The organism is Ruegeria haliotis, assembly GCF_013377785.1.
In the GTDB taxonomy this organism is placed as follows: domain Bacteria; phylum Pseudomonadota; class Alphaproteobacteria; order Rhodobacterales; family Rhodobacteraceae; genus Ruegeria; species Ruegeria haliotis.
Map to the genome: position 1 here is coordinate 1 of NZ_JABXWT010000013.1, position 56,800 is coordinate 56,800.

58 protein-coding genes (1 of these 58 cut by a window edge) are annotated in these 56,800 nt (G+C 57.7%); 24 read left to right on the top strand and 34 right to left on the bottom strand.

Going from position 1 to position 56,800, the window contains the following annotated elements:
* From HW561_RS17435 to HW561_RS17455, 5 genes are all read left to right on the top strand, one after another.
* The coding region (locus tag HW561_RS17435; RefSeq protein WP_235962966.1) for a thiamine pyrophosphate-dependent enzyme at positions 1-381 on the top strand (381 nt) is incomplete at its 5' end.
* A 4-nt stretch (positions 382-385) separates the two neighbouring features.
* Positions 386-1,408, top strand: a complete 1,023-nt coding sequence (gene pta, locus HW561_RS17440; protein ID WP_176866650.1) for a phosphate acetyltransferase — start codon at positions 386-388, stop codon at positions 1,406-1,408.
* A 73-nt stretch (positions 1,409-1,481) separates the two neighbouring features.
* On the top strand, positions 1,482-4,295 hold the full coding sequence (locus HW561_RS17445) for a molybdopterin oxidoreductase family protein (RefSeq protein WP_176866651.1): 2,814 nt from the start codon (positions 1,482-1,484) through the stop codon (positions 4,293-4,295).
* A complete protein-coding gene (locus HW561_RS17450) occupies positions 4,292-5,056 on the top strand; it encodes a 4Fe-4S dicluster domain-containing protein (protein ID WP_176866652.1) in 765 nt (254 codons plus the stop codon). The genes HW561_RS17445 and HW561_RS17450 overlap by 4 nt, the downstream gene beginning before the upstream one ends.
* Positions 5,056-5,928, top strand: coding sequence for a dimethyl sulfoxide reductase anchor subunit family protein (locus HW561_RS17455; protein WP_176866653.1), 873 nt, complete (start codon positions 5,056-5,058; stop codon positions 5,926-5,928). Before HW561_RS17450 ends, HW561_RS17455 begins: the two co-directional genes overlap by 1 nt.
* 85 nt (positions 5,929-6,013) lie before the next feature.
* Here the strand turns inward: HW561_RS17455 and dapA are convergent, their stop codons facing one another.
* Positions 6,014-6,886 (bottom strand): 4-hydroxy-tetrahydrodipicolinate synthase, encoded by an 873-nt coding sequence (gene dapA / locus HW561_RS17460; RefSeq protein ID WP_176866654.1) that lies wholly within the window; start codon positions 6,884-6,886, stop codon positions 6,014-6,016.
* Between the two features lie 133 nt (positions 6,887-7,019).
* On the opposite strand from dapA, the gene HW561_RS17465 reads away from it, so the two are divergent.
* Positions 7,020-8,993, top strand: a complete 1,974-nt coding sequence (locus HW561_RS17465) for a lytic transglycosylase domain-containing protein (protein WP_176866655.1) — start codon at positions 7,020-7,022, stop codon at positions 8,991-8,993.
* Here the strand turns inward: HW561_RS17465 and HW561_RS17470 are convergent.
* Positions 8,967-9,836 (bottom strand): DMT family transporter, encoded by an 870-nt coding sequence (locus tag HW561_RS17470; protein WP_176866656.1) that lies wholly within the window; start codon positions 9,834-9,836, stop codon positions 8,967-8,969. The genes HW561_RS17465 and HW561_RS17470 overlap by 27 nt on opposite strands.
* Complete coding sequence (mnmD, locus tag HW561_RS17475; RefSeq protein WP_176866657.1) at positions 9,833-10,498, bottom strand: tRNA (5-methylaminomethyl-2-thiouridine)(34)-methyltransferase MnmD; 666 nt, start codon at positions 10,496-10,498, stop codon at positions 9,833-9,835. Before mnmD ends, HW561_RS17470 begins: the two co-directional genes overlap by 4 nt.
* Before the next feature lie 55 nt (positions 10,499-10,553).
* Between mnmD and HW561_RS17480 the strand changes: the two genes are divergently transcribed.
* Positions 10,554-11,588, top strand: a complete 1,035-nt coding sequence (locus HW561_RS17480) for an NAD(P)/FAD-dependent oxidoreductase (protein WP_176866658.1) — start codon at positions 10,554-10,556, stop codon at positions 11,586-11,588.
* Here the strand turns inward: HW561_RS17480 and HW561_RS17485 are convergent.
* The 5 genes from HW561_RS17485 to HW561_RS17505 form a co-directional block, all read right to left on the bottom strand.
* Entirely contained in the window at positions 11,580-12,380 is an 801-nt protein-coding gene (locus tag HW561_RS17485) for an acyl dehydratase (RefSeq protein ID WP_176866659.1), read from the bottom strand. The two genes, HW561_RS17480 and HW561_RS17485, sit on opposite strands and share 9 nt — an antisense overlap.
* A 14-nt stretch (positions 12,381-12,394) precedes the next feature.
* Positions 12,395-12,937 carry an NADPH-dependent FMN reductase gene (locus HW561_RS17490; protein ID WP_176866660.1) on the bottom strand — a complete coding sequence of 181 codons (543 nt, stop codon included), beginning with the start codon at positions 12,935-12,937 and terminating at the stop codon, positions 12,395-12,397.
* Positions 12,938-13,072: 135 nt separating this feature from the next.
* Entirely contained in the window at positions 13,073-13,744 is a 672-nt protein-coding gene (locus tag HW561_RS17495) for an OmpA family protein (protein WP_176866661.1), read from the bottom strand.
* A 127-nt stretch (positions 13,745-13,871) separates the two neighbouring features.
* On the bottom strand, positions 13,872-14,564 hold the full coding sequence (locus HW561_RS17500) for a helix-turn-helix transcriptional regulator (protein ID WP_176866662.1): 693 nt from the start codon (positions 14,562-14,564) through the stop codon (positions 13,872-13,874).
* Between the two features lie 299 nt (positions 14,565-14,863).
* Positions 14,864-15,511 (bottom strand): RluA family pseudouridine synthase, encoded by a 648-nt coding sequence (locus tag HW561_RS17505; protein WP_176866663.1) that lies wholly within the window; start codon positions 15,509-15,511, stop codon positions 14,864-14,866.
* A gap of 97 nt (positions 15,512-15,608) precedes the next feature.
* Here HW561_RS17505 and HW561_RS17510 point away from each other — a divergent pair, with 97 nt between their 5' ends.
* Positions 15,609-16,019, top strand: coding sequence for a nuclear transport factor 2 family protein (locus tag HW561_RS17510; protein WP_176866664.1), 411 nt, complete (start codon positions 15,609-15,611; stop codon positions 16,017-16,019).
* A gap of 2 nt (positions 16,020-16,021) precedes the next feature.
* Positions 16,022-16,732, top strand: coding sequence for an SGNH/GDSL hydrolase family protein (locus tag HW561_RS17515; RefSeq protein ID WP_176866665.1), 711 nt, complete (start codon positions 16,022-16,024; stop codon positions 16,730-16,732).
* Here HW561_RS17515 and rarD read toward each other — a convergent pair.
* From rarD to HW561_RS17565, 10 genes are all read right to left on the bottom strand, one after another.
* Complete coding sequence (gene rarD / locus HW561_RS17520) at positions 16,723-17,628, bottom strand: EamA family transporter RarD (protein ID WP_176866666.1); 906 nt, start codon at positions 17,626-17,628, stop codon at positions 16,723-16,725. The two genes, HW561_RS17515 and rarD, sit on opposite strands and share 10 nt — an antisense overlap.
* Before the next feature lie 171 nt (positions 17,629-17,799).
* Positions 17,800-20,253 carry a GcvT family protein gene (locus HW561_RS17525; RefSeq protein ID WP_176866667.1) on the bottom strand — a complete coding sequence of 818 codons (2,454 nt, stop codon included), beginning with the start codon at positions 20,251-20,253 and terminating at the stop codon, positions 17,800-17,802.
* 89 nt (positions 20,254-20,342) lie between these two features.
* Entirely contained in the window at positions 20,343-21,326 is a 984-nt protein-coding gene (locus tag HW561_RS17530; RefSeq protein WP_176866668.1) for a GlxA family transcriptional regulator, read from the bottom strand.
* A gap of 9 nt (positions 21,327-21,335) precedes the next feature.
* Positions 21,336-22,229, bottom strand: coding sequence for a homocysteine S-methyltransferase family protein (locus tag HW561_RS17535; RefSeq protein ID WP_176866669.1), 894 nt, complete (start codon positions 22,227-22,229; stop codon positions 21,336-21,338).
* Positions 22,226-23,293: a zinc-binding dehydrogenase gene (locus tag HW561_RS17540; protein ID WP_176866670.1), complete on the bottom strand. Its 1,068-nt coding sequence runs from the start codon at positions 23,291-23,293 to the stop codon at positions 22,226-22,228. The genes HW561_RS17535 and HW561_RS17540 overlap by 4 nt, the downstream gene beginning before the upstream one ends.
* Entirely contained in the window at positions 23,293-23,553 is a 261-nt protein-coding gene (locus HW561_RS17545; RefSeq protein WP_176866671.1) for a cupin domain-containing protein, read from the bottom strand. Before HW561_RS17545 ends, HW561_RS17540 begins: the two co-directional genes overlap by 1 nt.
* Before the next feature lie 18 nt (positions 23,554-23,571).
* Positions 23,572-26,022 (bottom strand): GcvT family protein, encoded by a 2,451-nt coding sequence (locus HW561_RS17550; protein WP_176866672.1) that lies wholly within the window; start codon positions 26,020-26,022, stop codon positions 23,572-23,574.
* A 15-nt stretch (positions 26,023-26,037) separates the two neighbouring features.
* Positions 26,038-26,418: a GFA family protein gene (locus HW561_RS17555; protein WP_176866673.1), complete on the bottom strand. Its 381-nt coding sequence runs from the start codon at positions 26,416-26,418 to the stop codon at positions 26,038-26,040.
* A 4-nt stretch (positions 26,419-26,422) separates the two neighbouring features.
* Complete coding sequence (locus HW561_RS17560; RefSeq protein ID WP_176866769.1) at positions 26,423-27,046, bottom strand: LysE family translocator; 624 nt, start codon at positions 27,044-27,046, stop codon at positions 26,423-26,425.
* Positions 27,046-27,615: a helix-turn-helix domain-containing protein gene (locus HW561_RS17565; protein ID WP_176866674.1), complete on the bottom strand. Its 570-nt coding sequence runs from the start codon at positions 27,613-27,615 to the stop codon at positions 27,046-27,048. The genes HW561_RS17560 and HW561_RS17565 overlap by 1 nt, the downstream gene beginning before the upstream one ends.
* Positions 27,616-27,743: 128 nt before the next feature.
* On the opposite strand from HW561_RS17565, the gene HW561_RS17570 reads away from it, so the two are divergent.
* Together HW561_RS17570 and HW561_RS17575 are read left to right on the top strand one after the other, a co-directional pair.
* Entirely contained in the window at positions 27,744-27,998 is a 255-nt protein-coding gene (locus HW561_RS17570; RefSeq protein ID WP_328803302.1) for a DUF1294 domain-containing protein, read from the top strand.
* A gap of 78 nt (positions 27,999-28,076) precedes the next feature.
* Complete coding sequence (locus HW561_RS17575) at positions 28,077-28,439, top strand: hypothetical protein (RefSeq protein WP_176866676.1); 363 nt, start codon at positions 28,077-28,079, stop codon at positions 28,437-28,439.
* Positions 28,440-28,501: 62 nt separating this feature from the next.
* Here HW561_RS17575 and HW561_RS17580 read toward each other — a convergent pair whose 3' ends face one another.
* Together HW561_RS17580 and HW561_RS17585 are read right to left on the bottom strand one after the other, a co-directional pair.
* Entirely contained in the window at positions 28,502-28,957 is a 456-nt protein-coding gene (locus tag HW561_RS17580; RefSeq protein ID WP_176866677.1) for a GAF domain-containing protein, read from the bottom strand.
* A gap of 96 nt (positions 28,958-29,053) precedes the next feature.
* The gene (locus HW561_RS17585) at positions 29,054-30,226 is read right to left on the bottom strand and encodes a thiolase family protein (RefSeq protein WP_176866678.1); all 1,173 of its coding nucleotides are present in this window, start codon (positions 30,224-30,226) and stop codon (positions 29,054-29,056) included.
* Positions 30,227-30,327: 101 nt separating this feature from the next.
* Between HW561_RS17585 and HW561_RS17590 the strand changes: the two genes are divergently transcribed.
* The 3 genes from HW561_RS17590 to ggt all read left to right on the top strand — a co-directional run bounded on the left by HW561_RS17590 (position 30,328) and on the right by ggt (position 32,928).
* Positions 30,328-30,666 (top strand): STAS domain-containing protein, encoded by a 339-nt coding sequence (locus HW561_RS17590; protein ID WP_176866679.1) that lies wholly within the window; start codon positions 30,328-30,330, stop codon positions 30,664-30,666.
* A gap of 21 nt (positions 30,667-30,687) precedes the next feature.
* Positions 30,688-31,137: an ATP-binding protein gene (locus HW561_RS17595; protein WP_176866680.1), complete on the top strand. Its 450-nt coding sequence runs from the start codon at positions 30,688-30,690 to the stop codon at positions 31,135-31,137.
* 213 nt (positions 31,138-31,350) lie between these two features.
* Positions 31,351-32,928, top strand: a complete 1,578-nt coding sequence (gene ggt / locus HW561_RS17600; protein ID WP_176866681.1) for a gamma-glutamyltransferase — start codon at positions 31,351-31,353, stop codon at positions 32,926-32,928.
* Positions 32,929-32,962: 34 nt separating this feature from the next.
* On the opposite strand, the gene hspQ is transcribed toward ggt, so the two are convergent.
* Positions 32,963-33,289 (bottom strand): heat shock protein HspQ, encoded by a 327-nt coding sequence (gene hspQ / locus HW561_RS17605; protein ID WP_176866682.1) that lies wholly within the window; start codon positions 33,287-33,289, stop codon positions 32,963-32,965.
* A gap of 80 nt (positions 33,290-33,369) precedes the next feature.
* Between hspQ and HW561_RS17610 the strand changes: the two genes are divergently transcribed.
* Positions 33,370-34,251, top strand: coding sequence for an AEC family transporter (locus HW561_RS17610; RefSeq protein WP_176866683.1), 882 nt, complete (start codon positions 33,370-33,372; stop codon positions 34,249-34,251).
* 60 nt (positions 34,252-34,311) lie between these two features.
* Positions 34,312-34,893, top strand: coding sequence for a transglycosylase SLT domain-containing protein (locus HW561_RS17615; RefSeq protein ID WP_176866684.1), 582 nt, complete (start codon positions 34,312-34,314; stop codon positions 34,891-34,893).
* 18 nt (positions 34,894-34,911) lie between these two features.
* Here HW561_RS17615 and HW561_RS17620 read toward each other — a convergent pair whose 3' ends face one another.
* The 4 genes from HW561_RS17620 to HW561_RS17635 all read right to left on the bottom strand — a co-directional run bounded on the left by HW561_RS17620 (position 34,912) and on the right by HW561_RS17635 (position 41,121).
* Complete coding sequence (locus HW561_RS17620; RefSeq protein WP_176866685.1) at positions 34,912-35,508, bottom strand: LolA family protein; 597 nt, start codon at positions 35,506-35,508, stop codon at positions 34,912-34,914.
* 40 nt (positions 35,509-35,548) lie between these two features.
* Positions 35,549-38,488, bottom strand: coding sequence for a DNA translocase FtsK (locus HW561_RS17625; RefSeq protein ID WP_176866686.1), 2,940 nt, complete (start codon positions 38,486-38,488; stop codon positions 35,549-35,551).
* Positions 38,489-38,502: 14 nt separating this feature from the next.
* Complete coding sequence (locus HW561_RS17630) at positions 38,503-39,684, bottom strand: aminotransferase class I/II-fold pyridoxal phosphate-dependent enzyme (RefSeq protein ID WP_176866687.1); 1,182 nt, start codon at positions 39,682-39,684, stop codon at positions 38,503-38,505.
* Positions 39,685-39,792: 108 nt separating this feature from the next.
* Positions 39,793-41,121 carry an amidase gene (locus tag HW561_RS17635; protein WP_176866688.1) on the bottom strand — a complete coding sequence of 443 codons (1,329 nt, stop codon included), beginning with the start codon at positions 41,119-41,121 and terminating at the stop codon, positions 39,793-39,795.
* Positions 41,122-41,171: 50 nt separating this feature from the next.
* Here HW561_RS17635 and HW561_RS17640 point away from each other — a divergent pair, with 50 nt between their 5' ends.
* Positions 41,172-42,434, top strand: a complete 1,263-nt coding sequence (locus tag HW561_RS17640; protein WP_235962967.1) for an FAD-dependent monooxygenase — start codon at positions 41,172-41,174, stop codon at positions 42,432-42,434.
* On the opposite strand, the gene HW561_RS17645 is transcribed toward HW561_RS17640, so the two are convergent.
* The 6 genes from HW561_RS17645 to HW561_RS17670 all read right to left on the bottom strand — a co-directional run bounded on the left by HW561_RS17645 (position 42,431) and on the right by HW561_RS17670 (position 46,885).
* On the bottom strand, positions 42,431-42,616 hold the full coding sequence (locus HW561_RS17645) for a Trm112 family protein (RefSeq protein WP_176866689.1): 186 nt from the start codon (positions 42,614-42,616) through the stop codon (positions 42,431-42,433). The genes HW561_RS17640 and HW561_RS17645 overlap by 4 nt on opposite strands.
* A complete protein-coding gene (locus HW561_RS17650) occupies positions 42,613-43,254 on the bottom strand; it encodes an LON peptidase substrate-binding domain-containing protein (RefSeq protein WP_176866690.1) in 642 nt (213 codons plus the stop codon). The genes HW561_RS17645 and HW561_RS17650 overlap by 4 nt, the downstream gene beginning before the upstream one ends.
* Positions 43,255-43,281: 27 nt before the next feature.
* The gene (locus HW561_RS17655) at positions 43,282-44,199 is read right to left on the bottom strand and encodes a thioredoxin family protein (protein WP_176866691.1); all 918 of its coding nucleotides are present in this window, start codon (positions 44,197-44,199) and stop codon (positions 43,282-43,284) included.
* An 86-nt stretch (positions 44,200-44,285) separates the two neighbouring features.
* On the bottom strand, positions 44,286-45,074 hold the full coding sequence (locus HW561_RS17660) for an exodeoxyribonuclease III (protein ID WP_176866692.1): 789 nt from the start codon (positions 45,072-45,074) through the stop codon (positions 44,286-44,288).
* Positions 45,075-45,282: 208 nt separating this feature from the next.
* Positions 45,283-46,008, bottom strand: a complete 726-nt coding sequence (locus tag HW561_RS17665; RefSeq protein WP_235962968.1) for a leucine-rich repeat domain-containing protein — start codon at positions 46,006-46,008, stop codon at positions 45,283-45,285.
* Between the two features lie 190 nt (positions 46,009-46,198).
* Positions 46,199-46,885 (bottom strand): response regulator transcription factor, encoded by a 687-nt coding sequence (locus HW561_RS17670; protein WP_058283107.1) that lies wholly within the window; start codon positions 46,883-46,885, stop codon positions 46,199-46,201.
* Between the two features lie 162 nt (positions 46,886-47,047).
* Between HW561_RS17670 and ribA the strand changes: the two genes are divergently transcribed.
* Positions 47,048-48,142 carry a GTP cyclohydrolase II gene (gene ribA, locus HW561_RS17675; RefSeq protein ID WP_176866693.1) on the top strand — a complete coding sequence of 365 codons (1,095 nt, stop codon included), beginning with the start codon at positions 47,048-47,050 and terminating at the stop codon, positions 48,140-48,142.
* On the top strand, positions 48,139-48,639 hold the full coding sequence (locus HW561_RS17680; protein ID WP_176866694.1) for a L,D-transpeptidase family protein: 501 nt from the start codon (positions 48,139-48,141) through the stop codon (positions 48,637-48,639). The genes ribA and HW561_RS17680 overlap by 4 nt, the downstream gene beginning before the upstream one ends.
* On the opposite strand, the gene HW561_RS17685 is transcribed toward HW561_RS17680, so the two are convergent.
* Complete coding sequence (locus tag HW561_RS17685) at positions 48,623-49,282, bottom strand: YggS family pyridoxal phosphate-dependent enzyme (RefSeq protein WP_176866695.1); 660 nt, start codon at positions 49,280-49,282, stop codon at positions 48,623-48,625. The genes HW561_RS17680 and HW561_RS17685 overlap by 17 nt on opposite strands.
* A gap of 102 nt (positions 49,283-49,384) precedes the next feature.
* The gene (locus HW561_RS17690) at positions 49,385-50,431 is read right to left on the bottom strand and encodes a porin (protein WP_176866696.1); all 1,047 of its coding nucleotides are present in this window, start codon (positions 50,429-50,431) and stop codon (positions 49,385-49,387) included.
* Positions 50,432-50,704: 273 nt separating this feature from the next.
* On the opposite strand from HW561_RS17690, the gene HW561_RS17695 reads away from it, so the two are divergent.
* The 5 genes from HW561_RS17695 (at position 50,705) to HW561_RS17715 (ending at position 55,968) form a co-directional block, all read left to right on the top strand.
* Positions 50,705-51,187, top strand: coding sequence for a DUF3576 domain-containing protein (locus HW561_RS17695; protein ID WP_176866697.1), 483 nt, complete (start codon positions 50,705-50,707; stop codon positions 51,185-51,187).
* Between the two features lie 72 nt (positions 51,188-51,259).
* Entirely contained in the window at positions 51,260-53,797 is a 2,538-nt protein-coding gene (gene leuS / locus HW561_RS17700; RefSeq protein WP_176866698.1) for a leucine--tRNA ligase, read from the top strand.
* On the top strand, positions 53,784-54,275 hold the full coding sequence (gene lptE, locus HW561_RS17705; RefSeq protein WP_176866699.1) for an LPS assembly lipoprotein LptE: 492 nt from the start codon (positions 53,784-53,786) through the stop codon (positions 54,273-54,275). The genes leuS and lptE overlap by 14 nt, the downstream gene beginning before the upstream one ends.
* Positions 54,272-55,300, top strand: a complete 1,029-nt coding sequence (holA, locus tag HW561_RS17710; protein WP_176866700.1) for a DNA polymerase III subunit delta — start codon at positions 54,272-54,274, stop codon at positions 55,298-55,300. The genes lptE and holA overlap by 4 nt, the downstream gene beginning before the upstream one ends.
* A gap of 71 nt (positions 55,301-55,371) precedes the next feature.
* Positions 55,372-55,968, top strand: coding sequence for a glutathione S-transferase family protein (locus tag HW561_RS17715; protein ID WP_176866701.1), 597 nt, complete (start codon positions 55,372-55,374; stop codon positions 55,966-55,968).
* Here the strand turns inward: HW561_RS17715 and HW561_RS17720 are convergent.
* Positions 55,965-56,800 carry the 3' portion of a TIGR03862 family flavoprotein gene (locus HW561_RS17720; RefSeq protein WP_235962969.1) on the bottom strand. Its footprint extends 313 nt past the window's final position, so only the last 836 of its 1,149 coding nucleotides appear in the window; its start codon lies off the right edge, out of view — the gene reads right to left on this strand; the stop codon is at positions 55,965-55,967. The genes HW561_RS17715 and HW561_RS17720 overlap by 4 nt on opposite strands.

Consider the following 56,800-nt stretch of genomic DNA (forward strand, 5'->3'; position numbering starts at 1 on the left):
AACGAACTGACTGCGATTGGCCGCGAAGAATGGCCCGCCGTGACCCAGATCGTGTTCCGCAACTACCAGTGGGGCGCGGAAAAGCGCAACTCGACCCTGTGGTATGACGACAACTTCGTGGGCACCGAGCTGGACACCAAGGTCTCGTATGCCGGCATCGCGACGGCGTGTGGTCTGAAGGGCGTGGTTGCCCGCACCCAGGACGAGCTGACGGCGGCGCTGAACCAGGCGATCGTGGACCAGAAGAACGGCATCACCACGCTGATCGAGGCGCTGATCAACCAGGAACTCGGCGAGCCGTTCCGCCGCGACGCCATGAAAAAACCCGTCGCTGTCGCAGGCGTCTCAGCCAACGACATGGCGCACATGAAACAGGCGTAAGGGCTTGAAGCCTCTTCGCACAATTCTCGGGGCTGCAACCAGCTCCGACAAGATCATCGCCCTCGCCGAGGGCGATGATCCTCGTGTAGTCGAAGGTGCGCTCAAAGCGCGCGCCGAAGGCGTGGCCCGGATTATCCTTGTCGGAAACCGGGACAAGGTCATCACACTGCTCGCCGAGCAGGGCAGATCGGATGTCGATGGGATCGACATTCACGACCCAAACGATTCCCCCCACACCGAAGCTTTTGCCGCGTCGCTGTATGAACTGCGCAAACACAAGGGCATGACCCCTGAACAGGCGCAGCAACAGATCCGCAAACGACTGAACTATGCTGCCATGCTGGTGCATGAGGGCTTTGCGGATGGCACCGTTGGAGGGGCAGTCGAAACCACCTCGGATACAGTACGGGCCGCGTTGCAGATCATCGGCAAGGCACCGGGTGCCGCGATGGTGTCCAGCTTCTTCCTGATGCTCTATTGCCGCGATCATCATACAGTCCGGGGCGCACATATCTTTGCCGATTGCGGTCTTGTCGTGGACCCCAACGAAAACGAACTGGCGGAAATTGCACGCGCATCGGCCCACTCCTACAAAGCACTGACGCATGAAACACCACGCGTAGCGATGCTGTCTTTTTCGACCAGCGGCAGCGCAAGTCACCCCAAGGCGTCAAAAGTCGTCGAGGCGACTCAGATTGCAAAATCACTCGACCCCGATCTGCTGATCGATGGCGAGCTGCAATTCGATGCAGCCTTCGTTCCGGAAGTGGCGGCCAAGAAAGCCAAGGATTCGCCATTGCAGGGCGAAGCCAATGTTTTTGTCTTTCCGAATCTCGACGCAGGTAATCTTGGTTACAAGATCGCCCAGCGTATTGGAGGTGCCGAAGCCATCGGGCCGGTCCTGCAAGGTTTGGCAAAACCGGCTAACGATCTGTCTCGCGGGTGTTCATCCGAAGATGTTCTGCACATGATCGCAGTAACTGCAGTGCAGGCGCAGCACACAGAAATGCAAGAAAAGGCCGTTTGAAGCCAAGTAGCAAAAAAGGTTCCGATCTGACTGAAATACTGGAAGGATCGGGCCAGCAGCCAAAGGGACGTACATGAATCAGCCAGTTATCGACACATCGCCTAAGGTTTCGGACGAGATCCGAAAGACCACCTGTTACATGTGCGCCTGTCGATGCGGCATCAATGTACACATGAAAGACGGCAAGGTTGCTTATATCGAAGGCAACCGCGATCACCCCGTGAACAAAGGCGTTCTGTGCGCCAAGGGCTCGGCCGGAATCATGCAGGTCAATGCACCGTCGCGCCTGCGGGCGCCGCTAAAGCGCGTTGGGCCGCGTGGTTCGGGTGAGTTCGAAGAGATCAGCTGGGGCGAAGCGTTGGACATGGCGGTTGGTTGGCTGAACCCGATCCGCGAAGACAATCCCGAGAAACTGGCCTTCTTTACCGGACGCGACCAAAGTCAGAGCTTCACCAGCTTCTGGGCTCAGAACTTTGGCACCTGCAACTACGCGGCTCATGGCGGCTTCTGCTCCGTCAATATGGCCGCAGGCGGCATCTATACCATGGGCGGCGCGTTCTGGGAGTTTGGACAGCCGGATTGGGATCACACCAAACTATTCATGCTGTTCGGCGTTGCCGAAGATCACGACAGCAACCCGATCAAAATGGGCCTCGGCAAGATCAAGGCGCGTGGTGCGCGCGTGATCGGCGTCAACCCGATCCGTTCGGGTTACAATGCTATTGCCGATGACTGGGTTGGTATTACGCCGGGCACCGACGGTCTGTTTATCATGGCGATGATCCATGTCCTGATGAAAGCGGGCAAGATCGATCTGGATTATCTCAGCCGTTATACCAACGCGCCTGTGTTGATTAACGCGACCGAAGGTCCCGAAAAGGGTCTGTTCCTGAAGGATGAGGATGGCAAACCGCTTGTCATCGACCGGGCCACTGGCGAACTGACTGCCTTTGACGAACCGGGCGTGCGCCCTGATCTGTCGGCGACCTATGAGAAAGACGGCGTCACCCATCGTCCGGTCTTCCATCAAATGGCCGAACGCTATCTGAGTGATGAATACGCGCCCGAAGCTGTGGCCGAAGCCTGCGGTGTCCCCGCCACTAAAATCCGCGCTATTGCCGGTGAATTGGCCCGCGTTGCCTTTGATGAGGCATTTGAACTGGATCACGAGTGGACCGATTTCCGTGGCGAAAAACATGCCAAAATGATCGGTCGCCCGGTTGCGATGCATTCCATGCGAGGGGTATCCGCCCACGCCAACGGGTTCCAGACCTGCCGTGCCTTGCATGTATTGCAAATCATTCTGGGTACGGTCGAAGTTCCTGGTGGCTTTCGCTTCAAACCACCTTATCCAAAACCGGTTGAGGCGCACCCGACGCCGCATTGCAAGGTGACGCCAAACTCACCTCTGGACGGCCCCCATTTGGGGTTCGTTCGTGGGCCAGAACACCTTGCATTGAAGGAAGACGGCAGTCCGGCACGCATCGACAAGGCCTTCACATGGGAAAACCCGATGTCCAGCCACGGGCTGATGCATATGGTGATCTCGAATGCGCATGCGGGCGATCCCTATAAGATCGACACGCTGTTCATGTACATGGCGAACATGTCCTGGAACTCATCCATGAACACCAAGGGTGTCATGGAGATGCTGACAGACAAGGACGAAAACGGCGACTATGTGATCCCGCACATCATCTATTCCGACGCCTATTCGTCCGAGATGGTAGCCTATGCCGATCTGATCTTGCCTGACACGACTTATCTGGAGCGGCACGACTGTATCTCGCTTCTGGATCGCCCGATTTGCGAGGCAGGAGCCGCGGCAGATGCCATTCGCTGGCCGGTGGTTGAACCCGACCGCGATGTGCGCGGGTTCCAATCGGTGCTGATCGATTTGGCCAACCGTATGGGCCTGCCCGGCTTTACCAAGGAAGACGGCAGCGCCAAATGGACGGATTATGCGGATTACATCGTAAATCACGAGCGCAAACCGGGCATCGGCCCGCTGGCTGGCTTTCGTGGCGAGGATGGCGACAAGGAAGGTCGCGGCGAGGTCAACCCGGATCAGCTGAACCGCTATATCGAAAACGGCGGGTTCTATGTGGCCCATATCCCCGAAGGCGCCGACTACTACAAACCCTGGAACAATGCCTATCAGGACTGGGCCGTTGGCATGGGTATCTATGACAGCCCGCAACCGTATCTGTTCCAGCTCTATTCCGAGCCGATGCGCAAATTCCAACTGGCTGCCGAAGGGCACGGAGACCGACAACCACCCGATCATCTGCGCCAACAGATCAAGGATACGATGGACCCGCTGCCAATCTGGTACGAGACTGACCAAACCGGCAACGAAGGCTTCACCGTCAACGCCCTGACCCAACGCCCTATGGCAATGTATCACAGCTGGGGCACGCAGAATGCGTGGTTGCGTCAGCTACATGGCCGCAACCCGCTATATGTGCCGACCAAGTTGATGCGCGAGCATGGGTTGCAGGACGGTGACTGGGCCAAAGTCAGCTCACCACATGGACAGATCACGGTGCCGGTCATGGAAATGGCCGCGCTGAACGACAACACAGTCTGGACCTGGAACGCGATCGGCAAGCGCAAAGGTGCGTGGGCATTGCAAGAGGACGCACCAGAGGCGACCGAAGGGTTCCTCCTGAACCACTTGATTCACGAGCTGTTACCGCCCAAAGGGGACGGTCTGCGGTGGGCCAACTCAGACCCTATAACGGGTCAGGCTGCTTGGTTTGATCTGAAAGTCAGGATCGAAAAAGCCGAGGCCCCGCAAGACGCCGAAAGCCAACCAGAGTTTGATCCGATCAAGTCACCGGTGGGAACCGGCCCCAAAGATCTGGCGTGGAAGGTAGGCAAATGACCCAACTCCCTCAATCCACCGACCGCAAAATGGGTCTGGTTATCGACCTCGACACATGCGTGGGCTGCCATGCCTGTGTGATCTCGTGCAAAGGTTGGAACACTGAAAACTACGGCGCGCCCCTGTCCGATCAGGACGCCTATGGCGCTGACCCTTCAGGGACATTCCTGAACCGGGTGCATTCGTACGAGGTGCAACCCGCCGAAAGCCACGCCCAATTGATCCACTTCCCCAAATCCTGCCTGCATTGCGAAGACGCACCTTGCGTCACTGTCTGCCCGACCGGCGCCAGTTATAAACGGGTCGAAGACGGCATTGTATTGGTCAACGAAAGTGACTGCATCGGCTGTGGCCTGTGCGCGTGGTCCTGCCCCTATGGCGCGCGCGAGTTGGATCAGGCCGAAGGTGTAATGAAGAAATGCACCCTCTGCGTCGATAGGATTTACAACGAAAACCTACCCGAGGTAGATCGCGTGCCGTCTTGCGTGCGCACCTGTCCTGCCGGGGCACGGCATTTTGGGGACCTTGGCGATCCCAACAGCGACGTCAGCAAGCTGGTGGCGGAACGTGACGGTATGGACCTGATGCCCGAGATGGGCACCAAACCCGTCAATAAATACCTGCCGCCACGGCCCAAAGATACGGTTGAAGACCAGATCGACATTCTGGCTCCGCTGCTGGCCCCTGTGGCCGAAGAGCCCAAAGGCTTCATAAGCTGGCTCGACAAAGCCCTCGACAAACTGCCCGGAGGGAGTGCCTGATGCATCCAGCGCCTTCAGTTATCGTCTTCACCACCTTGTCCGGACTTGGCTTTGGTTTGCTGTTCTTCCTTGGCCTCGGGGTGCCCGACGTCTCGGGTTGGGTCGCTTTCACTTTCTTTGCGATCGCCTATGCGCTGGCCGTTGGCGGATTGCTGGCGTCAACCTTTCACCTGGGCCACCCCGAGCGTGCGTTGAAAGCCTTCAGTCAGTGGAAATCCAGTTGGCTTAGCCGCGAAGGCTGGTGCGCGGTCATCGCTCTGAGCGTCATGGGTCTTTATGCGATTGGCGTGATCTTCCTGGGCCAAAGCTCGGGCGCACTGGGCCTGATCGGGGCGCTGTTTTCGCTGGCGACCGTGTTTACCACGTCAATGATTTACACACAGCTCAAGACTATTCCACGCTGGAATATGAAACTGACCCCGGTCATGTTTCTCAGCATGAGTCTGGCCGGTGGGGCCTTGCTGGCCGGACAAACGCCGATCGCGCTGCCTTTGTTGGTGATCGCGGCGTTTGTGCAGATGCTGTATTGGCGGTTCGGAGACAAAGCCTTTGCTGCATCTGGAACCAATATGGGCACTGCCACCGGCTTGGGTGATCGTGGAACGGTCCGTGCGTTCGAACCACCCCATACCGGGACGAACTACCTGCTGCGGGAATTCGTGCATGTGGTGGGTCGCAAACATGCCGAAAGGCTGCGGGTGATTTCGTTCATACTCGCTTTCTTTCTGCCATTCCTGTTGCTGCTGGTACCGTTCAGCCACCTGTTCGCACTATTGGCCGTGCTGTCACACTTGGTCGGGGTCGCACTGTCGCGCTGGCTATTCTTTGCACAGGCCGAACATGTTGTCGGGCTGTACTACGGCAAGCGCTGAAGCTGCCAGACGGGTTTTAGACCATCAAATAAAAAAGGGCGGTGCTCGAGATTCGAGGCCGCCCTTTTCTTGATTTGGGTCTGCTTCAGGTCAGGCCAGCGTGGACCATGGCTGCATCGATGGCTGCCTTGGTGCTGTCTTCCAATACAGTCAACGGCGAGCGAACCTCCTCACTGCATCGATCCAGCTTGCTGAGCGCGTATTTTGCACCCACCAGCCCGGGTTCGATAAAGATCGATTCGTGCAAGGGCATAAGGCGGTCCTGATAACCCAGCGCCGCGGCATAATCGCCTGCCAATGTGGCCTGCTGGAATTGGGCGCACAATTTCGGCGCAACATTTGCGGTAACCGAGATACAGCCGACACCGCCATGGGCGTTAAAACCCAGCGCTGTGGCATCCTCGCCGGATAGTTGGCAGAATTCGGTGCCACAGCTGGCGCGTTGCTGGCTGACTCGCGCCAGATCCCCGGTGGCGTCCTTGACGCCTGCGACGCGTGGCAACTTAGCCAGTTGCCCCATCGTTGACGGCGACATGTCGACGACCGAACGACCGGGGATATTGTAGATGATGATCGGAATATCCGCGCAATCATGCAGGGTGCTGAAATGTTCGATCATACCACGCTGAGTCGGCTTGTTGTAATAGGGGGTCACAACCAGCGCAGCATCTGCGCCAACTTTTTTGGCGAATTGAACAAAGCGGGCGGCTTCAACCGTGTTGTTCGAGCCCGCTCCGGCAATCACCGGAACGCGCCCTGCAGCGGCTTTGACAACCACTTCGACGACCGTTTCATGCTCATCGTGACTGAGCGTTGGACTTTCGCCAGTGGTCCCGACAGGCACCAACCCGGTCGAGCCTTCCTGAATCTGCCATTCTACCAAGTGTTTGAGCGTATCCAGGTCCAACTCGCCGTTGCGGAACGGGGTGACGAGAGCTGGCATCGAGCCTTTGAACATGGAACGCTCCTTTGGGTGCAGTTTGCAGTATTCGCGCCCCGGTCCATCACGATTTTAACTTTGTGAGTTGATCCCGGCGGTGCAAGGTTTATCCTGCATGGCTGTATCCTTGGTTGGTTAGGAAATGCAAGGGATGACACGCGTTCTCGCCCTGTTGGTGGCAGTGATTCTATGTTCGGCGCTACAGTTGTCCCCCGTTCGGGCGGATGCGGCAGGTGATTTGCGCGCCGGGTTGTCCGAAATGCGAAAAGGTGACTGGAACGGGGCGTTGCGGGCCTCGGGGCCGCGCGGGTCCGTATCACGGGACATCATTGTGTGGCATTGGCTACGCGAGGGGTTCGGCAGTTCGGGGGACGTGTTGGTGTTTCTGGACCGACGTCCGGACTGGCCCGGATTGGCTTGGCTGCGCCGAAAAAGTGAGCCTTCCTTCACGGGCGCTGACCCCGACCGTGTTCTTAAATTCTATGCCGATACACCCCCGCAGACTGCCGAAGGCGCGTTGAATTATGCTGTAGCTCTGATGGCGAAAGGCCGCCAGGGCGAAGCTCAGGCCGATATCGTTACGGCGTGGCGGACAATGCCGATGGGGTCCGGTCTGCAAAAAGACTACCTGGAGAATTTCGGCAAACTTCTCAAACCGCATCACGCTGCACGGCTGGATCGGATGTTATGGGATGGTCATCTGGTCAGTGCCGGTCAGATGTTGCCTCTGGTCAGCGCTGATGAACGCAAACTGGCCGAGGCGCGGATCGCCCTGCAAAAGCGCGCGCCGGGTGTGGACAGCAAGGTTGCTGCGGTTCCCAAATCCCTGACCGGATCGCCAGGTCTGGCGTTTGACCGTTTTGTCTGGCGCGACAAGAAAGAGCTGGATGACAGCGCCATCGAGTTGATGCTGGCCCGCTCTAGCGGTCCAAAATCGCTGGGCGAGCCGGACAAATGGGCAGAAGGGCGGCGCAGACTGGCGCGACTTGAGATGCGGACGGGCGACGCATCGCGCGCTTATGAGATTGCAGCAAACCACCACATGACGCCCGAGATGGGGTATGGATACGCCGATCTGGAATGGTTTGCCGGATTTCTGGCCTTGCGCAGGCTGAATGATCCCGCCACAGCCGTTCGACATTTCCAGAATTTTTCCACCGCCGTCAAATCACCCATTTCAAAGGGTCGTGGCGGGTACTGGTTGGGTCGGGCTTATGCCGCGTCAGGTGATGCTGAGAAAGCCTATGAGGCTTATGCCATGGGCGCTGACCAGCAGACGTCCTTCTACGGATTGCTGGCTGCGGAACAGATCGGGCGTCCGTTCGACAGCGATTTGGCCAAACCGCGCCGTGCGCCCCATTGGCGTCAGGCAGAGTTTGCCAATTCCAGCGTGCTGGAGGCCGGGCTGCTGGCGTTGAAAGCCGGTGAGGACAATTTGGGCGAGCGGTTTTTGACCCATCTGGTCGAAAGCCTCGACCCCGTTCAGGCGACACAGCTGGGCGATCTGGTGATCGAACTGAAAGAACCACATCTGGCCGTGATGATCGCAAAACGCGCAGCAACCACAGGAACCGTGCTGCCTGCGGCCTATTACCCGGTCCACCCGGTGGCGGACATGGGCCTGCCGATGGCGAAAGAGATGACCCTGGCCATTGCCCGCCGCGAAAGTGAATTTGATCCAGTCGTGGTCAGCGGCGCGGGGGCGCGTGGATTGATGCAGGTGATGCCCGCAACGGCCAAGCTGGTGGCGCAAGAGTTGGGGATTCTCGGTGGTCACAAGACGGGCCGCTTGACTTCGGATTGGCAATACAACGCAAAACTTGGGGCCAACTACCTGTCCGGGCTGGCCGCCGATTTCAATGGCAATGTCGTGATGATGGCCGCTGGGTACAACGCAGGCCCAAGGCGCCCGATCTCTTGGATGGAACGCTACGGAGATCCGCGCGCGGGCGAAGTGGACGTGATCGACTGGATCGAGACCATCCCGTTCAACGAGACCCGCAACTACGTGATGCGTGTGTCCGAAAGCCTGCCGGTCTATCGCGCCCGGTTGGGCCAGCCCGCCTTGCCGGTTCCGTTCTCGCAGGAACTGATCGGATCAACTCTGGCGGCGTTCGCGCCATAGGGTGAACAGACCTGCCGCGACGACCAATGCTGCGCCCATGACGACTTCAGGGCGCAGCGTTTCACCAAAGATCGAAATGCCCAGAATCGCACTCCAAACCAGATGGAAATAGGCAAAAGGTTGCACGGCGCTGGCTTCGGCCATTTCATAGCACTTGATTAACAACCAATGACCTGACACGCCACTTACGCAGAGCAGAGCCATCCAATTCCAGTCGCTGCGGGCCATCGGTTCCCAGAACCACATACCCACCAATGTCATCGCCACCGCGCCAGCAATGCCCGTCCAGAAAAAGCTGGTTGCAGCACTATCATGACGCGCCACATAGCGGGTCAACAGCCCATAGACTGCGAACATCAGCGCCGAAATCAACGGAACGATGGCCCACGGGTTAAAGACCCCCGCCCCCGGTTGCAGGATGATCAGGACACCGAGGCATCCCACACCAATTGCACACCATCGCCGCCAGCCGACTTTCTCGCCCAGAACCGGGCCGCTCAGGGCCGCGATCAGCAACGGATAGCAGATAAAGACCGCCATGCTGTCAATCAGACCAAGGATCGTGAACCCAAAAACAGCAACGCAGATCTCTGCCGCGAGCAGCACGCCTCGAAATACCTGCAATCCAAGCTGATCGGTTCGTGTTGCGGCCTTCAGCCCACCGGGTGCGCGTGCTGCCAAAGCGATCACAAAGGCCGCAAAGAACCAGTAGCGGATCATTACAACCATATAAGTGTTGTAGGTCCCTGCCAGATGACGCGAGATTCCGTCCTGCAGGGCAAAAACGACGGTGGCCGCAATCATCAGGCCGATACCGGCGCGAACATCATTTTGCTGCGTCATGTTTTAACGGCCTGTGTCATGTGGCGCTTGCGACCATAGCCGGGAGTTCGGGTTACCGTGAACCCGGCCTCCTCCAAGCCTCGCCGCACGAAACCGGCCGCAGTATAGGTCGCGGCTGTGCCTTGCGGATCGGTGTGATTGGCGACCTCTTGCATCAAATCCGCGCCCCATAATTCGGGATTCTTGGCAGGCGAAAAACCATCAAGGAACCACGCATCTGTTGCCCCAACCCAACCGGGCAGAGTATCGCGCGCATCGCCTTTGACAACCTCAAGTTGCAAGGTGTCGAGTTGACATGTGCCATCAGCCCAATGCGTCAAAAACCGGTTACTCCATGGCTTCAGCTCCGGGAAGGCCATCAGGGCGCGTTCCATATCTGCAAGAGCCATCGGGAAAGCTTCGAAACTGGTAAAGGACAAAGGTCCGGTCTGCCCGGACTTTTCCCATTCAGACCAGACGGTCAACATGTTCAGACCGGTGCCAAATCCCAGCTCGGCAATGCGGAATCCGGGTGCAAACCGCGCAGGCAGATCGTTGCCAGCCAGAAACACATGCCGGGTCTCCTCCAACCCGTTCTGCAACGAATAATATGGGTCATCAAAGCGGTCCGAGACGGGAATCTGATCATCGGTCCACGTCAACTTGGCGCGCTGGTCTGCCATCTGGAATTCCTGTAGCTAAGCGGCGCGACACTGAACAACGAAAAGGGAATTGGCAATGGTCGATGTGACGGTGCGCGGTGCGGGAATTTTCGGCCTGTCCATCGCGTGGACCTGCGCCCGACGTGGCGCAAAGGTGCAGATTGTCGACCCTTTTGGCCCCGGAGCGGGGTCCAGCGGTGGTCTTGTTGGCGCTTTGGCGCCGCATGTACCCGAGAACTGGAATGCCAAGAAGGCGTTCCAGTTCGACAGCCTGATCATGGCCGAGCCGTTCTGGACCCAGATCGAAGCGACAGGTGGCGTCTCAGCGGGATATGGGCGTCTGGGTCGCATCCAGCCGATCGCCGACCAGCGCAGTCTGGATCTGGCCCGTCAGCGCCAGATCACGGCGCAGGAGTTGTGGCAAGGCCGCGCAGAATGGCGTGTGACTGAGGCGTCCGCAGCAGGCGCATGGTGCCCGCCGAGTCCGACAGGTTATGTGATCCTTGATACGCTGACAGCACGCATGCACCCCCGGCGGGCGTGCACGGCATTGGTCGCTGCCCTGTCAGTAATGGGGGTTGAGGTGGTGCCAGAGGCATCCGATGCGGGCCATGTTGTTCACGCCACGGGCCTTGCGGGATTGCAGGATTTGAGCCAAGCCTTTGGCAAGACGGTTGGGAACGGAGTCAAGGGACAGGCCGCGCTGTTGCGGTTCGACGCCGGCGCCGTGCCGCAACTGTTTGCCGACGCGATCCACATCGTCCCCCATGCCGACGGAACGCTGGCTATCGGCTCAACCTCTGAGCGGGACTACGATGACCCTACCAGTACCGACAGCGCCCTGGACGATGTGATTGAACGAGCCACGCGCGCGGTTCCGGTCTTGCACGGCGCCGAGGTGATCGAACGTTGGGCTGGCGTCCGCCCCCGCAGCAAAAGTCGCGCGCCGATGCTGGGTGCTCATCCGCTGCATCAAGGGCAGTTCATCGCCAACGGCGGGTTCAAGATCGGCTTTGGCATGGCCCCAAAAGTGGCCGAGGTGATGGCCGATCTGATGCTGGAGAACCTCGACACGATCCCAGACGATTTCCGGCCCGAGGCCTCACTCTGACGCCGGAACTGCGACGGCTTGCATGCATTGCCGCCCGTCCGGGCCGCGGACCCACAGATCCTGCCCGTTTCTGCACAAAACAGCCGTCTCGAAGTGTATCAACGGAGAAGTCGCGCGGAATGAAAATGACGCTACCTGACCCATGACATCTTCGGCAAACAACATCAGCAACTGCGCCAGCAGCGGGCCATGGACAACCAGCCCGGCATAACCTTCGACATCACGCGCATAGTCCAGATCATAGTGAATACGGTGGCCGTTGAACGTCAGCGCCGAGTACCGGAACAGTAAGGTCGAATCGAACGCGACCTCGTGGCTGTCTGTTTCATCGATCCTCGCCGTGGGAGGCGGTAGTTTAACCGCATCAGCCGAAGGATCCTCGCGATAGACCAGATCCTGCCATTCGGTCAGACACAGTTTGCCCTTTTGCCGGATCTCATGCCGCAGAGTAACAAAGCCAAGCGGCCCCGAACGTCCGACCTTAGTCCCTGAGCTTTCCAGCACGGATCGGCGTTCAGCCTCGCCCCTGGCCAGCAGAGGCGATTGAAACTGCAATCGGCCGCCAGCCCACATTCGGCGCGGCAAGCCCAAATTGGGAATTAAACCATCGCCAACCTTTGGGTGGCCGTCGCGCCCCAATTCAGACGTTGCGTGTGGCTTCCAGAAATAGAGCTGGTGAAAAAACGGCGGTAGCGGTGAACCGCTGGATATTGTCGCCATCTGACCCAGCGCCACCTGCAAAGCGGTTGCACGGGCCGGGTCCATCATGTCGTGATGAGTTTCTTCAGTCATTTCGCAATAACAACTCAGAAACCGGCCTCGACCCGAAGCTTCTGCATCAGCGCATGCAACGTTTTCTCATAATGCTCACTCGTCAGTTTGCCCTGCTCATTGAATTCATTCGAACTGCTGGCCAGATGGAGTTCCGGTCCCTGCAGGATGCGCGGCTGGAACGGAACCATGTAAGCGCGTAAGATCATTTGCGCGCGTTCACCACCAGCGCGGCCTGCGGCCGCCGACATTACCGCAACCGGTTTGTCCATCCATGGTTTGCCCCGTGTTCGACTGACCCAGTCCAACGCGTTTTTTAAAACACCCGAAGGGCCCTTGTTGTATTCCGGGGTCGAGATAATCACCGCATCCGCCTGCGCAATCTGATCAGACAGGGTTTGCACAGCTGAAGGAATACCCTCTCCGTCCTCCAGATCGCCGTCATAAAGCGGCAGGTTCAGATCCGCCTCGACAAAGCTGACGGGGTTGAACAGGCGCGCTGCCTCACGCAGCAATTTGCGGTTGGTCGCATTCTGACGCAAGGACCCGGACAGGCCAAGAAGGATCGGATTGGACATCAAGGAAACTCCGTTTCATCGTTTCCCAATAGTTAGACCGAGATCCCTCTGATCTAAAACCCTGTTTGACGCACAGTCATTGCGCAAGGCAGGGCCAACCCAAAGGCGGCCCTGCTTTAGAAAACCCTACCGTGATCAGGCGTTGCCGCTTGGTATCACAATGATCTCGACCCGACGGTTCTGCGCCTTGCCCGCGGGTGTCAGGTTCGATGCAACCGGATTGTTTTCACCCTGACCGATGGTTCTGATGCGGTTGTAGCTTACGCCATTCGCCTGAAGGATATCTGCCACCGCGCCAGCGCGGCGCTCCGACAGACCCTGATTGTAGGTCGCGTCGCCGTCACTATCGGTATGGCCGATGATTTGAACGTTCGAGTTCGGGTAGTTGACCAGATTCTGACCCACTTTCACCAGATCGGATCGCAACGCCGGGCGCACGGTCGAGCTGTCTGTGTCAAATGTGATGTCATTTGGGACGGTGACAATCAGACGATCACCCGCGTTCACGATGGTGATGCCGTCATTGGCCAGTTGCTGACGCAGCTCGGCCGCCTGACGATCCAGCTGATTGCCGATGACGCCGCCACCGGCCGCCCCGATCGCCGCCCCTGCCAGCGCGCCCAGCCCCGGGTTCGAGTCGTTGGCAATAGCGCCAATCCCGGCACCAACCAACCCACCCAGCAAAGCGCCTTGCTTGGCGTTCTGATTTGGATCGTTCTGAACCGTCAGCGTGCCCGGATCGGTACATGCGCTCAAGACCAGGGCTGAACACAGCCCCATCGACACAACAAACTTGGAAATCGTCATGGAATCACCTTCTGCTCCGGCACCCGTTTTCCGGATCTGCCTCGTTTGGCGCATTATATCACGCCGCCTGCGCACAGGCTCAAGCAACAAAGCGGTGAGATCGGCAAATACTCGCCAAAGAAACCGGTCACGCTGGCTCGGCTAAAACATCCACGCGGTTTTGTTCCTGCCAAAGATCACGCAGCGACTCACCCTGACCACAAAAACTTTCACCTGTGCATTCACTGGCCCAGATGCGATCCGTTCGAAAATGCCGGAACCCACTGCGCAGCTCGCACCAACCCGCCAACATCGTGCATTCGATATGATAGATCAGTGCCACAGGCCGCACGATCCTTTTGGTGCGTTCACCTTCGGCGTTCACATATGTGATGCGAATTTTCCGCTCTGCCCGAATGGCCTCTCGGAAATTCACAACGGGCACACATCCTTTGGCCGGATCATCAACCGGAGCCCCCCAGGGCGCAACCTGCAACCAATCCGCCGGACAATGCAGCGCATCAATCTTCTGGCAGATTCGGTCGGCCGCACGTTGCAAATGACTGTCGCCAGTGCGCGCCAGCATGGACAAGCCAACCCAAAGCGCCTCGACCTCTTCGGAATCGAAATTCAAAGGCGGCAGATCATACCCACGCCGCATCAGGTACCCAATACCTGCCTCACCTTCTATCGGTGTTCTCTGAGCCTGTAGCTCAGCGATATCGCGATAAACGGTTCGCACAGACACTTCGAGCTTTTCTGCCAATGTGTCAGCCGTCACCGGCGCGTCCGCAGCCCGCAAGATCTGGATGATTTCAAACAATCGGGTCGAGCGGCGCATGTCTTTCTCCTGATACTCTGCTGACACCCTAGCACACCCCCCTGACAGGGTGGTGTCAGGAGTGATGGGCGATGCTGACGCAGACCTGAAAAACGGAGATCAAAAATGCCCAGCCGCGATAATCATGTCATGATGGTCCTGAAACTGGATCGTTGGTCGCAGGACCACACGCTGCGCGCGTTCGAAATTGAACGCGAGTTCATGTCAGCACGAGAACGTTGTCTGAACTCACCGAGAAAACGAACCAAGCGATTTTCACTCGGTAACTTGAAAATGCTTTGGAGTAGCATTGTCTGAGATCAAAAGTCTGCGGCAACCCTGAACTTCATCGAGACACCACCGTCAGGGTGTTTCAGACGCAGTTCTTCAGAATGCAGCATCAACCGGGGATAATCGCCCGCCGCCCCCTTGGCATAGAACGGATCGCCGAGAATTGGATGCCCCAACGCCAGCATGTGAACGCGCAGTTGGTGTGACCGGCCCGTTTTGGGGAACAAACGCATGCGCGTGCTGTCACCGTCGTGTTTTATGACGCGCCAGTCGGTCACCGCCGGTTTGCCAGTGTCATGGCACACTTTCTGGAGCGGGCGATTGGGCCAGTCCACAATCAGCGGCAACTCCACGGTTCCGCTTTTTGGTAATAAATGCCCCCAGACGCGGGCGACATAAGTCTTGCGGGTCTGGCGCTTTTCAAACTGCAAACCCAAGTGCCGCTGAGCATGGGCCGTATGGGCAAAAACCATCACGCCCGACGTATCCCGATCCAGCCTGTGCACTAGCAACGCCTGTGGAAACGCTGCCTGAACGCGGGTCAGCAAGCAATCGGCCAGATGTTCACCTCGGCCCGGCACCGAAAGCAGGCCCGAGGGTTTGTTCACCACAATCAGTTGCGCATCTTCATGCAGCACGTCCAGCGGAGTTTGGGGGGGATCATACGTCTCGCTCATGCGGGCCTGCCTATCGCAGTGTGTTACCTCTCGCAACGTCGTCCTTGCCTGTTGGCGAGCCTTGGGCAAACCTCGCACCCGGGACAGAGGAGAAGACATGCATCCAACAATCGAACGAATGCAGGAGGTTGTCGCCAAAGGGGACGAAGCCTTGATCCAAGAGCTTCTGGCAGACAATGTCCGGTTCATGCCACCAACCTATTACAGCACCTGGACCGGCCGTGCGCCGGTGGCTGCCGTTCTGGGTCATGTTGGCCAAGTGTTCTCAGAGTTCCGATATCGCCGGATCATGGGGGATGGCAACGACTGGGCGCTGGAGTTTCAATGCAAGGTGGGAGATTTGGATGCGGTTGGCGTCGATCTGATCACCCTGAATGATGACGGCCTGATCCAAACTTTCGAGGTTGTCATGCGCCCCTATAAAACCATCGGTGCATTGCGTGAGGCGATGATGGCGCGGGTGATGACGGATGTCCGTTTTCTGGAATTCAAGAACGCGCTGAGCTGATTATGTACAGCCCGATTGCCACCGATCAAATTCTGCGGGTGCCATTGCTGCCTGTGCTTGCGGCGCAAGGTCTGTCGGTACGTCGCAAGGCACAGTTGCTGCCAGAGCCGACCGGACCGCGAGAAGGGCGTACAGGCCGTGGGCCGCGCCTGCGTCTGCTGATTGCCGGCGACAGCTCGGCGGCTGGGGTGGGGGCTGGAACGCAAGCTCAGGCTCTATCCGGTCATCTGGTTGATCGGTTGGCCAAACATCACTCGGTCGAATGGCGGCTAGAGGCAACGACGGGGCATACCACCCAGGACACAATCGAGCGCATGCAAAAGCTTCGCGGGCAGTTCGATGCAGTCGTGACAGCCTTGGGTGTGAACGACGTGACCCGTGCTGTGACGCGGCAGCAATTTGTCGAGCGGCAAACCCGGTTGTTAGATCTGCTCATCAACACAATAGGAGCGCGCAGGGTTGTGGTCACCGCTGTACCGCAAATGAACCGTTTCCCCGCACTACCGCAGCCGCTGGCATGGGTTCTGGGGCGTCAGGCAGCGCGGTTGGACCAAGGATTGCAACAGGTGGCTGCAACCTATCCGCAAGTCCGACATCTGGTGCTGGACCTACCCGATGATCCGGCGCTGGCGGCCCCCGATGGGTACCATCCCAGCCCAAGAGCTTATGCCATTTGGGCGGATGAAGCCGCCCGCCTGTTGCTTCAGGTCTGAGCGCGCGCCTGCCGGATCATCGGAATGGAATAAACCACAAGAGCCGCCCAGATCAGCGGGAAGGCAATCATGCGTCCGCGATCTATCTGTTCACCAAACACGGTGACGGCGGTAATAAAGATCATTGTCGGCGCGATGTATTGCAGAATACCCATGGTGGACAGCCGCACCAGCTTGGCCCCATTGGCATAGATAAGCAGCGGAACGGCCGTAACGATCCCCGCACCTGCCAGCAACATTGTATCTGTCGCAGCCATGCCGAAATGCCCTGTGCCTTGCACACCCTGCCATGTCACATAAGCCAAGGCAGGGATCAGCAGGATCAGAACCTCAAGCAGAAATCCCTGATTGGGGCCGATCGGAAGCGAGCGTTTGAAGAAGGCGTAAAACCCCCAACTGAACATCAGGCCCAGCGCGGCCCACGGTAGCCGTCCAGCCTCGAGCACCAGAACCACAACGCCCAGTGCCGCCAGACCAACCGCCATCAACTGCGTACGGCTCAACGGCTCGCGCAGCAGGATCGCGCCCAGCGCGATGCTGAACAGCGGGTTGATGTAATACCCAAGCGCGGCATCCAGTGCATTCCCGGTGGTGATCGCCCAGACATAAATCGCCCAGTTCACGGAAATCAGCGCCGCGGTCAAAGCAGCCATGCCGAGCATCTTTGGGTTCCTGAGCGCTGCCTTCAGATCGCGAGTGCGTCCAAGCGCAACCAACAACAGCCCCGCCACCGGCACCGACCAAATAACGCGATGCGACACGACCTCCACTGGCCCCATATGCGCCATGGCTTTCATGTAAAGCGGCAGAAACCCCCACAACACATAGGCGGTTACGGCCAGTGCCAGGCCCTTTGGTGTGTCCACGTTCTGAGATGGTAGAGGAGTGTCTGCCACGGTGGGTCTCCGGTTGATACCGGGACACCCATACGGCAGATCGGGGCGGGTTGGAAACTGCGGAAACCGTGAAGTCTGACATCAAGAAATGTGATACGTTTGACGCAGGCCGTTAGAACCCAAATCGGACGGGGCACATTTTCGCCCCGTCCCATTCTTTGGAAACGTCGATCAGACCTTCACCCGTTCGGATTTCGGGTCGTACATCGGCTTGAGAGAGGCTTCGGCTTTGACCTTCACACCACACACGTCGATCTCGTAGGTCGAGGCCAACACATCTGCGGCTTTCTCACCCTCGCACGGGACATAGCCCAATCCGACGGCGGCACCCAAGGTGTGGCCATAGTTGCCGGAACTAAGATAGCCAACATATTCACCGTCCCGCACTATGGGTTCGTTGTGGAACAACAATGGCTCGGCATCGGTCAGCTTGAACTGCACCAGACGAGACTTGGGGCCGCTTTCCTTGCGCGCAATTACGGCCTCACGTCCGATGAAATCACAGCCCTTGTCGACCTTGACCGCAAAGCCAAGCCCAGCATCAACCACGTGATCCTCGCAGGTGATGTCATGTCCGAAATGGCGGAATCCCTTTTCGATCCGGCAGCTGTCCATCATGTGCATACCGCACAGCTTCAGATCCATGTCCTGACCCGCTGTGTGCAGCGTTTCGAAAACGTGTCCTGCCATGTCGGACGAGACATAGATTTCCCAACCCAGCTCGCCCACATACGTCACGCGGTGCACCCGGGCCAGGCCCATGCCAATCTCAATCTCTTGCGCCGTCCCAAACGGGTTGGTCACGTTTGAGAAGTCAGCTGGCGAGACCTTTTCCAGCAGTACGCGCGCGTTGGGGCCCATCACGGCCAAAACACCTTCACCCGCGGTGACATCTGTGATCACCACATTAAAACTACCTGCATGGCGCATCATCCAGGTCTGGTCCGCTAGGCGGGTCGCAGCCGGAGTGACGACAAGATAGGCGGTCTCGGTCAGGCGCGTCACCGTCACATCCGCCTCAATCCCGCCGGTACGGTTGAGAAATTGAGTGTAGACGATCTTGCCATTGGGCACCGAATAATCGCCGCCACCAATGTAGTTCATGAACGCTTCGGCATCGGGGCCTTCGACACGAATCTTGCCGAACGACGACATGTCATACATACCGACATTCTCACGCACCGCACGGTGTTCGGCGGCCGAGTTCTCGAACCAGTTTTGGCGCTTCCAGCTGTACTGATACTCGCGTTCCTGACCTTCATTGGCAAACCAGTTAGCCCGTTCCCAACCGGCCAACTCGCCCATCACCGCACCATGTTCCAGCAGGTGGTGATGGAACGGAGTCCGACGCACACCGCGTGCGGTGGCCTTTTGGCGATAAGGGAAATGGTCGGCATAAAGCAGACCCAGCGTTTCCTTGGAGCGTTCAAATAAGTACTGCTTGTTACCTTGGAACGGTTGCATCCGGCTGATGTCCACATCGCCCAGATCAAACGGTTTCTCGCCCGTATCCATCCATTCGGCCAGCGCCATTCCCGCGCCGCCTGCAGACTGGATACCGATCGAGTTAAAGCCTGCGGCAATCCAGACATTGTCCATCTCAGGCGCAAGACCCAGATGGTAGGCGTCGTCAGGCGTGAAGGATTCCGGGCCATTGAAGAAAGTGTGGATGCCCGCTTCGGCCAGCATCGCCATCCGGTTGCATGCCGCTTCGAGGATCGGTTCGAAATGGTCGAAATCCTCGGGCAGCTGGTCAAATTCGAACGTATCCGGGATGCCTTCCATCGCCCAAGGCTTGGCATTCGGTTCAAACGCGCCCAGCAGGATTTTGCCTGCATCTTCCTTATAGTAGGCACATTCATCCGGCACGCGTAGCACCGGCAACTGGGTCAGGCCGTCGATCCCTTCGGTCACGATGTAGAAATGCTCGCACGCATGCAGCGGAACGTTCACGCCCGCCATGCGACCAACTTCGTGTCCCCACATACCCGCACAGTTCACCACCATGTCACATTCGATGTGGCCCGAGGCACTGCCGTCATCCGCCACCCAGTCTACACCGGTTACTTTGCGGCCCTGCTTGACGATATCTGCGACCTTGACACGTTCTTTAACGATCCCACCCCGCTGCCGTGCGCCTTTGGCCAAAGCCAGCGCAATGTTGGCTGGATCCCCCTGCCCGTCCAGCGGCAGGTAAACCGCACCTTTGACATCTTCCAGGTTCAGATGGGGGTAAAGCTCGCCAACACGTTCGTTCGAAATCTCCTCGACCTCAACGCCAAAGGCGCGGGCCATGGCGGCCTGGCGATAAAGCTCTTCTTTGCGCTCTTCCGTTAAAGCAACCGTGATGGACCCGCAGCGCTTGAACCCTGTGGCCACGCCGGTTTCTTCTTCCAGTGCACCGTACAATTCCTGGCTGTATTTCGCCAGTTTGGTCATGTTCGCGGTCGCACGCAGCTGCGCGATCAGACCCGCCGCATGCCAGGTTGTTCCACTGGTCAGTTGCTTGCGTTCCAGCAGCACAACATCTGTCCAACCCTTTTTGGTCAGATGATAGGCGACCGAGCATCCGATCACGCCGCCGCCGATAATGACCACACGGGCCTTGGTGGGAAGATCAACCATCCTGATGTCTCCGCTTTGTCAGGTTTCCCCCTGAGTGACACGGAAGATCGACAAAAAACCCACCAAAAACGTCAGCGCATCCGCAAAAATCATCTTTGTGAGGCTTGTCTCTTTTCCCGTCTCATCACAAACGGCGTGACGCCAAAGAAACTTTTATAGACCGACGAAAACCCGTTGGGAAAGCCACAGGCCAACCCGATTTCCCGAACGCTCATCGTGGTATTCAGCAACAGATTGTTGGCCTTGGCCAGCCGCATTTCGCGGTAGAACCCATTCGGGGTCGTTCCAAAACAGGATTTGAACTTGCGCTCCAAGGATCGGTTCGACAGGTGCAGCGCTTCGACGATCTGATGAATTGGCATTGGGTCTTCGATATTCGCCTGCATCAGCTTGATGCACTGATCCAGCTTTTTATCCCCCGTGGCCGTTGTTTTCGCCCCCGAAAAAGGCTGCATGGATGAGAAGTCCCGAATATTCTCGTGCAGCAAGATATCGGCAACCGTCATCCGTGTTGGCCCCGAGATATGCCGTCCAATTACTGCCAGGGCGATATCGGTCGTCGCGCCCATGCCTGCGCAGGTCACAACGGCCCCATGTTCGGTCGCAATCGACAGTTTGGCTTCGAACCGCGCACCGCGTTCACGTAGGAAAGACGCATTTTCCCAATGTGTTGCCAGATCATCAGTGCCCTGTTCGTCTATGTATCGGCTGGCGGCTTCAGCCAGTAAAAAGACCTGCGCCCCGCGATAGGTGTAATCAGACACGATCCGCCCCAGCGACAGGTCTGGCTGATCGGGATCCGAGTTGCCGATGACGAACAGATAGTCGGCCTTGGGCTGTGACTGGACACGTTCGGTCGAGACGATGGCATCGCTACTGCTGACCACCGCACCACCGCGCAAGGATCGGTACGTGTAGGTGAACGGAGGAGTGGGGCAAACCCGGTTGGCCACGCGCAAAACATCTACCAGAGAGGCCAATTCCAACAGCACAAATCCCGGTGCGACCAGAATATCGAAATGCCAGACAACATTGCCGTTCTCAGGCCCCGAGATGTGCGTTTTAGGATCCATGGTGTCGCCTCAAACGATCCGATGCCCGGCAGATCGAAGCTTCTGAGCCAGAACTTCGATATGATCGGGACCGATTTCACAGCATCCGCCAACTATCGTTGCGCCCTGGGCTACCCAGCTCATGGCGTGCTCTGCGTAGGCATTCGGGCCAAGATCCTGGCGCTGTTCGAGGCTATCGACAGTTGGCGCATCTTCAAGAAACCCATCGGAGATATGCGTGAAGCCGTTCGCATAGGCGCCATAAGGCAAGCCCATCCCGGCAAGGATTTCCAGTGCGGCCGGTACCGCCTCGGGCCTTGAGCAGTTGATCAGCAGCGCATCCGGCGTAAACTGCGCAACAAGAGGCGCGATGTCTCCCAACGCTTCGCCAGAACGCAAACGCGCGCCATCGTCTTCCATCACCGACAGGGCCAGCCAAACCGGCTTTCTGCAATTGGCAGTCCCGCGCAATGTGCCTTCGGCCTCACGAAGTGAGCACACTGTTTCGATCAGAAACAGATCCACCTGATCCCCCATCAGGCCAACCAATTCAGCGAATTTTGCAGCGGCATCTAAGGGGTCAGGGTTTAAATCCGGCCGGTAGGACGCAAGCAAAGGCCCGAGCGAACCGGCGATGCGTCCCTGAGTGCCCCGCCGTGCAATCTGGGCCTGCGACAGGGCCGTGTCGATTAGTTTATCCAGTTGATCTTCGATACCTTCACGCACAAGCCGCGAGCGATGCACAGCGTAGGTATTTGTTGTGGCAACCGATGCACCGCGGCGGAAGTACTCGGCATGTACCTTACCGACCAATTCGGGATGGTCAATCATCACCCGCGTTGACCACAGCGGCGTGGGGCTGTCCCCACTTCGCTTGACCAACTCCTGCCCGACCGCACCATCCAAAAGAGTAATATCTGTCATATCTCCAACACCTCAGGGATCAGGACAAGCTTTCCCGCGAACGCCTTGGACTGAAAGTCCTCTTGCGCTGCGGTGATTTCGTGCAGGGGATAAGTACGTGAAACCAGTGGTTTGATCCGCCCCTCGTTCATCAAAGCGGCAAGCCTGCCGAAGACCTCGGGTGATTGATGAGTACAGCCGTGAATGGTGATGTCGCGGAGATAGATATCGCGCAAATCTGCCTCGACGATCGGGCCCGCGATGGCGCCCGACACGGCGTAGTGCCCGCCCGGTTTCAGGGCCAGGATAAGATTGGGCCATGCTGGGCCACCGACCACGTCTATCACGACATCGAACATGTCCGCTGGCAGTTCCGCATCGCGTTCAAAGGTCTCGACCGCGCCTTGTGATTTGACCACCTCGGCCTTGGCCGCGCCGCTTACGCCCCAGACCGACGCACCACGCAGGCTGGCCAGTTGCACCGCCGCTAATCCGACACCGCCAGATGCACCAGTCACCAAAACCTTATGCCCGGCTGCAACACCTGCGCGGGTCAGAAGGTTTTCGGCCGTACCAAATGCACAGGGAATGGCGGCAATCTCGATATCTGACAGTGGAGAGGATGAGACATCGTAAAGGTCATCCGCCTCGACCAGGCAATATTGCGCGAATGCCCCATCTATTTCCGATCCCAACGCTATAAACCCCTGAGGGTTACCCGGACGCGGGCGCGGTAGGTTGATCGGGCACGTCACACGCTGCCCCGGCTCGAACCCGGCGCTTAACCCAACAACTTCGACGATGCCACACAGATCGCCACCCTGAATACGGGGGAATTGCAAAGAGCCACCCCAACCGCCTGCTTCAACCTTCTGATCCACCGCATCGGTGGCCCCGGTCACATCCGGTGAATACCAACCCACCCGCGTGTTGATGTCCGTGTTGTTCACCCCCGCTGCCGCGACGCGGACCAGTACCTGTCCGGGGCCAGGGTTGGGAACGGCAATATCCTCGCGCCATTCCAGCGCTTCCGGACCGCCGTGACGCGTAAGATATACACCGGACATGGTTTTGGGTGTCGCCATCACTCAGATATCATCGTCAAGATGGGACGGTGCCAGTTTCCGTCGACGAAGAGCCCCATATCACCTTCCAGACACCTGACGGGCTCGGATTGGGGGGCGTGGCGATGAAGGCCAAACGCAAAGCTGGCCTTCAGATTATCTTCCATGAGTGTGTAGGCGCCGTCCGTGCCCTGACCGGAAACCGCAACCAAGGTTTGATCATTTTCCCAGTCATGATTGGGACCCTCACCGGGTCCCAATTTGACGTCTCGCTTGCTCATGGTGATCTCCAGTGGTGATCAGGCGCGCAGCCGCTCGTTTTCAGGATCCCAGAGCGGTTGATCTTCCTGTACCACAGCGCGGCATTTCTGACCGTAGATTTCGACCTCCAGCTCAGTGCCCGGGTTTGCAAGATCTGCTTTGATCATGCCCAGCGCGATGGACTTGCCAACACGGTAGCCCCAAGCACCGGACGTGGTTTCGCCAACGATCTCTCCATTTTGCCAGATGCAGGACATGTAAGGCGCATCGCAATCACCTGCGTCCACAGTCAGAGTCACAAAGGCCTTTTTCACACCTTGCTGCTTTTCATTCATGATTGCAGCTTTGCCCGGGAAATCCTGCGGTTTGTCGAGCTTGACGAACCGTTCCAACCCACCTTCGAGCAGCGAGTAGTCGGTCGACAGGTCACCTTTCCACGCGCGATAACCCTTTTCGATGCGCAAGGAATTCAAGGCGTACATCCCGAACGGCTTGGCACCGGCACTGGTGATCGCATCATAGATCGCGGGCATGTGCTCGTTCAGCGCGTGAACTTCCCAACCCAGCTCTCCAGCGAACGAAACGCGGATCAGATAGGCAGGCTGACCGGCAACGGTGGCCGTTTGGTGGGTCAACCAACCCGGGCTCAGGTCTGCATCGGTCAGCCCCGACAGGATGTCTCGTGAATTTGGGCCGGTGACGATCAGAGTATCGCGTGTGGTGGTGACATCCTCGACCGACACGTTGGAGGGCATCGCGTTCCGCAGGAGATCGCGGTCGTGCCATTGCGCGGTCGCTGCCGTGATCATCATGAATTCATCCTCGCCCAGCCGGACACAGGACATTTCCGTCAGAATGCGACCGCGATCATCGGAGACGTAGATCAGGTTTATCCGCCCAACTTTGGGCAATCCGCCGGCTGCGAGGCCACGCAGCGCCTCAGCGGCACCTTCTCCCTTGACCATGAAGCGCGAGAAGCCTGGCAAATCCAACACGCCACAATGGTCTCGCACAGCCTCGCATTCTTCTTTGATCCGTTGCTCCCACGGGCCGGAGCGGCCCCAAGTATGAGTTGCCTCAAGCGACGTGTCATCGCCGGGCTGCGCGAACCAGTTGGCACGCTCCCATCCATTATAGGCGCCCATGACACCGCCCAGCGCTTTGACCTTGTCGTGAACGGGCGACAGCTTTTTGTCCCGCGCGGCGGGCCATTCGTGATGGGGGTAGTGCATGGCGTATTCGTTGCCATAGACCTCCATGCCCTTTTGGTTGCAGTAGTCCTGATCGGTGTAATCGGTATAGCGGCGCGGATCGACGGCCCACATGTCCCACTCGGTCGCGCCATCGACGATCCATTCGGCCAGCACTTTGCCCGCGCCGCCACCCTGAGCAATGCCAAAGGTGAAAGTGTGCGCCTCGAACGCGTTTTTTACGCCTGGCATCGGGCCGATAAGCGGCAGTCCATCCGGCGCATATGGAATCGGACCGTTGATCACGCGCCCGACACCTGATGTGGCCATCAACGGCACGCGCTCCATCGCGTCAGTGACGATATCCTCGATCCGGTCAAGATCGTCGTTCCACAGCTGGAACGAGAAATCCTCGGGCATCGGATCATCCTCGGTCATCCAGTGGCCCTTGCAGTTGGGTTCATACGGGCCGAGGTTGAAGCCATTCTTTTCCTGCCGCAGGTAGTACGAGATATCCACATCGCGCAGCAGCGGCAGCTTTTTGCCGCCGTTTTCCTTCGACCATGCCTCGACCTCGGGCACTTCGTCGGTCAGCAGATACTGATGGCTCATGACCATCGCCGGAACAGTACGGCCGCCGAAGGGTTTGAACCATTCACCCACACGCTGCGCGTAGTAGCCAGCCGCGTTTACAACGTAATCACAGGTGATATCGCCTTTGTCCGTGTGGACGGTCCAGGTTCCGTCGTCATGCTGTGTCACTCCGGTCGCCGGGCAAAAGCGGATGATTTTCTGCCCCATGTCCCGCGCGCCCTTGGCCAGCGCTTGCGTCAACTGCGCCGGGTCAATGTCGCCATCGGTCGGGTCATAAAGAACGCCGTCGAGATCATGGGTTTCAAGGAACGGATAACGCTCCTTCGCCTCTTCCGGTGTCCACATCTCCATCGGGATGCCCTGATAGCGGCCCATCGCCATGGCATGTTCGAATTCCTGCATCCGCTCTTTGCTGTGCGCCAGACGGATGGACCCCGAAACGTGGTAGTTCATCGGGTAATCGACCTCTTCACCCAATCGCGAATACAGCTCGGTTGAATAGCGCTGCATGTTCATGATTGCCCACGAATTCGAGAAGGTGGGCACGTTCCCCGCAGCGTGCCATGTCGAACCTGCGGTCAGTTCGTTCTTTTCGAGCAACACACAATCGGTCCAGCCCTTCTTGGCCAGATGGTACAGCGAGGAAGCTCCCACCACGCCGCCACCGATAACAACCACGCGGGCTTTTGTCGGAAAATCACTCATGCATTTAGATCCCTGTTACTGTGCCTCTTGGGGCAGGTCGTCCGTGATGTCGTAATAATCGCCCTTGTCCGCGACAAAGATGTGCCGGGAGAGCATCAGGTTCGTGGGTTCGTCGAGCGGCCCCATTGAAATCGAAATCGTGTCCTCGTCATTGTGCTGCCAGAACAGGAACGATCCACATTTGCTGCAAAACCCGCGCCGAGCGATATCCGAGGCGCGAAACCACCCCAGCGTATCGCTGGCCGTAAAGTTCAGGTTGTCCTGGTGGGTCGAGGTTGATGCCCAGACATGACCCGATTGCTTGCGACATTGACCGCAATGGCAAGCCGAAGGTGCGGAAAGGTCTCCATCAAGTGTAAAGGCGACCGAACCACAGAGGCAGGAACCGGTTTGCATTTGATTACCCTCTTGTTGCGGGTGTGGCACTGGTTCCCAGCAACACACCATAGAATATGAAACACGCCGCCATCACGCGGCGCACCCAAACGTTGAACACAGCGCCTAGCGCGGCCCGACCCATCAGCGCGCCCAACAACGTGAAACCCGTATAGCTGAGCGTCGTGATCACCAGAGCCGTGGGCATGATCACAACCATCTGCTGCCAGATCGGCACGTCTGGTTGTACGAATTGCGAGAACGCAGCGAGATATCCGGCAACACTTTTGGGATTGATCGTAGCGACGGCCAGCGCGTGCAGATAAACATGCTGCGCGGGGCGTTCCGAGGCCGGGGCGGGTTTCGTCGCATTCATCCAGCCGCGAATTCCAAGCCAGATCAGAAACCCTGCACCGACCAGTTTTGCAACCAAGAATCCAGTTGGCGAGGTCGCGATCAGAGCCGTAACACCCAGCGCAGACAGTACAAGGAAGGCACTGGCCTGAGTGAGGATAGCAAGAACGCCCAACATGGCCTTCGGGAATGGCAAGCTCATGCCGTTCGAAATACAGTTGACCGCATTGGGGCCTGGCGTGGTCACGAACACCACCCAGAACAGCGCGAATATGGCCCAGGCTTCAAATGACATCAGTACACCGGCGGGGCGATAACCCAGATAGCCACGGCAGGCGAAAAATATGGGTTCGACCATTGGTACGGCTCATGCCGAATTCGAAAACTGTCGCCGGGACCAACAGTGAATTTGCGATCTCCGATAGTCAGATCCAAATTACCTGAGATCATGTATCCCACTTCCTGCGTGGGGCGATCTGCCGGGGTCTGCATGTGAGAATTTGGCTCGAAGGTTGAATAAACCATCTCGAAGTCATCGGTCAGGTCAGGTGAAAGCAGTTCTTCAATCAACCCTTCTTCGCCTGACCCCATAGGGCGGCGCGAACCAGCGCGAACGACATAACCCTGTTCGTCAGCGGGCGCTGCGGAATGCGCAAACAGCATCGACATGGGTACGCCCAGACATTCCGATATCTGACGAAGATCCGAGATTGAGGGTTCGGACATATCCCGCTCGACCTGGCTAAGCCAACCAACCGAACGATCCAACCGTGCTGCGATCTCGGTCAGCGTCAATCCTCGCGCCTTACGCAAGGCACGCAGGTCAGCACCGAGTGTCGCACTTTGAGGGGCTTGGTCGTTCAATGGTTGCTCCGAATCTCGTGAAATTATCCTTGCATTTTTCACGATGGATCAAGTCTGTGAAAATTCCAAGCGTTTTTTCATTTGCGGAGTGAGGTCCGTGTGACTATGGCTCGCGCATGTGGTTTGCGGTGATATATCTTTGGGCGACCAACGTTCTGGCTTTGCTGGCTTTTGGCTGGGACAAGGCGCGCGCATCGCATCGCAAGCGCCGAATCCCTGAACGCAAGCTGCTTTGGCTGGCCGCACTTGGTGGCAGCCCCGGTGCGGTTCTGGGCCGGTGGATGTTTCGGCACAAGACCCGCAAACGTGGGTTTTCAATGTGGCTATTCGGGATTTTGGCGGCTCAGGTAGCGGCTTGCTATTTAGTGTTCGTGATTAAATAACCGGTTTGGTTGAATTCATCCTAAATTAACTGCGACAGGCTGCACTCCAAGGCAATAACACTCATTCCGGGAGATCCCATGGACCTCGCTATTCAGGCCACGCGGTACTTAATCTGGCTGCAAACGGCAGTTTTCACCGTGCTCTTTGGCTTTGGGTTTTTGTACAATGATGAAGAAACAATGATGTCGGCACTTGGTGCGGCCATCGGGATCTTCGTTCTGTTCCTCGCTCTCACCGGATTGCGTAGCGAAAACCGCTGGGTTGCCATCGCTTTCGCGATCTTCTGTGCGTTTGACTTCCTACGCGCGATGGCCGGTGGATTGAGCCTGGGTAATGCAATCAACCTTGTCGATGCGGTTCTGTCTTTCGTCGTTATCTGCGGCATTGTCATTTGGTTTCGTGAGCGAAGCATTGCATCACAAGATGACCAGATGACATGATACCGCTAGTGGGGTCGTGCCGGTGAAACTAGAGACTCCACTCGTGCTCTTGGCCCAAAAGATTAGAGACCTGCGAAAACCCGCGTCAGTATGGTTCCTAACCGTTCTGCATCTACTTCCGTAAAGGCGTCCGGCTGATCACTGTCGATATCAAAAACTGCGATCACATCCCCTGACGCATCGCGCACCGGCAATACCAGTTCGGACCGGGTCGACGAGGCACAAGCTATGTGGCCCGGGAATGCGTCTACATCCGGCACCAGTTGCACTTCCCCGGTCTGAGCGGCGGCACCGCAAACACCGCGGCTGAAGGGAATGACAAGGCAGCCATGCCCGCCCTGATACGGGCCGATCTTCAACAGACCGGGTTTGGTTACTCGGTAAAACCCCGTCCAATCGAAACGATCGTCAGCATGATGGACCTCGCAGGCAATAGTGGCCATAAGGGCGATTTGATCCGTCTCCCCTTCGGTCAGGGCGGCGACGGTTTTGGCAAGAGTGTCATAATCAACGGTCATGGGTTTGCTTCTTTGATCCGGATGGGGTGGGGGCGCTGCCCCCTCTTGAGCCAAAGGCTCAATTCACCCCCGGAGTATTTGGAAAAAGGCGAAGCGTCAAACGCGCTCAATGGCGATGGCCGTGCCCTCACCGCCGCCGATGCAGATGGCGGCGACGCCGCGTTTGAGGTTTCGTTTTTCTAATGCGTTCAGCAAAGTGACCATGATCCGGGCACCGGAGGCGCCAATCGGGTGACCAAGGGCACATGCGCCGCCGTTGACGTTCACCTTCTCACGCGACAGTCCCATTTCATGCATGAAGGCCATCGGCACAACGGCGAATGCTTCGTTGACCTCCCACAGATCGACGTCATCCGCGCTCCATCCGATACGGGACAACAATTTCTGAGCTGCCGGAACCGGGGCCGTAGTAAAAAGACCGGGCGCTTGAGCGTGACTTGCGTGCCCCAGAATGCGAGCACGAACAGACAATCCTTGAGCCTCGGCAACCTCAGCCGATGCAAGAACGAGGGCAGCTGCCCCGTCGGAAATGGAGGAGGAATTGGCAGCCGTGACAGTTCCGCCCTTACGGAACGCGGGTTTCAGGGTTGGAATTTTCTCGGGCCGTGCCGATCTCGGCTGTTCGTCGATTCCCTGAGTGATTTCTCCCTTACGGGTACGGACCGTAACTGCCGCGATTTCATCATCAAATGCGCCACTGTCCTGCGCAGCCAGAGCGTTTGAAAGAGATTGAAGCGCGTATTCATCCTGCGCCTCTCGGGTAAACTGGTACGCCTCGGCGCAATCTTCGGCAAAGGTCCCCATCAGGCGACCTTTTTCGTAGGCGTCCTCCAAACCGTCAAGGAACATATGATCCACAACCTGACCATGGCCGATTCGGGCGCCGCCGCGCATCTTGGGCAACAGGTATGGCGCGTTTGTCATGCTCTCCATCCCGCCAGCGACCATAGTTTCAGCGTGCCCCAGTACGATCTGATCAAACGCCATCATGGCCGCTTTCATACCGGACCCGCACATCTTGTTCAGCGTTGTGGCTGGAACATCTTCGCCCAAACCCGCGGCAAAGCCTGCCTGACGCGCTGGTGCCTGGCCCTGTCCTGCCGGCAGGACACAGCCCATCAGCACTTCGTCTACCGTTTGCGCGCCTGCCTGCTGCAAGGCTGCACGGATCGCGCTGCCGCCAAGATCGACCGCTGCGACGCCATCGAACATACCCTGAAACCCACCCATAGGTGTGCGGGCTGCCCCTGCAATCACGACTTCTTTCATCCGGGTCTTCCTTCTGCTTTTCGGCTCTTGAATACCGAATGGTAAGATTTGCCGTCTAGCGTATTTATACGACACAAATTTTGTTTGGAGGGCGGTCGAACATGGGGCTGACCAGCACAACGATCGGCGCAACACAGGTCGTCACGGTTCATGCGGACCGGATCGACGCCTCAATGGCCATTCAATTCAAAGATGATATGCGCAGCGAAACCGAAGGAAGCGTTGATCGGGTTGTCCTGGATTTGTCGGGCGTAGAGTTTATCGACTCCAGCGGACTGGGCGCGATTGTCGCGTCGATGAAACAGCTTGGCGAAGACCGAAAGCTGGATCTGGCCGGGCTGCACCCTGTGGTCGAAAAAGTGTTCCGACTGACGCGCATGGACACAGTTTTCAGGCTTTTTGCCACATTGAACGACGCTTTGTCAGTTCCGGTTGACTGACCCCGACAGGAGAAGACCGGTGTGAAGCCCATTTGTAACGAAGCGTGTCTGGAGTTAAGCTTTCCCGCGAGGGTGTCAGAAGCCAGCCCAGGGGTTGCGCAGCTCTGCGCGGGCTTGGCACATCGGGGATTGCCTGCCCACAAGGCCGATGACGTGAAAATCGCACTGACTGAAGCGATCAACAACGTCGTAGAACATGCCTATGCCGGAATCGCGCCGGCCAAAGTTCGGGTCACATGTCGGTTGGATCAGGATCGACTGGACATTCTGATCTCGGATACTGGCAATCCTTTGCCGGGGCACCGACCACCTGATGGGGTACCTGCGTCGATCGATACCACCCTGCAAAACCTGCCGGAAGGTGGGTTCGGATGGTATCTCATTCATCAACTGACCAGTGATATCTGGTATGAACGCAGCGATGGCTGCAATCGACTGTCTTTAAGATTTGACTTTGCGAGGCACCGCTAACACGCCCCAAATAGCCACAATAAGGCCTTTTTCGAACCATTGTGGCGCCGCAAACAGCCATCATACATGAGACTGTAGCTCAGATAGCTTCCCTCGGCGCCACGTATCACAGCCCCCACCCAGTGAACGGCGCCGAGGAACTTCTTCCCCCAATCTCTGGACAATATTTGCCCGCGCGATACCTTCGCTCCGTTGCAGGGGAGAGAATGCGTCATGCGAGATTTGCACAAGCCTGGTCGGTCGGAGGTTTTGGCAACCGAAGGGATGTGTGCAACATCGCACCCGCTGGCCGCTAAGGTTGCGCTCGATATTCTGGCGCAGGGTGGCAACGCAATGGATGCGGCGATTGCCGGGGCGGTGCTGCTTGGTATTTGCGAACCGCAAATGACCGGCTTGGGCGGCGATTGTTTTGTCCTGTTCAATCGTGCCGGTGAAGACAAAATACGCGCCTTGAATGGGTCGGGCCGCGCCCCATCGATGGCACAGGCGGATGCATTGCGGGCCAAAGGCTTGTCGACCGTCCCTTTGAACAGCCCGGACGCCGTCACCATCCCCGGCGCGGTTGACGCATTCTGCTACCTCGCGGACACCGAGGGGAACCTAGGGCTGGAAGCCATTCTACAACCCGCAATTCGCTATGCAGAACAAGGCGTTCCTGTCGCCCCCAGGGTGGCCTTTGATTGGCAAAACGGTGCGGCAACACTGCAAGGTGCAGCCAGAGATCACTATCTGATCAATGGCAAAGTACCAGACATTGGGCAGGTTTTCCGTTCACCGGGGCAGGCAGAGGTTCTGCGCCAGATTGCCCGCCGCGGGCGCGATGCCTTCTATTCGGGTGACATCGCGCAAGACATGATCTCGACCCTCACAGCGATGGGTGGCGCGCATACGGCTGACGATTTTCAAAACACGAAATGCACCGAATCTACACCCATGAGCGGCAAATATCACGGCATCGAGCTTGTCGAGCACCCGCCAAACGGACAGGGTGCAACCGCCATTTTGTTGCTGAACATCCTCAAGCACTTCGATCTGTCCCGCATGGACCCGCTCGGCGCCGAAAGGGTCCATATCGAGGCTGAGGCCACCAAGCTGGCCTACGACGCCCGCAACCGATTCATCGCCGATCCCGATCATACAGCGCGGGCAGAGCGGTTTCTTGACCCCGAGGCTGCCGCCAAGCTTGCCGCCTTGATTGATCCAAAACGCGCGATGCCCGCTGCGGCCCCCCTGACCGAGGCCATCCACAAAGATACGGTCTATATCACAGTCGTAGATCAGAACCGGATGGCCGTGTCGCTGATCTATTCCATCTTCCACGGCTTTGGTTCGGGCATCGCATCCGAGAAATACGGTATTCTCATGCAAAACCGAGGGGCAGGATTCACCTTACAGCCCGGCCACCCGAATGAGCTGAGCGGTGGCAAACGCCCGATGCACACAATCATCCCTGGAATGTTGAGACAAAACGACCGTGTAATGATGCCCTTTGGCGTGATGGGTGGAGCTTATCAACCCACTGGGCACACACGATTTTTATCCAACCTCACCGATTTCGACCTCGGGCTGCAAGAGACTATCAATGCCCCGCGCGCCTTTGCCGATGGGTCAGTTTTGAAACTCGAACGCGGTTACTCTGATGCGGTTTCGAAACAATTGTCCGAAATGGGTCATAATATTCAATTTTCGGAAACACCATTAGGCGGCGCTCAAGCGATCCGAATCCGTGACGATGGTGTTTTGGAAGGGGCCAGTGATCCGCGCAAGGATGGGTGCGCTCTGGGATACTAGGCAGCAGGGCCATCGCCACTGCTGCACCAAACATTCAGTTCAAATGGAAATGTAACGGGTATGACCCGTCTTCGAACGGCCCGAACATGTTATCGATGTCAGGGTGTTCGACCGGCTCGCCGGACTGGTCGGCAATCAGATTTTGTTCTGAAACATAAGCCACATAGAAGGACTGGTCGTTTTCAGCCAACAGGTGGTAAAATGGTTGATCCTTGATCGGGCGGCTATCTTCAGGGATTGCCTCATACCACTCTTCGCTGTTCGAAAACTCTGGGTCCACGTCGAAAATCACCCCTCGAAAGGGATGTTTCTTGTGGCGGACCACCTGACCCAGGCGGTACTTGGCAATTGTCTTTAGCATTGTTTCGGCCCCCACAGAAGTTACTACCTCTTTCCGGGTTGAAAAGCCAATCATTGATCTGAAATTCAGGGAAACAGTCTGTGAACCTTTTACTGACAGTGTTCGAAATTGTGGCACCCGTTTTCATTCTGGCGGGGATCGGGTTTTCCTGGGTCAGCCTGGGATTCGAATATCGACTGCAGTTCGTTACACGCTTTGCCATGACGCTGGCTGTGCCCAGTCTGATCTTTGTGGCCCTTATGCAGACAGAAATCCCGGGCGGCGATCTTTCACGCTTCACCGTGGCAACCATCGTGGCCAATCTTGTGCTGGCGGCAGTCTTCTGGCTGTTCGTTCGGCTGCTGAAGCTGGAACAACGCACCTATCTGTCGCCGCTGATTTTCGGGAATACAGGCAATCTGGGACTGCCCTTATGCATCTTCGCCTTTGGGCAGGCCGGGTTGGGCTATGCGGTGATCTTTCTATCGGTCACCGCGCTATTTTCCTTTACCTACGGCATCTACCTTGTTGCCGGGAAAGGCGCGTTTGGTAAAGTTGTGCGCGAGCCGATGGTCTGGGCCACCCTTATTGGTGCACTATTCTTATGGCGTGGGTGGGAAACTCCCGTTTTCCTGACCAACACGCTGGAATTGCTGGGTCAAATGGCGGTGCCAATGATGCTTATCACACTGGGCGTGGCGATTGCGCGATTGACCACCCACAGCCTAAGCCAAGCTGTGTGGCTTTCACTCCTCAAGCTGGTTGTGTGTTTCTCCCTTGGCTGGTTCGTGGCCACAGTGTTCGATCTGGAATCGGTGGCTTTTGGCGTTCTGGTTCTGCAGATGTGCACCCCGGTTGCGGTGACATCCTATTTGCTAGCCGCCCGGTTTGAAGCTGATTCTGACGCGGTAGCAGGTATGGTCATGGTCTCGACTCTGCTGTCCGTGGCCGCTCTGCCGGTTGTGTTGGCTTTGGTTCTATAGCGAATGTGATTTCCTCAGACGCCAATCTGCGCTAGAATGCACAAAAAAGGCACGAGGCACATGAGCAGAATTTTTATCGTACTCTTCGGGGTGCTGTTTCTGGCATCCTGTGGGGGCGGGTCACAGCGACCGCCTAGCAAGCTTAACGACGCGTGCAGCATTGCGCGCGAACGACCCGACTATATCAAAGCTTTCAAAAGCACCGAACGTAAATGGGGTGTTCCCGTCCACGTGCAAATGGCGACGATCTATCAGGAAAGTCGCTATCGCCACGATGCGCGCACACCGCACCGCTATGTTCTGGGCGTAATCCCGATGGGTCGGCAAAGCAGCGCCTACGGATTCAGCCAGGCGCTGGACGGCACTTGGGATCAGTACCAGCGCGAAACCGGCAAGCGCCGCGCCAAGCGGGACCGCATCCGCGACGCGTCAGATTTTATCGGCTGGTACATGAATAAAAGCTACGAACGGAACGGCATTCATCCCGCCGACACGCGCAACCAGTATCTGGCCTACCACGAGGGCCACACAGGCTATGCCCGTGGCAGCTACAACAACAAGTCTTGGCTACTCAACGTCGCCAATGATGTGGATTCCCGTGCGCAGCAGTATCAGGCACAGTTGGCCAACTGCCGATACTAATAAAAGCGAAGAGTCGGGTCAGCGATTGCCTGACCCGACTCTTGTTTGGCTTGAGAACAGATCCTGATTCAGGCGACCACCTTCAGTCAGCGGCCCCAACAGGACCGTGGTTTGACTACCTGCATTATCGTGGATCACCCATTTGCGCAGCTCGATAGGATCGCCTGTGAACATCAACTCAATGCGGCCGGATTCGGGGTTCTTGGGATCCTGTGCCGTGACCACCGTGGCCGTTCCGTCGAAGCTATGCCCTACGACCATATTCGCCTGACTTAGGTTCACGTTCCGCGCCAGAACCAACGACAGCGGTGTGCGCTTTAGCGGGTACTGCTCGGGCGGTTGGTTGGATTTCGGATCGAAAATCTTGACGCTGCCAGAGCGTGCCAACACCACCGCACTGTTGGGCGGATCGTATTCAAAGCGCATTTTACCCGGTCGCTGCAACCACAGCTTGCCGGTACTAAGCGAGCCGTCATCATTGACCTGCGTGAACGTGGTCTGAACCGTTTTAAGCTGGTTCAGATAGTTGGAAATCTGCGACAAGGGCAACTTATCCGCCGCCCATGCAGCGGGCGTGGCCAGTGTCAAAGCAAGGGCAAAAGCAATCTGTTTCATAAGATACCAGATATGCGTTCTGCCCCTGTTATTAAATATCCTATTGCTCAGGGACGAGGATTTCGCGCTTACCAACGTGATTTGCGCTGGAAACAACACCTTCGTCCTCCATTTGCTCAACAAGCCGCGCAGCTTTGTTGTAGCCAATGGCAAGTTTCCGCTGAATATACGAGGTCGAGCATTTGCGATCCTTTATCACGATCCCCACGGCCTGATCGTACAGGGCGTCTTCGCCATTTGTGTTGCCACCAGTATTCAGACCCAGAACGGCATCGATATTGTCAGCCTTATCCTCGGCCGGGCCATCCAGCACAGTACTTACATAATCCGGCGGGCCGAACTGCTTCAGGTGGTTTACGATCTCTTCAACCTCTTCGTCCGATACAAACGGACCATGGCAACGGGTGATCTTGGCACCGCCGGCCATGAACAGCATGTCACCCTGCCCCAATAGCTGCTCGGCGCCCATTTCACCCAGGATCGTGCGGCTGTCGATCTTTGAGGTCACTTGGAACGAAATTCGGGTGGGGAAGTTCGCCTTGATCGTGCCGGTAATCACATCGACCGAGGGACGCTGCGTGGCCATGATCAGGTGAATACCCGAGGCCCGCGCCATCTGCGCCAGACGCTGGATACAAGCCTCGATCTCCTTACCCGCGACCATCATCAGGTCAGCCATCTCGTCGACGATCACCACAATGTATGGCATCGACTGCGGCTCAAACTCTTCTGTCTCGAACATCGGTTCGCCGGTTTCGTCGTCAAATCCGGTCTGAACCGTGCGGCTGAACAACTCTCCCTTGGCCTGCGCATCTTTCACACGGCCATTATATCCCGCGATGTTACGGACGCCCATTTTCGACATCTTGCGATAGCGGTCTTCCATTTCACCCACGACCCATTTCAGGGCCACAACCGCCTTTTTCGGGTCGGTCACAACTGGCGAAAGCAAGTGTGGGATGCCGTCATAAACCGACAGTTCCAGCATCTTGGGATCAATCATGATCAAACGGCATTCATCCGGCGTCAGCTTGTACAGCAGCGACAGGATCATGGTGTTGATAGCCACCGACTTACCGGAACCAGTCGTCCCCGCGATCAGCAGGTGAGGCATCTTGGCAAGGTTGGCCACAACGGAACCACCACCGATATCCTTGCCCAACGCCAGTGGCAGGGCTTGGTTGCCGTCGCCGAAATCGCGGCTGGCAAGGATCTCGCGCAGCACCACCATCTCACGGTTTTCATTGGGCAGTTCGATGCCAATGACGGAACGGCCCGGCAAGGTGGACACCCGCGCGGACAGTGCCGACATTGAGCGTGCAATATCGTCAGCCAAACCAATCACACGGCTGGCTTTCAGGCCCGGCGCAGGCTCCAGTTCGTACATGGTGACAACCGGTCCGGGCCGAACGCTGACGATCTCACCTTTGACGCCATAGTCGTCCAGCACGTTTTCCAGCATACGCGCGTTCTCTTCCAGTGCTTCATCGCTGAGATGATGACGCTGAATGGCGGCCGGGTTCGACAACAGGCTCAGGGGCGGAAGTTCGAAATCGGAATGCTTCTCTTCAAAGGACAAGGCCGGTTGCGCCTCGGCCTGTGCACGACGCGAAGGTGGTGGGGCGCGGCGTACTGGCTGTGCAACAACAGGTTTGCGCGGTTCGGCCACCGGGATCTTCATCGCCGGACGCGATTGTGGCGCGGGCTCGGGTGCATCCTCGAACACAGCCTCATCGTCGTAATCCGGCTGTGGTTGGTAGTCCTGCATGTGATCAGACGCATAGCCCGATTGCGCTTGGTACTCACTGATCTCCGGTTCTTGCCAGTCGGATGCGCCATCGGTCGTCATTGGCGGTTCGGGCGGCAGGCCAGCTGAGGTCAGGGGCGGCTCAGGCGGCAATTCCCCAGCCTGGGTTGCATTCAGGATCAGTGGATCAGGTCCGCGACCCCGTCCCTTGGTCAGTGGCAGGCCCGGGTCAGGCTCGGGCGTCATCTCGCCTGTTGCTACCTTGCGGTTGCGCACAGCGGCAGAGATTTTGGACCGAATACGATCATCACCGGGCATTTCGTCATAGCCCACGACTGGTTCGGGATCGATCAGCTCGGGCTCCGGCATCGGCTCGGCGCGCCGGATCAGCGACGGCATCCGGGCCAGCAGACCAGTTTTAACCGCAGGCTCAGGCTCGTCCAGTTCGGGCTCTTCAAACATCGGATCGGCATAGGTCATATCGTCTTCGAATAGCGCATCGGCGGCCTCGGTCCTGGCCAGTTTGCGTTCATCCCATTGCGCACGTCGCTCACGGGCGGCCTGCGCGGTCGCCGAAGCCCCACGACCCAGCAGGGTCATCAACATATCGTAGGACATCACAAGGCCCAGCAGGAATGCGCGGAAGCCCCGCGCCACCTCAGTCTTGATAAAGCCCAGCACAAAGATACCCAGTGCAACCATCCCCACCGCCATGGCCAGAGACATCAGTTTGACCAGAAAATGGGACGAGATCGGCAACAGCGTCAGCAACGCGCCCATCACCGTGTCACCAAACAGGCCACCCAATCCATAACTATGCGTCGCACGCCACTCGACGCCAGGCACAAGAGTCGCTGCATAAACGGACACAACGGCAATCCAGATTGGGGCAAAAATCAGCCGCGCGACGGCGCGGTCTTCGCCAAAATGGCCCGCAAACCGCACGCCCCAGCCCATCAACACCAGCGCAATGCCCCAACTTCCCCAGCCAACGATCATAAACAGTGGCGCGGCGATCGAAGCACCAATGCGCCCCAACCAGTTCTGCACCGGTGCGTCGGTGGACACCATCCAATTTGGATCATCCGGCGTGTAGGACCAGATCATCGCCGCGGCGGCCAACCCCAGCAGGATCAGAGCGATCCCGATCAGTTCCTTGCTTCGCCGTTCAATGGCGGCCTGAGTCGTACTGTCCAGCAATGGATCGCGGTTGCGCGCGTTGTAAGATGCCATTTTGCCCTCGTACCTCACAAATAGACACAGTCACGGAGCTTGATCAGCCCGTGCTGCATCTCTGTTTTTGGGGCCACCATGGCGACCCTGATAAACTGCTCGCCCGGGTTTTGCCCCGGATCACCTTGTGAAAGATATGCCCCCGGCAGAACCCGCACTCCGGTCTCCTGCCACAGCTTCAATGCCGTCTCTTCGCCATTATCAACGGGTAACCACAGGAAAAACCCTGCCTCAGGGGCCATATACCCCTGCACACCTGCGAACACCTTATCCGCAATGGCGTATTTTTCCTGATACAGCGCGCGGTTCTCGGCGACATGGTCTTCGTCCGCCCAAACCCGAGCTGCAGCGGCCTGTAGCGGCGCAGGCAGGGGCGCGCCTGAGTAGGCGCGCAACTGTTTGACTCGCTTGATCGTCTCTGGCCCACCTGCGATCAGGCCCGACCGCAACCCGGCCAAATTCGACCGCTTCGACAGCGAATTGAACAGGGTGATCCGCTCTGGATCCGCGCCAAGCTCTTGCGCCACGGTCAAAACACCCGTTGGGGCGTCATCACGGTAGATCTCGGAATAGCATTCATCGGCGAAGATGCTGAAATCGTAGGTCTCGGCCAGCCGGATCAACTCAGCCCAATACTCGCGCGAGGCAACCGCCCCCTGCGGGTTGGCGGGCGAACAGATATAGGCCACGGCGGTGCGGTTCAGCACGTCCTCGGGCAAACCTGCGTAGTTCGGCAAATGGTCGGTTGCTGCGGTCGCGGGAACAAAAACCGGCTCTGCCCCGACCGAAATCGAGGCGACCATATAAACCTGATAGAACGGGTTCGGACACAAGATGACGGGTCTTTGACCATTCTTCTGTTCCGGGCACAGCGCCATTGCGGCATTGTACAATCCCTCACGGGTCCCATTCAGGGCCATCACATTGGTTTCGGGGTCCATCGACACGCCATAGCGCCGTTTGATCCAGTCCGTGATGGCCGTGCGCAGCTCGGGCGTGCCTTCGTTCTGGGGATAACCCTGAAATCCGGCCGCATTTTCCATGATCACGTCGGTCACCCAGGCCGGAAAGTCGTGCTTGGGCTCACCAATGGTCATGTGAATCACATCGCCGCCCGGTTGGTGATGGTCCAACAAGGCGCGAAGACGCGGGAATGCATATGCCGGTAGGTTCGAAAACCGCTCGGGGAAATTCATAATTACTGCCTCAATATCGGGATCATTGACGCCCCGCTTTTTGGCAGATTACAGACCAAGCCCCCCTTCGTCCAGACAAAGAGGCGCCGAATCAGGGGATTGTGGCATTCAGGTCAGTGCAGTTTCCGCCGCCAAACCCAGCCGTAACAACGCCTCTTCGGACCCCGGATAACCCAACATCATCAGCCCGCAACCGGGTGTTCCGGCTGGTAATGTCAGGGCTGCCAACCCCATCAAATTTCCAATACGGGTGTTGCGCAAAGCCAGCAGATTCTCCGTCACGTAGTATTCGTGATCGTTCATCAAGCGCTCCAGGTTGGGCGGCTGTATCGGGGCGGTCGGGGCCAAAACAGCGTCAAATCCGGCAGTCGCCGCATCCCACGCATTGCGGCAGGCTTTCAGTTTCGCCCAGGCAGCCACATAATCCGGTCCAGAATGCATCTTGCCCATGCGAAAGCGCTCCAGAATCTCAGGATACATCGCCTCGGGATTCGCTTCGATTACATCGCGCCACAGGCCATAGGCCTCGGTGGTATAGAGAACGCCGGACAACCCCATCGCTTCGTTCAGTTCCGGCACCTCCAACGGTATGACTTCCGCGCCCGCATCTTTGAAGCGCTGCAATGCGTGTTCATAAGCTTCGCGCGGCGCATCGCGCAGATCATCCTTGGCGATGTTTTGCAGATCGGCGAACCGACGACCCTCTAGTGTTGCGCCACGCAGATCCGCTGGCGTGCTCCCCTCAAGCAAGGCAAGCATATGCGCTGCGTCCTCGACCGACCGTGCGATTGGTCCAACAGTGTCGAACCGCAGACACAACGGCACCGTGCCCTCAAGACTGACCCGACCGGCCGTTGTTTTCAAACCCACAAGGTTGTTCCACGCCGCAGGAATGCGAACAGATCCGCCGGTATCCGAGCCGATACCACAGGCCGCCAACCCCCAAGCTACAGACGCCGCCGCGCCAGATGAGGAACCACCGGGAACCGCGGCCTCATCGTCAATGCAAGGTGGCGTGTCAGTGACCGGGTTCAGGCCCAAACCGGAAAAAGCCAATTCACTCATATGTGTCTTGCCCAGACAGACCGTGCCCATGGCTGTGGCGTTGCGCACAACAATTGCATCCGCGTCAGGAACACGGTCTTTCAGCAAGGCCGATCCGGCCTCGGTGCCCGAACCGGCCGTGTCGAACAGATCCTTCCAGCTGATCGGAACACCATCCAGCAAAGAGCGACGCAGACCCAGCCCTGCCCTTTCCTTCGCCGCCCTTGCCTCGGCCCGCGCCCGGTCGTGGGTCACGCGAGCGTAGATGCGATCTCGGTGGGGGTGGGCATCGATGGCAGCGAGGTATGTTTCCGTCAGCTCGACAGGATCAATCTGCCCCATGCCGATGCCACGACCCAAATCACAGGCCGTCATGGTCAACCATTCCTGCATCTTACCCCTCCCAATTCTGGCTTTACGGGACGGTAGCGACAGGACCGCACATGGACAATCCCGAAAGGGCGCGCATATTGCGGGTTATGACAAAGGCATCTGATATCCTGATCGTTGGCGGCGGCCTGAATGGCCCTGCATTGGCTCTGGCATTGGCACAAACGGGGCATTCGGTGACGGTCATCGATTCTCTGGCCGAGAAAGTACGCAAGAACGCCGCTTTTGACGGGCGTGCCTATGCCTTGGCGCTGGCCTCGCAGCGCCTTTTGGACGCGATTGGAGTCTGGGGTCGGGTTGCCGAGCACGCGCAACCGATGCTGGAGATCAAGGTAACCGATGGCCACGCCGGTGCTGGCCCGTCGCCGTTCTTCATGCATTTCGATCACGCCGAGATCGAAGAAGGCCCGATGGGCTATATGGTCGAAGACCGCCACCTGCGCCGCGCCTTTTTGGACGCGATGGCCGAGGAAAGGCGCATTACCCAACTCAGCGGTAAGACCGTTATGTCACAAGACACCGATGCATCCGGCGTGACGCTGACACTTGATGACGGGTCCACCCCTGCAGGCCAATTGGTCATCGGGTGCGATGGTCGCCGCAGCGGGACCGCAGCGCGGGCTGGAATCAAACGCACGGGTTGGGACTATGGTCAGACAGCTTTGGTCTGCGCCATAGAACACGAATTGCCGCATCATGGCGTTGCGCATCAGTTCTTCATGCCGCCCGGGCCGCTGGCAATCCTGCCGTTGACAGGCAACCGTAGTTCAATTGTCTGGAGCGAGAGCACGGAAACAGCACAGCGCATCAACGCGATGTCCGAGGCGGATTACCTGCAGGTCTTGCGCCCCCGTTTCGGCGATTTCCTTGGCAACATTCGTCTGCAAGGCGACCGCTTTACCTATCCTCTGAACCTGACCATCGCCAATTCCTTCATCTCGGATCATCTGGCACTGGTCGGAGACGCGGCCCATGGCATGCACCCGATTGCCGGCCAAGGATTGAACGCGGGTCTACGCGATGTCGGCGCACTGGCCGAGGTTCTGACCCTCGCCGGACGGCGCGGAGAAGACATCGGATCGACGCTGGTGCTGGAGCGGTATCAGGAATGGCGCCGGTTCGACACGGCCTCATTGGCGATGGCGACGGACGTGTTCAACAAGCTGTTTTCCAACGACAACCCGCTGCTGCGGATCGGTCGCGATATCGGCATGGGGATCGTCGGCTCTCTGCCCGGTCTGCGCCGTGGCTTTGTACGCGAGGCCGCCGGGTTGACCGGAGACCTGCCGAAGCTGCTGCAAGGCCGCCCGATTTAGTCCAGCTCGCGGGCTTCATCCACCAACATCACCGGAATCCCGTTGCGGATCGGGAACGCCAGACCAGCGGCTTTGGACACCAACTCTTGTTTGTCGGCATCGTAGTGTAGTGTTGTATGGCTCTGCGGGCAGATCAGAGCCTCAAGCATGCGGCGGTCAAAGGCGTGTTCGGGTTCGCTCATTGCAATGTTTCCTCATTTGATCCGCCACGCAGGGCGAATTCGATCAGTGTGACCAGCGTCTCGCGGCGCGTGCGCAGGCAGGGTGCCTCAAGCAGGGCCTGTTTGTCCTCGGGGTCGAAATCCAACAGCATCGACAGTGAATTCACCAGCAGTTCATCATCTGCATCTTTCATCGAGTCCCAGTCGGTGGACAATTGCCGCGATGAGAAGAACCGCTCCAACAAGGTCAGGAATCGCGTGCGATGGAATCCGTCATCCATTTCGGTCTTTCCAAGATCCCGGTCAAAGCCATCCCAACTTACGGCGCATCGCCGGTAAGGCGTGAACGCGTCCAATTCTGACATGACCCGGAACCGGGAAATGCCGGTCAGAGTAACCAGATACCGACCGTCTTCCGTCTCGGAAAACTGCGTCACGCGACCAGCACAGCCAATCAGATGCAGCTTGCCTTCATCGCTCTGCGTCGGGTTGGGCTGTACCATGCCAATCAACCGCTCCTTGGTTCTCAAGGCGTCGTCCAGCATCTGTAGATAGCGCGGCTCGAAGATATGCAGGGGCAAGCGAGACCGGGGCAGCAAAAGCGCCCCCGGCAATGGAAAAATGGAAACCGTATCCGGCAAGTCAGCAGGATGCATCATGTATCCGAGTGTAGCCCTGATCGAAGATTAGGCAAATATCATCGAGCTCAGCTTGCGCCGCCCATTCAGAACAATCGGATCATTCGGCTTGAGCGCATCAAAGATCGTGAACATCTGCGTCTTGGCTGCACCTTCGTTCCACTCGCGATCACGACGGAACAGTTCCAGCAATTGCGCGACAGCCTCTTCTACATCGCCAGTGGCATGCAGGGCCTGCGCCAGATCGAAACGGGCCTGATGGTTATCGGGCTCGGCCTCAACCGTTGCAGTCAGTTCAGCGACAGGTCCCGCATCAGCGGCCTGTTTGGCCAGTTCCAACTGTGCATGTGCAGCTTCGACTTCAGGCGAAGTGGAAATCTCGGCCGGAGCACCATTCAGGATTGCTTCGGCCTGCTCCAGATCATCCGACGCGATGTGGGCGCGCACGAGGCCACCGTAGGCAACTGCGTGATTGGGGTCTTCGCCCAGAATGGCGGCAAAGGTCTGGGCCGCATCAACAGCTGCGCCTTCAGCCAGCATTTCCTCGGCTGCCAACACAGCGTCTTCCAACTGGCCACCGGGGCTTTCGCCACCTCCGGCTTCGATCGCGCGGTCAACGAAAGCCTTGATTTCGGATCCTGCCACCGCACCCTGGAATCCATCCACCGGCTGACCCTTAAAAAAGGCATAGACGGTCGGCACCGATTGGATGCGCATTTGCGAAGCGATCATCTGCGCCTCGTCTACATTGATCTTGACCATTTTCACCGCGCCCTTGGCGGCGATCACAGCCTCTTCCAGCAGCGGGCCCAACGTTTTGCACGGGCCGCACCATGGCGCCCAGAAATCAACGATCACAGGAGTGTCCTGCGAAGCTTCGACAACGTCGGCCATGAACGTGGCCTCGGTTCCGTCCTTGATCAGGTCGGTTGTGTCAGGGCCGGATGCGGCGTTCAGAAGATCCATGGCAATCACTCTCTGGTTCGAACTAGCGCCCTATATGCAACCGCGCGCCGCAGAAACCAAGGGCCGAGTTGGCGGTCTGGTCAGGATCAAACGTCGAAAGTCGCAAAAACCGGCGCGTGATCGCTGGGTTTCTCCCACCCTCGCACGTCGCGCAATACGCGGCTGGAATGGCCCGAATTCGAGATATCAGGGGTTGCCCAGACATGATCCAGCCTCCTGCCTTTGTTCGCAGCATCCCAATCGCGCGCGCGATAAGACCACCAGCTATAAAGCTGACCTTCGGGAATGTTCTGCCGGGTGATATCAACCCAACCTCCCGCATCCTGCGTTTCAGCCAGTTGTTCAACCTCGACCGGCGTATGCGAAACCACCTTAAGCAACTGCTTGTGCGACCACACATCATCCTCACGCGGGGCGATGTTCAGGTCACCGACCAGTATCGATTTTTCCGGCTTTTCCGCATGAAACCAGTCGCGCATATCGGTCAGGTAATCCAGTTTCTGACCGAATTTCTCGTTCACCTCGCGGTCCGGGACATCGCCGCCTGCGGGGACATAAAAATTGTGGATCGTAACGCCGTTCTCCAACCGCCCCGCGATATGACGGGCGTGACCCAGACCTGCGAAATCCTTATCCCCGATGTCTTCTATCGGCAGGCGAGATAGAATGGCGACACCGTTGTATCCCTTCTGACCGCGCGCAATCATGTGGGTATAGCCAAGTTCGGCGAACCCTTCCGTCGGAATCTTGTCGACCGGAGATTTGCATTCCTGCAGACATAGAATATCCGGCGCCTCTTCTTGCAGCAATTTCAGCACGATCGGCTCGCGCAGACGAACCGAGTTGATATTCCAGGTGGCAAGAGTGAACGTCATGGGGCGGGTTTCCTCTGTCGCGGTTGGCGCAGCCTAGCGTGGCACTGCACCGGGTGCCACGAGAAAAGGACGCGAAGGGCGTGGATTTCTCATTGGCAGTTCAGCGGGCAAAGCTGACCTTGTCCGCGCATTTAAAAAGGACTGTTACTACTGTGCAGCTTACGGTTTCGCCTTCCAGTGCGCTGTGTCGACCTTGATCGGACAATTCCTAAAATCCAAGCTTCTCTCTCAAGCGCAACAGGCGTTGCATCGCGTTATACTGCCAACCCGGTTGATAATTTTGGCGAAACGCGGCTCCACCTGACAACTCAAGGAAGGGACGCGCCTGCAAGACAGCAAAGTGTTCACCAGACCCGTCCAGAGCGTGGCTCTTGTGAAGATTTAGCCAAGTCAAATTTTCGATTTGTGCAACAGGCAGCAGCGTTTCAAGTTGTGTTTTGCCGATATCAAGACGTTCAAGTGATGGTATCGTTGAGAGGGGCGATACATCAAAAACCCAAGTGTCGTGAAGATAAATCAGTTTCAAATTTGGTAAGCCCTGAAGCGGTTTGAGATCTGAAACCTGTGTCAAATTCACGTCAAGCTGCTCGAGTGTTGCGTTACCTTCCAGCCCAGACAGATCACTTAAGTTGGTTTCTCGTGCTTTCAGATATTTGAGGTTTGGAATGTCACCGATATTGGCCGGCAGCCTCCGAATTTCAGTAAGATCGTTGAAATTAAGACTATTGGTTCCGGCAGCAATTACTTCTGCAACCCGCTGTTCGGCTACCAAAAGCTGTTGGTTTGCAGTTCTAAGCAATTTGTACTGCCAGCCGGCCAACGCAGCTAAGGCAACAACAAGTATTAAGACGGTCTTTCTCATACGATGGGCGGCTATCGCATGAATGCGGTCAATTTGTGACTGCTGCGCACAGTGCGAAAAGCAGGCTTTCATGCAAGCCGCAGCATTCAGTACTTTGGGCTCAAAGCGGACTTCAACACCCTATCTCCACAAAAAAAGGCCGGGCCATAAGGCCCGGCAGTCCAACAGGGAGGTGCATGTCATAACCCGGACATGCGCGGGTTGGGAGTAAACTAAAGATACCTACAGAGTATCACTTTGATCCAAGTCAATCTATATCCAGTTACGACACCAGCCTATATCCGCCCGATTCTGTGACCAAAAGGCGCGCGTTCGACGGATCCGGCTCGATCTTTTGGCGCAGGCGATAGATGTGCGTTTCCAGCGTATGCGTCGTTACACCGGCGTTGTAACCCCAGACCTCATGCAGCAGCACATCGCGCGCGACCACCCCGTCGGTCGAGCGATACAGGAACTTGAGGATATTGGTTTCCTTCTCGGTCAACCGAATTTTACGGTCTTCCTCGGTGATCAGCATCTTCATTGCCGGTTTGAACGTATAAGGCCCAAGCACAAAGACGGCGTCTTCGGACTGTTCGTGCTGACGCAATTGCGCACGGATACGGGCGAGCAGAACCGGAAACTTGAAAGGCTTTGAGACATAGTCATTTGCACCCGCATCCAAACCCAAAATGGTGTCGGCGTCACTGTCATGACCGGTCAGCATCAGGATCGGGCTTTTGACGCCTTGCTTGCGCATCAGGCGGCACAGCTCGCGCCCGTCGGTGTCCGGCAGGCCGACGTCCAGAATGACCAGATCGTAGATCGCCTCTCGCGCGCGTTCCATTGCAGATTGACCGTCATGTGCCTCGAACACATCAAAATCCTCGGTCATCACAAGTTGCTCGCTGAGCGCCTCACGCAGGTCTTCGTCGTCATCCACCAGCAGGATTTTCTTGAGCTGAGCCATTTCCCGGTCCTCCTAAGCCTTTTCCATCACTTGCGTGTGGAATATGCAATCAACAAGATTTGCTGCAACGGTCTCACGCTCTCGTGTCCGACACAGTGTAAATGTTTCACATTTCCCGCGATAAGCGATAGGAAAAGGCCCAAACGTTATAGGATAACATAGATGAGTCTTATCCCGGATATCACCGAACTGCTGGCGCGGGCCCGCGCGGACTTGCGCATGGGTGTAGCTGTGGCGCTGACAGACGACAGCGGATTTTGCGTACTTGCGGTGGCGACTGAGACGCTCAGCCCACAGCGTCTGGCTGATCTGCGGGGCCTTGGCGGCGATCTTGTTGTTACGATCACCGATCGCAGGGCAGAGACACTCAAGGCGCGTGCCTATGACGGTGATCTGGCGCGAGTTTTGATTCCGGCAGATGCGGATATCGGATGGGTGCAGGCCGTGGCTGACCCGTCGGATGACCTGAACGCGCCGATGAAAGGGCCGTTGATGACGGAACGGCAGGGCAACGCCAATCTGCACCGTATTGCCATCGCACTGACCAAAACCGCCCGCCTTCTTCCGGCGGCGGTCGTGGTACCGGTCGAGGACGGGCGGGCGTTTGCCGCAGCTCACGGCCTGACATGTATCGACCACACCCGCGCGGCCCCTCATCTGGCTGACCGCAGCACCTTGCACGAGGTGGTCGCCGCCCGCCTGCCGATGGAGGTATCCGAGGCTGGACGGTTGCATGTCTTCCGCCCAGAGGACGGTGGTGAAGAGCATTATGCCGTGGAAATTGGCCGCCCGGATCGCAACAAACCGGTTTTGGCTCGTCTGCACTCGGCCTGTTTCACCGGTGATCTGATGGGCAGCCTGAAATGCGATTGCGGACCGCAGCTACGAGGGGCACTGGCGCAGATGGGGACCGAAGGGTCTGGTGTCCTGCTCTACCTGAATCAGGAAGGGCGCGGTATTGGTCTGGCGAACAAAATGCGCGCGTATTTTCTGCAGGATCAGGGATTCGACACGGTCGAAGCCAATCACAGACTGGGATTCGAAGATGACGAGCGTGATTTCCGCCTCGGCTCTGATATTCTGAAATCGTTGGGCTTTGGCTCTGTGCGTCTGCTGACCAACAACCCCGCCAAGATCGCGATGATGGAGCGCACGGGCATCGCCGTGACCGAGCGTGTTCCGCTGAAGGTGGGCGAAACCGCGCATAATCGCGGGTACTTGGCGACCAAGGCTGCAAAATCGGGGCATTTGCTGTGACACCAGACGATCTGGTCCTGACCCCTCGTGGGGTTCGGTTCCATGGTCGGGTGTTTCCATGCTCAATCGGCAAGGGCGGGTTGAGCAATTCGAAACGTGAAGGGGACGGGGCCACTCCGACCGGGGTGCATCGCATCTTAGGTATGCTGTATCGCCCCGACCGGATCGCAGCACCGACCCATTGGGCGCAGCCTATCGGTCCGCAGGATCTATGGTCTGATGACGTCAGTGACAGCGGCTACAACCAATTAGTCAGCGCGCCATATCCGTTCAGTCACGAAAAACTGCGCCGCGCAGACCCGCTCTATGATTTGGTTCTGATCACGGATTGGAACTGGCCGAATGCTGTGCCGGGTTGGGGGTCAGCGATTTTTCTGCATCAATGGCGTCGGCCCGGTTATCCAACTGAAGGGTGCGTAGCGTTTCGCCGTGATCACCTGCATTGGATCGCCGGTCAGATTGCACCGGGCACACGCCTGATTATTCCTGCGGCCTGACCCGCTCGCCAAAGATGGCTGATCCGACGCGCACATGTGTGGCCCCCAGAGCAATGGCCTGCTCAAAATCGCTACTCATGCCCATGGACAACCCGGGCAGCCCGTTGCGGGCGGCGATCTTGGCGAGCAATGCAAAATGCAGTGAAGGTTCTTCGTCGACCGGGGGGATGCACATCAACCCCCGGACAGGCAGATCCAAAGCCTGACACTCGGCCACAAATCCATCCGCATCAGCGGGTAGAATACCCGCTTTTTGGTCTTCTTCCCCGGTGTTGACCTGAATGAACAGATCCGGGCAGGATCCGATCTCTTGCGCCAGTCGCGCCAGTGTGTTGGCCAGCTTTGGTCGATCAACCGAATGGATGGCATTGCACAGTTCCATGGCCTGACGCGCCTTGTTGGTCTGTAGCGGGCCAATCAGATGCAGGTCGATACCATCAAACCGATCTCTGAAACCCGGCCATTTCCCGGCGGCCTCTTGTACCCGGTTCTCACCAAAACAGCGGTGCCCCTGTTCCAGTACAGCTTGAACCCGGTCATCCGGCTGCACTTTTGACACAGCGATCAATTTCACCGATCCAGCAGAACGATCAGCATTGGCTTCGGCTTTGGCAATACGGGCAGTGGTGTCTTGCAGCGACATGGTGATCCTCAATCTGTCTTTCGCGCAGAAAAACACCAAGTTGATGCAAAAGAAAAGGGCGGGTCCGAAGACCCGCCCTTAAACCTTGCAGTTCAGATCAACTTAGAAGTTGAACTGGGCACCGAAGTCGGCACGAGTCTGCGAGTCGCAGGTGTCACAGTCGTTGACACCGATACCACCACGCAGCGATGCACCACCGCCCAGGTCGTAGATGGCACCAATTGCGACCTGCTGAAGGTCTTCGTCAGCGTTACCGTCACCGTAGGTGAACAGCAGGGTGGTTGCGGCGCCCAGGTTGTAGGCAGCCGACAGACCCCATGCAGTGCCGTCGGTCGCGTCGACTTCGGTCGCGTCGTCCGCGACAAACAGAGTACCCGAGAAGTCACCCCATTCGCCACCCAAGGTCAGAACGGTCAGGCTTGGGTCGGAACCCGAACCACCGTCAGTTTGACCATAGGCCACAGCAGCGGTGATGTTGTTGAAGACATAGGTCGCGCTGATGTCCCAACGGTCACCGTCAGTGGTGGTCGAGGTTGTACCGCCAGCAGCAACAGTTGTAGTCTGAGCTTGGTCATACGATGCGCCAAACGAGAAATCACCAACTGCGTACTGGAAGAACACAGCGTTCGAGCCAGAACCGGTCGAGTCGTAGGACAGGAACGAGTAGTCAACACCCGAGTACTGACCAGCGAACAATTCCAAACCAACTTCGTTACCGTAGTAGTTTGCCAGGTTGTCGAACGAACCAGCGACGTTACCTGCGTCAACACGCAGACCACCGTAGATGACCGAGAAGCGCGCGCCGTTCAGGCCAGCTTCGTTGGCTTCGCCGTTGGCCGAGTTTTCGTCAGCTTGCAGACGAACACGACCTTCAAAGCGAACGCCACCGTCAGTTTCTGCGATGCCGTCGATGTTCAGGCGGAAGCGCGAGACCAGAATGGCGTCGTCGGTCTCAGCGCTCGATTCTGCAGTTACGTCATCTGCAGTACCAGTCAGGCCATCTGCACCAGGTCCGGTAACGGTGGTGGTTTCGGCGCGATCTTCTGCGTATCCAATACCAAAACGGCCATAACCGCTAAAGTTTACTTCGGCCGCTGCAACACCTGCGGTTGCGATCAGTGCGGTCGATGCGAAGAGAACTTTTTTCATCTTGTTTCCCTCGGTTTCAAAAGTTTTATCTACTCGACACATGCCTCAGCACATGTCTCAGCACGGACACCGTTTCGCTCTTTTTGCCCCCTTCACGCAAGCTTGGCTTAAGCGCTCTGGTGTCATTGGGGGTAAATTGGTGCAAGGATGCCACAGTCTTTTTCACCCCCTGACCAAGTCATACGCAGCTATTTCATAAGAATAGGGTTGTTGCGCCAAGGGTCCTTGTCTAGGAGTATCACTCGAACACCGCACAAACAGGACCTACCGACAATGCGCCTGCCGAAGATTTTGGGTTTGATCATGCTGACCGCCGCTCTTTCGGCATGCGGACAGAATCGAAGCGCGACGACGTACAATCCCAACCTTGTTGGGGGCAATTCAGATGAGCGGGAGCTGAACGACCCTGAACGTTCGACCATCTGGGATGTATTCGGCCGCAGTGATGCCGAACAGACCACCAACGTGAATCGGTATTTGTGGTCGGCATCGCTGGATGTTCTCAACTTTCTGCCCGTGCAAGAGGTTGATCCGTTTACCGGCGTGATCGTAACGGGTTACGGCACCCCACCGGGCGGCGGGCGCTCGTACCGGGCCACCGTACACATCAGTGACCCGGCCCTTGCCGCGCGGTCCCTGTCTGTTGGGCTTCAATCCAGCGGAGGGGCGCCTGTCAGTGCCGCAACGACCCGCGCGGTCGAGGATGCGATCCTGTCACGGGCACGTCAGCTGCGCATTGCGGACAACAAGTTCTAGCAACCCGACGAAAATCGCAATAATACCACGCCGGGTTCCTACCCGGCGTTTTCATTCACGAAGGACCGCATGATGTCGCGTTACTCGGCCACCGAAATCGAAGCAAAATGGCAAGAGGCCTGGGGCAAGGCCGGGATTTTCACCGCCAGCCACAAAGCGGACAAGCCGAAATACTATGTGCTTGAGATGTTTCCCTACCCTTCGGGCCGAATCCATATGGGGCATGTGCGCAATTATACGATGGGCGACGTGATCGCGCGGCATAAACTGGCGACGGGGCACAACGTATTGCATCCGATGGGCTGGGACGCGTTCGGGATGCCTGCGGAAAACGCTGCGATGGCCATTGGGGGACACCCCAAAGACTGGACCTACGGCAATATCGCCGACATGCGCAGTCAGATGAAACCGCTGGGTCTGTCCATCGACTGGAGCCGTGAATTCGCCACCTGCGACCCAGAATATTACGGTCAGCAACAGGCGCTGTTTCTCGACATGCTCGAGGCCGGGCTGGTCTATCGCAAAAACGCCATCGTGAACTGGGACCCGGTCGATATGACCGTTCTAGCCAACGAACAGGTGGAACAGGGGCGCGGCTGGCGCTCGGGCGCTTTGGTCGAGCGCCGCGAGCTGACGCAGTGGTTTTTCAAAATCTCGGATTATTCCGAAGAATTGCTGGACGCACTGGACACGCTGGACAACTGGCCCGCCAAAGTGCGCCTGATGCAGGAAAACTGGATCGGTAAATCGCGCGGTCTGCAATTCTCGTTCGAGCGCACCGATGAGGGTGAGCCAATCACCGTTTATACCACGCGCCCGGATACGCTGTTGGGCGCATCGTTTGTTGGTATCTCCCCTGATCATCCGATTGCCAAGCAGCTTGAAGCAGAAAGCGCGGAGGTAGCTGAGTTTGTTGCAGAATGCCGCAAAGGCGGCACAACGGAAGAAGCCATCGAAACCGCTGAAAAGTTGGGTTATGACACAGGCATCCGGGTCAAACACCCGCTGAACCCGAATTGGGAACTGCCGGTCTGGATCGCAAACTTCATCCTGATGGATTACGGCACCGGCGCGATCTTTGCCTGCCCGGCGCATGATCAGCGTGATCTGGATTTCTGCCGTAAATACGATCTGCCGGTGGTCGATACATTCTTTGCGCTGGATGATGACACGCCGGTCGACAAAATCGCATTTGTCCCGCCGAAAACCGAAAAGGTCCGCTGGGTGAATCACTTCGCAGGCCTGGCCGAGGCTACGGGTGACGAGGCGATCAACGCCACTGTCGATTTCGCTGAAAAGGCGGGTTGGGGCGAAGGCGTCACCAAGTACCGCCTGCGCGATTGGGGTCTGTCCCGCCAGCGCTATTGGGGTTGCCCGATTCCCGTGGTGCATTGCGATGCTTGCGGTGTGGTGCCCGAGAAAAAGGAAAACCTTCCCGTTCGCCTACCCGACGATGTCACATTCGATAAACCGGGCAATCCGTTGGACCGCCATCCAACCTGGCGCGATTGCACCTGCCCCTCTTGCGGTGCACCGGCCAAGCGCGAAACCGACACGATGGATACATTCGTCGATTCGTCGTGGTATTTCGCCCGCTTCACCGCACCGCACGCCGAAACACCGACCGATCTGGCCGAGGCCGAATACTGGATGAACGTAGATCAGTATATCGGCGGCATTGAGCATGCGATTCTGCACCTGCTTTATTCTCGCTTCTTTGCGCGCGCGATGCAGATCACCGGCCACCTGCCGAGAAAGGCCATTGAGCCTTTTGATGCGCTTTTCACCCAAGGCATGGTGACGCACGAGATTTACCAGACCCGCGACGCCAATGGCCGCCCGGTCTATCACCTGCCAGAGGATGTAACCGACGGAAAATTGGCCGATGGCACCGAGGTCGAGATCATCCCCTCTGCCAAGATGTCCAAATCCAAGAAAAACGTGGTCGACCCTGTCAGCATCATCTCGGCTTTCGGCGCTGACACTGCGCGTTGGTTTGTGCTGTCCGATTCGCCACCTGAACGTGACGTGGAATGGACCGCCGCCGGGGCTGAGGCCGCCTATAAGCACCTGAATCGGGTGTGGAACCTGTGCGACAAAATCGGCGCGATGGACCCCGATGCCAAGGGCCAAGGCGATCAGGATCTGCTGCGCGAGATGCACAAAACCATCCGCGACGTGACCCTTGGCGTTGAAAGCTTTGGCTTCAACGCGGCCATTGCAAAGCTTTACGCATTCACCAACACGCTGGCGAAATCCAAGGCAGGCGCAGCTGCGCAAAAGCAAGCCATCAAGACGTTGGCTCAGCTAATGTCACCAATGGTGCCGCATCTGGCCGAGGATATCTGGGCACATCAGGGCGGCGAAGGTCTGGTTGCCACCGCGCCATGGCCAGTGGCTGACGAGGCGATGTTGGTCGATGACACCGTCACTCTGCCGATCCAGATCAACGGCAAACGCCGGGCGGAAATCAGCGTTCCGATGGATATGGACAAGGTCGAGGTTGAAAAAATCGCGCTCAGCACCGAAGCTGTGCAAAAGGCGCTGAACGGCGCCGCTCCGAAAAAAGTGATCGTAGTCCCGGGCCGAATCGTAAATGTCGTTGTTTGACCGCAGAACCCTGTTGATGCTTCCGCTGGCGCTGGCCGCCTGCGGCTTTGAACCGGTTTACGCCCCCGGCGGATCGGGATCGGAACTATTCGGAAAAGTTGCCGTCTCGGCCCCGAACACGGTTGAAAGCTATCTTCTGGTCCAGAACCTGGAACAACAGCTGGGCCGCAGCGCAAGTTCTGGCAACGACTACAATCTGGATGTGCAGGTTTCGACCGTCATCCGGGGTGCTGCGATCACGACAACAAACGAAACAAACCGCTACACCATCGATGGGCAGGCGCAATATGCGCTCAGGTCGAATGAAACCGGGCAAGTCGTGGCATCCGGGACGGTGACCGATTTCGTGGGCTACTCGGCTGCCGGATCGACCGTATCCACGCTGGCAGACGAACGTGACGCAAAAGAACGCCTGATGGTGATTCTGTCAGGCCAGATCGTGAATCGCCTCTATACCACTCCGGGTCTCGCCACATGAAGCTGAGCCCGCGCGAGGCTGAGGGGTATTTTACCAAGCCGGACGCGGACAAGACCGGACTGCTGATTTACGGTGCGGACGCAATGCGCGTTGCGCTCAAGCGTCAGCAGGTTCTGGCGGCGTTGCTCGGACCCAATGCCGAAGAGGAAATGCGCCTGACCCGAATGCCGGGCAGTGATCTGCGCGGCGATCCGGCCCGGTTGCTGGACGCGGTCAAGGCGGTTGGGTTTTTTCCGGGACCTCGGGCGGTGTTTGTCGAAGAAACAACCGAAACAGCCGCGCCCGCCATTGTTGCTGCGTTAGAAGATTGGGTCCCCGGCGACGCCCAAATCATCGTGACAGCCGGTCAACTCAAGCCAAGTTCGAAGATCCGCAAGGCGTTCGAGGCGCATCGCTCAACCTATGCGGTGGGCATTTACGACGACCCGCCTTCGCGTGCCGAAGTCGAACGTGTTCTGACGCAGGCCGGGTTGCAGAGCGTACCAAGTGAAACAATGATGGCGATCAGCGATTTGGCCGCCAACCTCAGCCCGGGTGATTTCTCCCAAACCATTGAGAAACTGTCGCTTTACAAACGAGGCGGTAGTTCTGGGTTGAGTGTCGAAGACGTCGAAACCTGTGCTCCGCGCTCGACCGAGGCGGCGCTGGACGATGTGTTGAACGTGGTCGCAGAGGGCCGCGCCGGTGAGATCGGTCCACTTATCCGACGGCTGCAGGCCCAAGGCACCAATGGCGTAACCCTTTGCATCGGGGCAACGCGGCATTTTCGGACGCTTTATGCCTGCGCCTCTGATCCGGGCGGGGCCGCGCAGGGAATCGGCAAGCTGCGCCCACCAGTCTACGGCAAACGACGCGACCGCGTTCTGCGACAGGCGCAAGGTTGGGGGGCGCCCAAACTGCAAACGGCGCTGACAGTTCTGACCGACACGGATCTGTCACTGCGGTCCGCAGGCCAAACAGCCCCCGCTATGGCCCTGGTCGAACGCGCGATGATCCGTCTGGCGATGCTGGCCCGGTCTCGTTGACCACGCGTTCTGCTTGACCCGAACCCACTCCGCTTCACACTCAACGTGATCCCGAACGACAGGAGCTTCGCATGTACAAAGTCTATGGGCGTATTCAAAGCCGCGCTTCGCGCGTGATCTGGATGTTGGAAGAGCTGGGTGTACCTTACGAATTCGTCAATGTCGGGCCGCATGATCCGCAAGTGCTGGCGCTGAACCCTTCAGGCAAGATCCCTGTACTGGTGGATGGCGATGAGGTGATTTGCGACAGCTCGGCGATCATGACTTATCTGGCTGACAAGCACGGTGCGCTCACCTATTCGGCGGGAACTGTCGAAAGAGCCGCGCAGGATTCGGTATTTTATGCCCTGCTGGACGAATTGGACGGGGTTCTGTGGGTTGCTACGCGCCATGCCTTCATACTGCCCGAGGAAAAACGCGTTCCTCAGATCGTTGAAACAGCGAAGTGGGAGTTCGACCGCAACCTTCAACGCCTGGAAAAGCGGTTCAAGGGTCCGTTTCTGCTGGGCGACAAGATGACGATCGCAGACATCTTGCTGGTGCATTGCATGAGTTGGGCAAAGGGTGCGGGGTTTCCGCTTAACTCTGATGTGCTGAATACCTATGGCAAAGAGATGCGGAACCGACCCGGCTATCAGAAACTGGCTGAACTCGCTAAAGACACTTAGAGAGCAGTATTGGTCTGTAACCAGTTAGCTGCGGATCTTCCGGCCCATCGGCCAGTGGCCAGACAGGCGGTCAACAAGTATCCGCCTGTCGGGGCTTCCCAATCCAGCATCTCTCCGGCGCAGAACACGCCCGGCAGCGATTTGAGCATAAGACCATCATCCACCGCTGTACGGGGCACTCCGCCTGCGGTCGAGATCGCCTCATCCATAGGTCGTAAACCAGCGTGGCGGACGGGCAGAGATTTTATCATTTGCGCCAACGCCTGCGGCGAATCCGGGATCGGGCGCCCGAATTCCATCAGCAAAGCTGCTCGGGTAGGGCCAAGCTTCAGCACCTTGCGCAGATGGTTGGACAGGCTGGCCTTGCCGCGCGATTTGCTCAACCGCGCCGCAATTTCGTCCTGTGTGACGTCCGGCATCAGATCAAAGGTAAGGGATGAACCTTGGCGAACCACTTTGCAGATGGTGTAAATGCCGCCTCCTTCCAGCCCACGGGCAGAGATCACCGCCTCGCCCCGCGTGCGCAATGACCCGGCCTGCAATGCGACGCCTTTGACCGGCGCTCCGAAGTGAGGTTTTATGTAGTCCGACCAATCAACCAACACTCCAGCATTGGCGGGGGCGAAAGGGGTTAGTGCAACTCCCATCCCGGCAAGAACCTCAGACCACAAGCCGTCTGACCCCAAGCGCGCCCAGCTGGCCCCGCCCATCGCAAGCACCGTAACATCGGTCGTCAGGGTCTGCGGTCCTTCCGGCGTGTCAAATTTCAACGCATTTCCATCCCACCCGATCCAGCGCCAGCGTGTTCTGATTTCGACGTCAGCCTGCCCCA

Bases quoted from the DNA above. Each gene is read 5' to 3' on its own strand.
- HW561_RS17670 (WP_058283107.1), bottom strand. From the start codon at position 46,885: ATGGCTCAGCTCAAGAAAATCCTGCTGGTGGATGACGACGAAGACCTG.
- ribA (WP_176866693.1), top strand. From the start codon at position 47,048: ATGAGTCTTATCCCGGATATCACCGAACTGCTGGCGCGGGCCCGCGCG.
- HW561_RS17655 (WP_176866691.1), bottom strand. From the start codon at position 44,199: ATGGATCTTCTGAACGCCGCATCCGGCCCTGACACAACCGACCTGATC.
- HW561_RS17500 (WP_176866662.1), bottom strand. From the start codon at position 14,564: ATGCGCCGCTCGACCCGATTGTTTGAAATCATCCAGATCTTGCGGGCT.
- holA (WP_176866700.1), top strand. From the start codon at position 54,272: ATGAAGCTGAGCCCGCGCGAGGCTGAGGGGTATTTTACCAAGCCGGAC.
- HW561_RS17550 (WP_176866672.1), bottom strand. From the start codon at position 26,022: ATGAGTGATTTTCCGACAAAAGCCCGCGTGGTTGTTATCGGTGGCGGC.
- HW561_RS17470 (WP_176866656.1), bottom strand. From the start codon at position 9,836: ATGACGCAGCAAAATGATGTTCGCGCCGGTATCGGCCTGATGATTGCG.
- HW561_RS17650 (WP_176866690.1), bottom strand. From the start codon at position 43,254: ATGATGCATCCTGCTGACTTGCCGGATACGGTTTCCATTTTTCCATTG.
- dapA (WP_176866654.1), bottom strand. From the start codon at position 6,886: ATGTTCAAAGGCTCGATGCCAGCTCTCGTCACCCCGTTCCGCAACGGC.
- HW561_RS17695 (WP_176866697.1), top strand. From the start codon at position 50,705: ATGCGCCTGCCGAAGATTTTGGGTTTGATCATGCTGACCGCCGCTCTT.
- HW561_RS17645 (WP_176866689.1), bottom strand. From the start codon at position 42,616: ATGAGCGAACCCGAACACGCCTTTGACCGCCGCATGCTTGAGGCTCTG.
- HW561_RS17535 (WP_176866669.1), bottom strand. From the start codon at position 22,229: ATGACAGATATTACTCTTTTGGATGGTGCGGTCGGGCAGGAGTTGGTC.
- HW561_RS17510 (WP_176866664.1), top strand. From the start codon at position 15,609: ATGCATCCAACAATCGAACGAATGCAGGAGGTTGTCGCCAAAGGGGAC.
- HW561_RS17685 (WP_176866695.1), bottom strand. From the start codon at position 49,282: ATGTCGCTGCAAGACACCACTGCCCGTATTGCCAAAGCCGAAGCCAAT.
- HW561_RS17620 (WP_176866685.1), bottom strand. From the start codon at position 35,508: ATGAAACAGATTGCTTTTGCCCTTGCTTTGACACTGGCCACGCCCGCT.
- HW561_RS17455 (WP_176866653.1), top strand. From the start codon at position 5,056: ATGCATCCAGCGCCTTCAGTTATCGTCTTCACCACCTTGTCCGGACTT.
- HW561_RS17525 (WP_176866667.1), bottom strand. From the start codon at position 20,253: ATGGTTGATCTTCCCACCAAGGCCCGTGTGGTCATTATCGGCGGCGGC.
- HW561_RS17580 (WP_176866677.1), bottom strand. From the start codon at position 28,957: ATGACCGTTGATTATGACACTCTTGCCAAAACCGTCGCCGCCCTGACC.
- HW561_RS17555 (WP_176866673.1), bottom strand. From the start codon at position 26,418: ATGCAAACCGGTTCCTGCCTCTGTGGTTCGGTCGCCTTTACACTTGAT.
- HW561_RS17490 (WP_176866660.1), bottom strand. From the start codon at position 12,937: ATGTCCAATCCGATCCTTCTTGGCCTGTCCGGGTCCTTGCGTCAGAAT.
- HW561_RS17485 (WP_176866659.1), bottom strand. From the start codon at position 12,380: ATGACTGAAGAAACTCATCACGACATGATGGACCCGGCCCGTGCAACC.
- HW561_RS17450 (WP_176866652.1), top strand. From the start codon at position 4,292: ATGACCCAACTCCCTCAATCCACCGACCGCAAAATGGGTCTGGTTATC.
- HW561_RS17445 (WP_176866651.1), top strand. From the start codon at position 1,482: ATGAATCAGCCAGTTATCGACACATCGCCTAAGGTTTCGGACGAGATC.
- mnmD (WP_176866657.1), bottom strand. From the start codon at position 10,498: ATGGCAGACCAGCGCGCCAAGTTGACGTGGACCGATGATCAGATTCCC.
- HW561_RS17625 (WP_176866686.1), bottom strand. From the start codon at position 38,488: ATGGCATCTTACAACGCGCGCAACCGCGATCCATTGCTGGACAGTACG.
- HW561_RS17690 (WP_176866696.1), bottom strand. From the start codon at position 50,431: ATGAAAAAAGTTCTCTTCGCATCGACCGCACTGATCGCAACCGCAGGT.
- HW561_RS17480 (WP_176866658.1), top strand. From the start codon at position 10,554: ATGGTCGATGTGACGGTGCGCGGTGCGGGAATTTTCGGCCTGTCCATC.
- HW561_RS17615 (WP_176866684.1), top strand. From the start codon at position 34,312: ATGAGCAGAATTTTTATCGTACTCTTCGGGGTGCTGTTTCTGGCATCC.
- ggt (WP_176866681.1), top strand. From the start codon at position 31,351: ATGCGAGATTTGCACAAGCCTGGTCGGTCGGAGGTTTTGGCAACCGAA.
- HW561_RS17505 (WP_176866663.1), bottom strand. From the start codon at position 15,511: ATGAGCGAGACGTATGATCCCCCCCAAACTCCGCTGGACGTGCTGCAT.
- leuS (WP_176866698.1), top strand. From the start codon at position 51,260: ATGTCGCGTTACTCGGCCACCGAAATCGAAGCAAAATGGCAAGAGGCC.
- HW561_RS17495 (WP_176866661.1), bottom strand. From the start codon at position 13,744: ATGACGATTTCCAAGTTTGTTGTGTCGATGGGGCTGTGTTCAGCCCTG.
- HW561_RS17545 (WP_176866671.1), bottom strand. From the start codon at position 23,553: ATGAGCAAGCGAGACGTCAAATTGGGACCCGGTGAGGGTCCCAATCAT.
- HW561_RS17575 (WP_176866676.1), top strand. From the start codon at position 28,077: ATGGACCTCGCTATTCAGGCCACGCGGTACTTAATCTGGCTGCAAACG.
- HW561_RS17640 (WP_235962967.1), top strand. From the start codon at position 41,172: ATGGACAATCCCGAAAGGGCGCGCATATTGCGGGTTATGACAAAGGCA.
- HW561_RS17560 (WP_176866769.1), bottom strand. From the start codon at position 27,046: ATGTCATTTGAAGCCTGGGCCATATTCGCGCTGTTCTGGGTGGTGTTC.
- HW561_RS17630 (WP_176866687.1), bottom strand. From the start codon at position 39,684: ATGAATTTCCCCGAGCGGTTTTCGAACCTACCGGCATATGCATTCCCG.
- HW561_RS17660 (WP_176866692.1), bottom strand. From the start codon at position 45,074: ATGACGTTCACTCTTGCCACCTGGAATATCAACTCGGTTCGTCTGCGC.
- HW561_RS17465 (WP_176866655.1), top strand. From the start codon at position 7,020: ATGACACGCGTTCTCGCCCTGTTGGTGGCAGTGATTCTATGTTCGGCG.
- lptE (WP_176866699.1), top strand. From the start codon at position 53,784: ATGTCGTTGTTTGACCGCAGAACCCTGTTGATGCTTCCGCTGGCGCTG.
- HW561_RS17585 (WP_176866678.1), bottom strand. From the start codon at position 30,226: ATGAAAGAAGTCGTGATTGCAGGGGCAGCCCGCACACCTATGGGTGGG.
- HW561_RS17530 (WP_176866668.1), bottom strand. From the start codon at position 21,326: ATGGATCCTAAAACGCACATCTCGGGGCCTGAGAACGGCAATGTTGTC.
- HW561_RS17665 (WP_235962968.1), bottom strand. From the start codon at position 46,008: ATGAAAGCCTGCTTTTCGCACTGTGCGCAGCAGTCACAAATTGACCGC.
- HW561_RS17515 (WP_176866665.1), top strand. From the start codon at position 16,022: ATGTACAGCCCGATTGCCACCGATCAAATTCTGCGGGTGCCATTGCTG.
- hspQ (WP_176866682.1), bottom strand. From the start codon at position 33,289: ATGCTAAAGACAATTGCCAAGTACCGCCTGGGTCAGGTGGTCCGCCAC.
- HW561_RS17715 (WP_176866701.1), top strand. From the start codon at position 55,372: ATGTACAAAGTCTATGGGCGTATTCAAAGCCGCGCTTCGCGCGTGATC.
- HW561_RS17540 (WP_176866670.1), bottom strand. From the start codon at position 23,293: ATGGCGACACCCAAAACCATGTCCGGTGTATATCTTACGCGTCACGGC.
- HW561_RS17635 (WP_176866688.1), bottom strand. From the start codon at position 41,121: ATGCAGGAATGGTTGACCATGACGGCCTGTGATTTGGGTCGTGGCATC.
- HW561_RS17590 (WP_176866679.1), top strand. From the start codon at position 30,328: ATGGGGCTGACCAGCACAACGATCGGCGCAACACAGGTCGTCACGGTT.